A 56438-nucleotide genomic window follows, 5' to 3' on the forward strand; every position below is an offset into this window, starting at 1 on the left:
TTCGAGGTCCTCTCCATGGACTACAACATCCTCGCGAACCAGTCGAAGAACTCCACCAAGGGCCCGCCCGCGAACTACCCGGGCTGGCGCAGGGAGGCCGCCGGCGCGTACATCAAGGGCTTCGAGCGGGCCTACGAGACCAACCGCGCCCCGCTGTTCGTCGGCAACCACTTCGAGCAGTGGAACGGCGGCATCTACATGGACGCCGTCGAGGAAGCGCTCAAGCACATCGCCGACGAGAAGCGCAAGGACGTGCGCCTGGTCTCGTTCCGGCAGTTCACCGACTGGCTCGACGCGCAGGACCCGAAGGTCGTGGCCAAGCTCCAGGGCCTGCGGGTCGGACAGAAGCCGACGGGCGGCTGGAAGACGTTCCTCTCCGGCGCCTGAGCCGCCGGAGCACGGGCCCGGGCCGCGCGCCCGGGCCCGTGCCGGTTCCGCCCGCAGGGCGCCTGACGTGCTCCGACGCGACCGGCCCGGCGTCGGCGAGGGGGGTGCGGAAGATCCGTGACCGCCCCATGCGAAACTTTTCACATGAGTGCCTGCCGCGTCCCCCGACGACTCGCCAGTCATCGCCGCACCGCGCTGTTCGCCGCGGGAGCCGCGCTCGCCGCGCTGACGCTGAGCGCCTGCGGCGAGGGCACCTCCGGCGGTTCCGAACAGACCAAGTTCGTCGAGGGCAAGGACGGCGTCGAGCGGGTCGCGAAGGCGGAACGCAAGCCCGTCCCCGACATCTCCGGCGAAACCACCCAGAGTCAGAAACTGGACATCGCGGACTACAAGGGCAAGGTCGTCGTCCTCAACGTCTGGGGATCGTGGTGCGCCCCCTGCATCGCCGAGGCCCCCAACTTCGCCAAGGTCGCCAACGAGACCAAGGCCAAGGGCGTCCAGTTCGTCGGCATCAACACCCGCGACTCGCAGAAGTCCCAGGCGGTCAGCTTCGAGGAACAGCACAAGGTGCCGTACCCGAGCCTGTTCGACCCCACCGGCAAGCTGATGCTGCGCTTCCCCAAGGGCAGCCTCAACCCGCAGGCCATCCCCTCCACCATCGCCGTGGACCGCGAGGGGAAGATCGCCGCGCGGTCCATCGGCCCGCTCAGCGAGGACGAGCTGCGCAAGATGCTCCAGCCGCTGATCGACGAGAAGTGATCACGTGATCACCCTCGCCGCCACCGGCCCCGCCGCCACCATCACCTCGGGCGCGCTGCTGCTCGCCGTGCCCGTCGCCCTCCTCGGCGGCCTGGTCTCCTTCTTCTCGCCCTGCGTACTGCCGCTGGTACCCGGCTACATGTCCTACGTCACCGGCGTGACCGGCACGGACCTCGCCGACGCCAAGCGCGGCCGGATGCTCGCCGGCGCCTCCCTCTTCGTCCTCGGCTTCACCGCCGTCTTCGTCTCCGGCGGCGCGCTCTTCGGCTACTTCGGCACGGTGCTCCAGAACTACCAGGACCTGCTCAACAAGGTCCTCGGCGTCCTGATGATCCTGCTCGGCCTGGCCTTCGCCGGCGTCCTGAAGAACTTCGGCCAGCGCGAGCTGCGCTTCCACAAGAAGCCCGCCATGGGCCTGGCCGGCGCGCCGGTGATCGGCGTGCTCTTCGGTGTCGGCTGGACGCCGTGCCTGGGCCCCACCCTCACCGCGGTCAGCTCGCTCGCCATCAACCAGGCCAGTGCCGGCCGCGGCGCCCTGCTGACGGTGGCCTACTGTCTGGGACTGGGCCTGCCCTTCATCGCCGTCGCACTGGCCTTCCGCAAGGTGCTCGGCGCCTTCGGCTGGGTCAAGCGCCACTACGTATGGGTGATGCGGCTCGGCGGCGGCATGATGGTCGTGCTCGGCGTCCTGCTCCTCACCGGCGCGTGGGCCGACCTGCTGTCCGCCATGCAGAGCTGGTCCAAAAGCTTCACCCCAGGGATCTGATCGATGACCACCAAGAACGACGCCGCCCGCGACGCCGACGACGCCGATGTCGGTGCCGCCGGCTCGCAGCTGTCCACCGCGCCCGAGGAGGAGGCCTCCGAAGGGGTCTCCCTGCCGTCCCTCGGGCCGATCGGGTGGGCCCGGTGGTTCTGGCGGCAGCTGACCTCCATGCGGGTCGCGCTGATCCTGCTGTTCCTGCTCTCGCTCGGCGCCATCCCCGGCTCCCTGGTCCCGCAGACCAGCATCGACCCCACCAAGGTCGAGCAGTTCCGCGCCGACCACACGACGCTGGCGCCCCTCTACGACAAGCTGGGCCTCTTCCACGTCTACAGCTCGGTGTGGTTCTCCGCGATCTACCTGCTGCTGTTCATCTCGCTGATCGGCTGCATCGTGCCGCGTACGTGGCAGTTCGTCGGCCAGCTGCGCAGCCGCCCCCCGGGCGCGCCGCGCCGGCTGACCCGGCTGCCCGCGTACACGACGTGGCGTACGGACCGGGCGCCCGACGAGGTGCTCGGCGCCGCCCAGCGCATGCTGAAGAAGCGCCGCTTCCGCGCGCACACGGTCGGTGACGCGGTCGCCGCCGAGAAGGGCTTCCTGCGCGAGGTCGGCAACCTGGTCTTCCACGTCTCCCTGATCGTGATCCTGGTGGCGGTCGCCGTCGGCAGCCTGTGGAAGTCCGAGGGCGGCAAGCTCGTCGTCGAGGGCGACGGCTTCGCCAACAGCCTCACCCAGTACGACAACTTCAAGTCCGGTGCCTTCTACGACACCGACGACCTGGAACCGTTCGGCTTCTCGCTCAAGAGCTTCGACGCGTCCTACGAGCGCACCGGCCCCCAGAAGGGCACCCCGCGCGAGTTCCGCGCCAACATCTCGTACTTCCAGGGCGCGGACGGCCAGGAGCACCAGGGCAAGATCGAGGTCAACCACCCGCTGGAGATCGCCGACTCCAAGGTCTTCCTGCTCTCGCACGGGTACGCGCCGGTCGTCGAGGTCACCGACGGCCGCGGCAAGCAGGTCTACAGCGGCGCGGTGCCGTTCCTGCCGCAGGACATGCAGAACTACACCTCCACCGGTGTGGTCAAGGTGCCCAACGCGCGCACCGCCGACGGCAAGCGCAACCAGCTCGGCTTCTCGGGCTTCTTCGTGCCGACGTACGGCGGCAAGGGCTCGGGCTCGATGTTCTCCACCTTCCCCGCGCTGGACAACCCGCGGCTGACGCTCACCGCGTACCACGGTGACCTCGGCGTGGACTCCGGGCTGCCGCAGAGCGTGTACCAGCTGGAGAAGAAGAACCTCAAGCAGTACCAGCAGGACGGCCGCGCCGTCGCCCAGATGATGCAGCCCGGCGAGACGATGAAGCTGCCCGGCGGCGACGGCAGCATCAAGTTCGTCGGCGTCAAGCAGTGGGCCACCTTCCAGGTCTCCCACCAGCCCGGCAACGGCCTCGCCCTGATCGGCGCGGTCGCCGTGCTGCTGGGCCTGGCCGGCTCGCTGTTCATCCAGCGCCGCCGGGTGTGGGTACGGGCCGTCCGCGGCGCCGACGGGGTGACCGTCGTCGAGCTGGCGGGCCTGGGCCGCAGCGAATCCGCCCGCCTGCCGGAGGAACTGGCGGACCTCGCGGAGGCCCTCGGCCCGGACGCGCCGCCGGCCGCCGAGCCGCCCCCCACCCCCACCGAGCCCGAGAACGCGGCGAAGCCCTCCGACTCCGCCGATCCTGCTGATCCCTCCGAAGGAGCGCGCGCGTGAACCTCGCTGCCGCAGCCACCAACGAGAACCTGGCCAGTATCAGCAACGTGCTGATCTACTCGGCCATGGCCGTGTACACCCTCGCCTTCCTCGCGCACCTCGCCGAGTGGGCCTTCGGCAGCCGCAGCAAGGTCGGCCGTACGGCCGCGGCCCTGACCGCCACGGTGCCCGCCCCCGCCACGGCGGCGGCCCGGTCGGAGCAGGGCGGCGGCACCGCCGTGCTGGAGCGCCCCAAGGTCGTCACCCGCGCCACCAACGGCAGCCGGGACGTCCCGGACGGCCCGGGCGCCGCGGGCGGCACCGAGAAGGGCGACCTGTACGGCCGGATCGCCATCTCGCTGACCACCCTCGCGTTCCTGATCCACTTCGGCGGCGTCCTGACCCGCGGCCTGTCCGTGCAGCGTGCCCCCTGGGGCAACATGTACGAGTTCTCCACGACCTTCGGCATGGTCGCGGTGGCCGCCTACCTCGTCCTGCTCGCCCTGAAGAAGAACGTCCGCTGGATCGGCCTGCTGCTGACCGCCACCGTCCTGCTGGACCTGGGCGTCGCCGTCACCTGGCTCTACACCGACAGCTCCCAGCTGGTCCCGGCCCTGCACTCGTACTGGCTGTGGATCCACGTCAGCTGCGCGATCATCTCCGGCGCCTTCCTCTACCTCGGCGCCGTCTCCACGCTGCTCTACCTCTTCCGCGACCGCTACGAGAGCAAGCTGGCCGACCCGTCCGGCAAGCAGCCCGGCGCCTTCGCCACCTCCGTCATGGAGCGGCTGCCCGCCGCGGCCAGCCTGGACAAGTTCTCCTACCGGGTGAACGCCTCGATCTTCCCGCTGTGGACCTTCACGATCATCGCGGGCGCCGTCTGGGCCGGCGAGGCCTGGGGCCGCTACTGGGGCTGGGACTCCAAGGAGATCTGGTCCTTCGTCACCTGGGTCGCCTACGCCGCCTACCTGCACGCCCGCGCCACCGCGGGCTGGAAGGGCCGCAAGGCCGCCTACCTGGGCCTCTTCGCCTTCCTGACGTACATCTTCAATTACTACGTCGTGAACTACTTCTTCTCGGGCCTGCACTCCTACTCGGGCGTCTGACCCGGTCGGAGCAGTACGCCCCTGCGAGAACCGGTGCCGTACGCGACGGTGGCCTCATGGATCGCCTCGAGAGCCCCGTCCCGTACGGCACCGCCGTCTCCGCCGACGACACCCACACCCTCCGCTACGTGCTGAGCCTTCCCCAGGCCGTGGAGGACGTCTGGAACGCGGTGGCCACCCAGGAGGGCCTGCCCGGCTGGCTCGCGGCCGCCGACCCGTTCGTACGGCGCGAGGGCGGCGCGATCACCCTGCGCTGGCAGAACACCGACGAGCACGGCACCGCGACGGTGGCCCCCGGCCAGGTCACCGGCTGGGGCCCGACCCGGCTGGCCGAGTACACCGTCGCCGTGCACGGCCGGATCCGCTTCGAACTCCAGCCGGCCGCCGGACCCGGCGCCTCCGGCACCCGCCTGCGCTTCACCAACGAGATCAACGGCTCGCCCTCCTGCCGCCTGGACTGCCTGGCCGGCTGGCACCACCACTTCGAATTCCTCCTCGACGCCCTGGCCGGCCGCCGCAAGGACTGGTCCGCCTGGAACCTGGACCGGTGGCGGGAACTGCGCGCGGACTACGCGAGGGCGGGGGTCTCCGCGGGCGCCGGGTAGGGGCGCTCTTCGGGGAGCAGGGCGGCCGCGGCCGCCGTGTCGCCCTGGCGTACGAGGTGGTGGATCTCGTGGGCGAGCGGGGTCACGTCGCGGATGGCGAGCGTCCACTCGTCGGCGTAGCGGCGCGACGCCTCACCGGCCAGGCCGAGCTGGAGCGAGCGGTACGGCAGCGGCGACAGGCGCAGGTCGCGCTCGGGATCCCACTGGATGCGGGCGGGGCAGGCGCGCAGCTGCCGCTTCCAGGCGTCCCGGTCGGGGTGGACGGCGGGGTCGTAGTGCGACAGGCAGGCGTTGCGCAGCGCCCAGTCGAAGCCCGCGCGGTCGATCTCGACGGCGAGGACGCGCTCCTGGCCGGGCTTGGTGGCCCAGCCGCAGCGGTACATCATCCACAGGAACGACGGCTTGATCCACGTCATCCGGTCCCGCTTCCAGGCGGGCGGGAAGCGGCCGTCGCGGGCGGCGGGCAGGCCGAGGGACGGGCCGTACGCCTGGTAGACGGTGACGGTGGTGCCGGTGTGGGCGGCGCGGACACGGCGCGCGGGCTCGGGGGCGGGCTGGTCGGTGTCGTGGTGCATGGGGCGTCAGTCTGGGGGCCCGGTGTCCGCAGCGGCCACTGAATTTGCGGGGGCGGGGATGCCCTGCGCGTTGATGGCGTTCAACTGGCCGCGCAGGTACGTGTGGGAGTCCGCCAGCGGTCCGACGCGGGTGCCCGGGTCGCACTCGTAGAAGTAGACCAGCGACATCAGCTCTTCGGTGGGGACGTCCGGCGGGGGCGGCAGCACCCGGTGGCGGCCGGAGCGCCAGCGGCCGTCGGTCCAGTACGCCATCAGGTCGCCGATGTTGACGGTGAGGGAGCCCGGTACGTACGGGGCGTCCTGCCAGCCGGTGCCGCCGTGCGCGGGGTCGGTCCAGATCTGCAGGCCGCCCTTGCCGTACTGCCGGTCCAGGACCGTGACCGTGCCGAAGTCGGTGTGCGGGCCGATGCGGAACTGGCCGGGCAGTGCCTCGCCCACCGTCTGCGTGCCCGGATACCAGTTGATGTTGAAGCCCCAGGTGGGGTGCGAGGTGTGCCGGGTGAAGCGGTCCGGCGCGGCGCCGAGCGCGGTGGCGAGGAGTTCGAGGAGCTGGTCGGAGAGGGCGCGCATCGAGGCCAGCAGGTCCTGGACGTCGGTGCGCAGGGCGGGGACCTGGTGGGGCCAGATGTTGGGCAGGAACCACTCCGCGTCGACGGCCGGGACGCCGGTCGGCTCCTCGGAGGCGAAGGACAGCGACTCCTTCAGGTCCGGCGGGGTCGCGGTGCCTTCGGCGGCGCCGTTGGCCTCGGCGCCGGGGCCGAGCCAGCCGCGGCCGCCGACCTCGGTGGCGTACGCCTGCTTCGCCGCGGCGGGCAGCGCGAAGAACGTACGGGCGGTGGCGCGGACGCGGTCGCGCAGCTCCTGGCCGATGCCGTGGCCGGTGACGAGGAGGAAGCCGGCGGCGCGCAGTCCGGCGTCGACGGCCTCGGTGATGCTCCGGCGGGTGGCCGCGTCGCCGTCCCGCCAGCGGGCGAGGTCGACGGTGGGGACAGCAAAGGCGGGAGATACGGGAGAGGCGGGAGACGCGGGCGGGGTGGGGTCGGGGCCCGGGGGCTCACTCATGGCCGATGTCCTCGTTCCACAACGCGGGCCGGGCCGCGATGAACTCGCGCAGCAGCGTCCTGCATTCCGTGTCGTCCAGCAGCACGATCCGAATGCCGCTCTGTGCCAGCCAGTGGTGCCCGCCGTGGAAGGTGCGCGCCTCGCCGATCAGGACGTGCGAGATGCCGAACTGGCGGATCAGGCCGCAGCAGAACCAGCACGGGGCGAGGGTGGTGACCATCGTCGTGCCGCGGTAGTCGCGGCGGCGGCCCGCGGCGCGGAAGGCGGTGGTCTCCGCGTGCGCGGACGGGTCGCCGTCCTGGACGCGCCGGTTGCGGCCGCGTCCGAGGACGGTGCCGTCGGCGTCGTACAGCGCGGCGCCGATGGGGATGCCGCCCTCCGCCAGTCCGGCCCGTGCCTCGGCGAGCGCCGTCGCCAGCATCTCCCGCTCCCGGTCCTTCACGACGGCCACTCTCCTCGCCTCGGGACGGCCGGGCAACGCGTGGGACGTGATCAGGCCGGTGTGTCCGGAGCGCGGGGGAGCGCCGACCGGCGGGCGTCAGCCCTTCGGCGGCGGGTTGTTCCCCTCGCCGTCCGCCGAACCGTTTTCCTTGCGCCGCAGCTCTTCCTCGCGGCGCCGCAGGTCGGCTTCCCAGTCCTTCAGGCGCGCCTCGTCCTTGCCGCTCTCCGCCTGCTGCGTCTCGTCCTTGCGGCCCTCGTTCTTGCGGCCTTCGTCCTTGAGCGAGCGCAGGAAGTCGGGGTTGTCGTCCGGCGCCACCCACTTCTGGGCCGGGCCGCGCGCGCCGCGGGGCCACGGCGCGCCGCCGCCGGCGTGCTCGCGGCGGGGACGGCCGGCGACCAGCCAGGCGACCGGTCCGATCAGCACCTCGCCGAACAGCAGGATGATGAAGACCCAGGCGATCTTCGGCAGGCCGCGTACCTGGTTCTCCGGCGTGTTCAGGCAGTCGATGAACGCGTAGATCCACAGCGCCAGGATCAGAAGGAACGGCAGATACCTGAGCATTGCGGAAGCAGCCCCCCTGAGCTGACGGGCGGGCCTCGGCGGGGCCCGGTGACCCGTCCAGGGTAGTGCGTACCGGATACTGGACCGCATGGCTTATGACGACCTTCGCTCGTTCCTGCGCGCGCTCGACCGGGAGGGCGACCTCAAGCGGATCAAGGCCGAGGTCGACCCGCACCTGGAAGTCGGCGAGATCGTGGACCGGGTGCAGAAGTCCGGCGGGCCCGCGCTGCTCTTCGAGAACGTCAAGGGCTCGTCGATGCCGCTGGCGATGAACGTCTACGGCACCGACCGCCGGCTGCTCAAGGCGCTCGGCCTGTCGTCGTACGACGACATCAGCGACAAGATCGGCGGGCTGCTCAAGCCCGAGCTGCCGCAGGGCTTCGTCGGCGTGCGGGAGGCGTTCGGCAAGCTCGCGAACATGACGCACGTACCGCCGAAGAAGGTCAAGGGCGACGCCGCCCCGGTCCAGGAAGTCGTGCTGCACGGCGACGACGTCGACCTGGACCGGCTGCCCGCGCTGTTCACCTGGCCGCAGGACGGCGGGTCGTTCTTCAACCTGGGCCTGACCCACACCAAGGACCCGGAGTCCGGCGTACGCAACCTGGGTCTCTACCGCCTCCAGCGCCACGACAAGCGCACCATCGGCATGCACTGGCAGATCCACAAGGACAGCCGCAACCACTACCAGGTGGCCGCCAAGCGCGGCGAGAAGCTGCCGGTCGCCATCGCCTTCGGCTGCCCGCCGGCCGTGACGTACGCCTCCACCGCGCCGCTGCCCGGCGACATCGACGAGTACCTGTTCGCCGGGTTCGTCCAGGGCAAGCGGATCGAGATGGTGGACTGCAAGACCGTCCCGCTCCAGGTCCCGGCCAACGCCGAGGTCGTCCTGGAGGGCTGGCTGGAGCCGGGCGAGATGCTGCCGGAAGGCCCCTTCGGCGACCACACCGGCTTCTACACGCCGCAGGAGCCGTTCCCCGCGCTGACCATCGACTGCGTCACGATGCGCAAGCGGCCGCTGCTCCAGTCGATCGTCGTCGGCCGGCCGCCGACGGAGGACGGGCCGCTGGGCCGGGCAACGGAACGGTTCTTCCTGCCGCTGCTGAAGATCATCGTGCCGGACATCGTGGACTACCACCTGCCCGAGTCGGGCGGCTTCCACAACTGCGCGATCGTCTCGATCGACAAGAAGTACCCCAAGCACGCCCAGAAGGTCATGCACGCCATCTGGGGCGCGCACATGATGTCGCTGACCAAGCTGATCATCGTGGTCGACGCCGACTGCGACGTGCACAACCTGCACGAGGTGTCCTGGCGGGCCCTCGGCAACACGGACTACGCGCGGGACCTGACCGTCGTCGAGGGGCCGGTCGACCACCTCGACCACGCCTCGTACCAGCAGTTCTGGGGCGGCAAGGCGGGCATCGACGCGACGCGGAAGCTGCCCGAGGAGGGGTACACGAGGGACGGCGGCTGGCCGGAGATGGTCGAGTCGGACACCGCGACGGCGGCGAAGGTCGACCGCCGCTGGAAGGAGTACGGGTTCTAGACATGAGCGCCGATTCAGCGACACCGGATCTGTTCGCCCCGGAACCCGCACCGCCCGGCAGGATCAAGGCGTTCCTGCGCCTGGTGATGATCGAGCACTCGGTCTTCGCGCTGCCCTTCGCCTACATCGCCTCGCTGACCGCGATGCACCAGGTGGACAGGACCGTCCACTGGGTCGAGCTGCTGCTGGTCACGGTCGCCATGGTGGGGCTGCGGACGTTCGCGATGGCCGCCAACCGCATCATCGACCGGGAGATCGACGCCCGTAACCCGCGCACCGCGGGCCGCGAGCTGGTCACCGGCGCGGTGTCCGTACGGTCCGCCTGGACCGGCGCGCTGATCGCCGTGGTGTTCTTTCTGGGCGCCGCGGCCCTGCTGAACCCGCTGTGCCTGATGCTGGCGCCGATCGCCGTGATCCCGATGGTGGTCTACCCGTACGGGAAGCGGTTCACGAACTTCCCGCACGCGATCCTGGGCCTCGCCCAGGCGATGGGCCCGGTCGGCGCGTGGATAGCCGTCACGGGGTCGTGGTCCTGGGACGCGGTGATCCTCGGGGTCGCCGTGGGCGTCTGGATCGGCGGCTTCGACCTGATCTTCGCCTGCCAGGACGTCCAGGCGGACCGGGCGCACGGCGTGAAGTCCGTACCGGCCCGCTTCGGCATCCCGGGGGCACTGCACGGCGCCCGCGCCTGCCACGCCGTCACCACGGCCCTGCTGGTCTGGTACGCGCTCGCCACCCACGCCGGAGTCTTCTTCTGGCTCGGCCTGGTGATCGTCATCGGCGCGTTCCTCTACGAGCACACCATCGTGCGGCCGCACGACCTCTCCCGGCTCAACCGGGCGTTCTTCCAGGTCAACGGGTTCATCGGGATAGCGCTGTTCGGCTGCGCGCTGCTCGACCTGTTCGTCCGCGGCCTGACGCTCTGAGCCTGCGGGCCTACGGGACCGGCCGGGCCCGCTCGCCGGGTGTCCGCGCGGCCGGGCGCCGCCGGAAGACGAACGCCGCGAGCACCCCGCCGGCCAGCCCGAAGAGGTGGCCCTGCCAGCTGATGCCGCTCTCGGTGGGCAGCGCGCCCCACAGGAGCGAGCCGTAGACCACGGCGACCAGCGCGCCGAGGCCGATGTCCAGCGGCTTGCGGTCGGTGAAGCCGCGTATCAGCAGGTAGCCGAAGAGGCCGAAGACGACGCCGGAGGCGCCGGCCGTGTTGCTGCCGGCGGGGGCGGTCAGCCAGACGCCCAGGCCGCTGGTCAGGGTTATCAGCAGGGCCACCCCGGCGAACCGGCGCAGGCCGCCCCGGAACGCGGCGAGGAAGCCGAGCAGCAGCAGCGGCAGCGTGTTGGCGGTCAGGTGGTCGAAGCCGAAGTGGATGAAGGCGGCGGGCAGCACGTCGGCCAGCTCGCTCAGCTCGCGCGGCCGTATGCCGAAGGTGTCCAGCGCGTTGCCGGACGCGGTGTCGGCGATCTCCAGGGCCCACAGCAGCGCGACCCAGCCCAGCATCAGCGCGGCGGCGGGCTTCGCGCGCTCCAGTGCTCGCGTCATCATCTGCGGCCCCTCCCCTTCCCCGTTCACTGGAACAAACGGCCGTGCGGGGTCCGATGGTTCCGCCGGATAGGCTCGAACCGTGGAACCGCAGGACAACAACCCCAGTCAGCCCGGTGTCACAAGGCCCGGCGGGCGCTCCGCCCGGCCGGCCGCCGGGTCAGCCGACGTGCCCCGCCGCCCTTGGGTGGTGGGTGTCTCCGGCGCGTCCGGCACTCCGTACGCGGCGTCGGCGGTACGCGGCCTGCTCGCGGCCGGCGAGGCGGTGGACCTGATCGTCAGCCGGGCCTCGCGGCTGACGCTGCTGGACGAGACGGGTATCTCCTTCCGGGACGCGCACTGGCGCGCGGACCTGCGGGAGTGGCTGGCGCGCGGCGCGGACGGCAAGCCGGGCACGTTCGGCATCACGGAAGCGGACCTGGACCTGGTGCGGTACTGGCCGGCCGGTGATCTCGCCGCGGGGCCGTCGTCGGGTTCATACCCCGTCAAGGGGATGCTGATCGTCCCGGCGAGCACGGCGTGTGTGGCCGGGGTGGCGCTGGGGCTGTCGAAGGACCTGCTCCAGCGGGTGGCGAGCGTGACGCTCAAGGAGCGCAGGAAGCTGGTGGTCGCGGTGCGGGAGACCCCGCTGAACGGGCAGACCCTCAGGCATCTGGTGACGCTGGACGAGGCGGGCGCGGTCGTGCTGCCCGCCTCTCCGGCGTTCTATGCGGGAGCGACGCACATCCAGGATCTGGTGGACTTCGTCGCGGGCCGGGTGCTGGACGCGGCGGGTGTGCCGCACCGGCTCTACCGGCGGTGGGCCGGGGAGCTCGGGTCGGGCTCCAAGGAGGAGAACTAGCGCTTCTTGGAGCCGTTACGGCCGAAGCGGCGCTTGCCCTCGGCGGCGGTGGCGGGACGGTGAGCACGAGAACGATTGGCCAGGTCCTGCAGCTCGCGCATGCGGGCGTAGGCCATCTCGATCGAGTACACGGTGACTTCTCCTGTGAAAGATCGTCTTTGATCAACTGAGATTGACGGTTTACAGGGTCGCAGCCCCTGTATGCCTTAGATTCTACATGGAAAAGCCGGGATTGCAGAGCGAATGGAAGGTCAGGGGCGTATGGATGCCGTAGATAGGCAGCTCATCCAGGCACTGCGGGAGAACGGCAGGGCCTCGTACGCGGAGCTGGGCCGGCTCGTGGGCCTGTCCGGCCCCAGCGTCACCGACCGGATCAACCGCCTGGAGGCGGCCGGCGTGATCACCGGTTACCGCGCCACCGTCGACGCGGCCTCCCTGGGCCTGGGCGTCACCGCCCTGGTCGGCATCTCCCTGTCGGACGCCGCCGACCACGAGGACGTGGCCATGCGGCTGCGCGACCTCGCGGAGATCGAGGACGCCTGGTTCATCGCCGGCGACGACTCGTACATGCTCAAGGTCCGGGTCAGCGACGTGGACGGCCTGGAGCGCACCATCCGCCGGCTCTCCGGCACCAAGGGCGTCTCCCGTACGCGCACCACCATCGTGCTCTCCACCAAGTGGGAGAACCGCGTCGGCGAGCTGCCCGAGGACGCGTAAGAACCCCGGCCCCGGGCCGGTACGGCGGGCTCCCGGCCGTACCGGCACCGGGGCCCGGCGGGGGCCCCGGCCGGGCCGGAAAACGGGGGAGTACGCTCGGTGAAGCCCGATTTTGGCAGAGATATGGGAGGCGGCCGGATGACTGCATCCATGGATGTGGGTCTCAAGCGCGAGCTGGAGGACAAGGTCCGGTCCGGGGAGCGGCTGACCCGTGAGGACGGCATCGCCCTCTACGCGTGCGACGACCTGGCGTGGCTGGGCGGCCTCGCCCACGAGGTGCGCACGCGCAAGAACGGTGACGTGGTGCACTTCAACGTCAACCGCCACCTCAACATGACCAACGTGTGCACCGCCTCGTGCGCGTACTGCTCCTTCCAGCGCAAGCCCGGCGAGAAGGACGCGTACACGATGCGCATCGAGGAGGCCGTCCGCCTCGCCAAGGCGATGGAGAACGAGAACCTCACCGAGCTGCACATCGTCAACGGCCTGCACCCGACCCTGCCGTGGCGCTACTACCCGCGCTCGCTCAGCGCCCTCAAGGAGGCGCTGCCCGACACGGTCTCCCTGAAGGCGTTCACCGCCACCGAGATCCACCACTTCGAGAAGATCTCCGGGCTGCCCGCCTCCGAGATCCTCGACGAGCTGATCGACGCCGGCCTGGAGTCGCTGACCGGCGGCGGCGCCGAGATCTTCGACTGGGAGGTGCGCCAGCACATCGTCGACCACGACACCCACTGGGAGGACTGGTCGCGCATCCACCGCCTGGCGCACGAGAAGGGCCTCAAGACGCCCGCCACGATGCTGTACGGGCACATCGAGGAGCCCCGGCACCGCGTCGACCACGTGCTGCGCCTGCGCGAGCTGCAGGACGAGACGGGCGGCTTCCAGGTCTTCATCCCGCTGCGCTACCAGCACGACTTCGTGGACATGAAGGACGGCAAGGTCCGCAACAAGCTCCAGGCGCGCACCACGATGGCGACCGGCGCCGAGGCACTGAAGACCTTCGCCGTCTCCCGGCTGCTGTTCGACAACATCCCGCACGTGAAGGTCTTCTGGGTCATGCACGGCGTGCAGACCGCGCAGCTCGCGCTGCAGCACGGCGCCGACGACATGGACGGCTCGGTCGTCGAGTACAAGATCACGCACGACGCGGACAATTACGGCACGCCGAACAAGCTCACCCGCGACGACCTGCTGGAACTGATCCGCGACGCGGGCTTCCGGCCGGTCGAGCGCAACACCCGCTACGAGATCATCCGGGAGTACCCGGGCCCGGACGCGGAGCGCCGCGAGGCCCCGCAGCCGATGCGGGTGTGACGTCCGGGACAGGCGGTACGGCGGCGACGGGTTCGACGCGAGGTGATTAGGGTCCGCACCATGGATCTGCGCTTCGACCTGGACCCCGCCGTCACGCCCGCACTGACCGACGGCATCCGGACGCTGTGGGCCGAGGTGTCCAACGCGGGCGGGGCCGTCGGCTTCGTCCCGCCGGTCACCGCCGAGGACGTGCGCCCCGACCTGCTCGCCCACCTGGTGGCGATGTCGGAGGGGCGCGCCCGGCTGATCGCGGGCCGCGACGAGCGGGACGGCCGGGTGCTCGCCACCGCGTTCCTCCACCTCAACCAGCACCGCCTGATGAAGCACTGGCTGTGGGCCTACACCGTGATGGTGCACCCCGCCCTCCAGGGGCAGGGCGCGGGCCGCGCCCTGATGGCCGCCGTCGACGAGGCGGCCCGCGCGACCGACGGCATCCAGGGCATCCGGCTCACCTGCCGCGGCGGCATCGGCGTCGAGCGGTTCTACGCCTCCTGCGGTTACAAGGAGGTCGGCCGGGTGCCGTCGGCGATCAAGCTGGCCGACGACGATTACCGGGACGACATCACGATGTGGCGCGAGCTGGCGTGAGCCCGGGCGGACCCGGGCGAGCCCGGGGGTGTCCCGCTTCCCCGGCAGGGGTCCGAAAAGATCACGAATCGGGCTGTGCTTGACTGGACGCAGACCCTTTCGGTTGTCGTAGTGAAGAAGGTCCGCCCGTGAGTAGCCAGAAGTTCGCCACGCTCCGCTACACCGCCCTGCGTCTGGGGATCTTCGTCGCCTGCTTCGCGCTGGTCTGGGTGCTGGCGTACTTCCACGTCATCCCGCTCGGCGTGGGCAGCTCCAACGCCGTATGGCTGCTGCTGCTCGCGATCGTGATCTCCGCGCCGCTGAGCTTCGTCCTGCTGCGCAGGCAGCGGGACGCGATGTCCGAGCAGATCGTGGCCAAGGTGGACCGGCAGAAGGCCCGCATCGCGGCCAACGCCCGCCAGGAGGACGGCCTCCTGTAGTCCGGGGACACCGCGCCGGCGCTGTGACGCGCCTTACAGCCGACGGATGCCCCGCCGTGGAGAAAACCCCTCCACGGCGGGGCATCACGCGTTTCACACGGCACTCCGGGCGCATCCCGTCCCCCCGACCCAAAGAAAGTCTTTGGGTTCCCCAAAGTTCAAGTGTTAACGTGTTCGACATGAAGACAGCAGCAGCGCACCACCCCACCACGGGCGTCCCGCTCGTGGCGCGCCTGCACGTCGATCTCTGCCGCTGTATGTCCGCGGCCTGTTGCCGCCGCTGACCCCTTCACCGCAGCGGCCGGAGATCCCGTACGGATCGATACGGACCTCCTGTCCCCTGGCGCTGTCCGCCGTTTCCTCACCTTTCGACGCCTGTCTGTCCCCGGAGTGTGTCCGTTGTCCACCACGTCTTCCGAGACCGAGCGGTCGCCCGAGACCGCCAGAACCTCCCGCCGCATACCCAAGGTCCCCTTCTGGGCCCAGATCCTGCTCGGCCTCGTCCTCGGTGTGCTGCTCGGCTGGATCGCCAAGAGCGGCGACATCTCCTGGCTGAAGACCACCCTCGACACCATCGGCAGCCTCTTCGTCCAGCTGCTCAAGCTGGCCGTGGCGCCGCTGGTCTTCTTCGCCATCCTGGTCTCGATCACCAACCTGCGGCAGGTCAACAACGCCGCCCGGCTGGCCACCCGAACCCTGCTGTGGTTCATGGTCACCTCGCTGATCGCGGTCGCCATCGGCATGGCGATCGGCCTGGTCAGCGACCCCGGCGCGGGCACCGGCCTGACCCCCAAGGACGGCAAGCTCCCGCAGCACGCCGGCTCCTGGATCGACTTCCTGACCGGCATCGTCCCCAAGGACGTCATCACGCCGTTCACCGAGCTGAAGGTCATGCAGATCGTCTTCCTGGCGACGGTGGCCGGCATCGCGGCCCTGAAGCTGGGCGACCGTGCCGAGCCGGTGCTGCGCCTGAGCCGTTCCGCGCTGGAGCTGCTCCAGAAGGCCCTGTGGTGGGTCATCCGCCTCGCCCCGATCGGCTCGCTCGGCCTGATCGGTTACGCCATCGCGGACTACGGCTGGGACCTGATCAGCAAGTACGCGACCTTCACCGTCGACATCTACGTCGGCTGCGCGATCGTCCTCTTCGGCGTCTACCCGCTGCTGCTCTCGGTCTTCGCCAAGGTCAACCCGCTGCAGTTCTTCAAGGGCGCCTGGCCCGCCATCCAGCTGGCGTTCGTCTCCCGCTCCTCGGTCGGCACCATGCCGCTGACCCAGAAGGTCACCGAGCGCCTGGGCGTCCCGAAGGAGTACGCGTCCTTCGCGGTGCCCTTCGGTTCCACGACCAAGATGGACGGCTGCGCCTCGATCTACCCGGCCCTCGCCGCCATCTTCATCGCCCAGATCTTCGACGTCGACCTGGGCATCGGCGACTACGTGCTGATCGCCTTCGTCTCGGTCATCGGCTCCGCCGCCACCGCCGGCCTGACGGGCTCCACCGTCATGCTCACCCTCACCCTGTCCACCCTGGGCCTCCCCCTGGAGGGCGTCGGCCTGCTCATGGCCATCGACCCGATCCTGGACATGATGAGGACGGCTACGAATGTGGCCGGGCAGGTCGCCGTGCCGATCCTGGTCTCGGCCAAGGAGAAGATCCTGGACCGCGGCGCGTACGCCCGGGCCGCCGGCGTGGAGCTGGAGGACGGCGCGGTCGGCGACGCCGAGCCGGCCGGGCAGAAGGTGTCGGTACCGGCACCGGCCGGCGTCTAGGAGCGGCTTCCGCCGCGTGGCCGCGGTGATCTGAACGCCGGACGGGCTGGGGACCGCCCCCAGCCCGTCCGGCGTTTCGCGTGCGTTCGGGCCGGTCCGGCTCCGTACGCAGCTCCTCTGCCCCTCAGCCCACCGCCTTCGTATGCGCCAGGATCGCCTCCGCCAGTGGTCCTTGGACCTCCGGGGGCAGGGCGTGGCCCATGCCGGGGATTTCTGCCAGGTGGGCGTTCTGGATCACTTGGGCCAGGTGGTGGGGGTGCGGTGGTGGGAAGACGGGTTCGGCGGGGGCGTTGATGATGAGGGTGGGGATCTGGTTGGCGGCCAGGGCTTCGGTGCGGAGCATGCCGGAGTGGTCGGCGCGCGCGGGGGCGGTGGAGACGTCGTAGCGGCCGGTGTGTTCGATGATCCGGCGTTCCAGGGCGCGGTAGTGGCCGGCGTCGAAGGGGAGCTGTCCGCCGCTGAGGACGCGCCAGTGTTCCACGCGCCGGTCGAGTTCGGCTTCCAGGCCGTGGTCCTCGACGGGGCGGGCCCACATCTCCAGTACCTCGGGTGCGATGCCGGGCAGTTCGGAGACGGGGACGCGGGTGCCGTCGGGGCGGGTGTAGGGGGCGGTGCTCAGCGCGGAGGTGCCCATCAGGGTGGCGCTCAGTACCCGGCCGGGGTGGTCGGCGAGGACGATTTGCGTCAGCATCCCGCCGAGTGACAGCCCCACCAGGTGCGCCCGCTCGACGCCGAGGCCGTCCAGGACGCGGACGATGTCCTGCGCCAGGTCCGTGATGCGGTACGGCTGTTCGTCGAAGGACCAGGTGGAGCGGCCCGTGTCGCGGTGGTCGTAACGGATGACCCGGTGGTGGACGGCGAGCGCGTCCACGAACGGCTCGGGCCAGCCCAGTCCGGAGGCCTGGGCACCCATGACGAGCAGCAGTGGGGGCGCGTCGGCCGGGCCGCGCTGCTCGGTCCACAGGCGCACGCCAGGGGCCGCTTCGATGAATTGCTGGTGCGCCTGGGGCATGGGGCGTTCCTCTCGGACGGCAATGACGAGACGAGGCGTATCGTCTCGTGAGCGGAGCGATCGCGTCAAGGGGCGTGGGGACAAGGCGGGAAAACGTAAACTTACTTGGCGGTAAAGGGGCGGGACGGAAGGGCAATTGGCGTGGGAACTGTGAAGAGCAAGCGAATGCCGCGGGCTGTACGGGAGCAGCAGATGCTCGACGCGGCCGTGCTGACCTTCGCGCGGCGTGGCTACCGGGCGGCCTCGATGGATGAGATCGCCGAGGTGGCGGGGGTGTCGAAGCCGCTGGTCTATCTGTACCTGAACTCCAAGGAGGAGCTGTTCAGTGCGGTGATCCGGCGGGAGTCGGCGGCGCTGGCGGCGGCCGTACGGGCCGCGGTGGAGCCGGACGCGCCCGCCGACCGGCAGCTGTGGAGCGGGCTCAAGGGATTCTTCGCGCACACGGCCGAACACCCGGACGGCTGGGCGGTGCTGCACCAGCAGGCGCGTACCCAGGGGGAGCCGTTCGCGGTCGAGGTCGCCGCGATGCGGGCGGAGATCGTCGAGTTCGTCACGGCGATGATCGGCGCGGCCGCCCAGGAGGCGGGCTGCGACCCGGAGCCGGCCGCGCGCGAAGTGTCCGGTCTGGCCCACGCCCTGGTGGGCGCCGCCGAATCGCTGGCCGACTGGGCCAACGGGCGCGGCAGCGAGGCGGCGCCGGGGGAGCGCCCGTCGGCCAAGGACACCGCGGCGACGCTGATGAACTTCGCCTGGGCGGGTCTGGGCCGGCTCATGGCCGGAGAGCGGTGGTCGCCGGGCGGGTGAGCACGGTCCTCCGGACCCGGCCCGCGAGCGTCATACGTCCGTGGACACCCGTCCCTCCAGGTGGAGGCGGGGACGGTCTTCAGGGCCGCCGCGCAGGTGGAACGTGCCGCCGGTGCGCGTGGTCTCGTAGGCGTACGTGACGGTGGCGGGCAGCAGCACCGGCGCGTGGAACTCCGCCGAGATGCGCAGCGTCGCCGTGCCCGGCAGCACCGCCTCGGCGGCGCAGCGCGCGAAGGTCCACATGCCGTGCGCGATGGCGCGCGGGAAGCCGAGCGGGCGGGCCGTGAGGGCGTGCAGGTGGATCGGGTTGTAGTCGCCGGAGACGGCGGCGTGGCGGCGCCCGAGGTCGGCGGGCAGGCGCCAGCGGGCGCGTACGGGGAGTTCGCGGGCGGCGGGAGAGGGTGGTGCGGGGCGCCGCCCCTCCTCGTCGTCCGCCGTCCGGTGCCGTGCCAGGTACGTGCTCCGGTCGTGCCACACCAGTGCGCCCGCGCGCCGCGCCTCGGTGGTCATCACGACCTCGGTGCCACGCCGGTGCGGCCGCAACGTCCCCGCGTACACCGTCAGTTCGAGCGTGTCGGTCGGGTGCAGCGGCGCGTACTGGGTGATCTCGATGCCGGTGTGCACCAGGCCGAGCATCGGCAGCGGGAAGTCCCGTGCGCTCATCAGCCGTGCGGCCAGCGGGAATCCGAGGATGTGCGGGTAGGTGACGGGCAGCGGTTCGGTGGCGTCGTACCCGCAGACCCGGGCGTACGTGGCGGCCCGGCCGAGCCCGATCCGTACGGCGGGCAGGACGAGGCGGGTGCGTGGCAGCGCGGCGTCCGGGCGCGGGTGCTTGCCGAAGCCGGTCAGCAGGCCTTTGGCCAGTACGGGCATCAGCCGTGGCGCGCGGGACAGGCCGGTGGTCGCGCCGCCCGGCGCGTCGGCCGCCATCAGGCGCCCGGCCGGTGCGGGGCGGGCAGCGGGCGGCCCGGACGAGGGGTGCGAGGGGCGCGGAGGGGGCCGGGGGCCGAATCGGCGGGAGGAAGACGGTGTTCGGGCATTGGCCAACTCCTGGTCCTCGCGTAAATTAACTCCGAAGTAAGGTTACTGTCGGGTCAGGTGTTGGTCGAGAGTGCGTGCCTGCGGGCCGCGCGCTGTCCACGGCCGCCGAACGGGCCTGCTCCTCCCGCCCGTCGGTCCTCGTCGGCCACCGCGCGAAACGCCCTGCGCCCACCGTGAGACGAGGAGCCGCTCGTGTCCAGTCAGCAACGGCAAGGCGGGCCGCCGGCGCCCGCGCTGGTGGAACCCCGCACGCTGGTACGGGACGGGGTCGTCCGCGAGGCGTCCGTACCGCCGCTGGTGGCGCCGGTGCGGACCGGTTCACTGGGAGACATCCCCTTCGACAACGCCGCGCAAGCGCCCGCCGAGGTGGTGCTGGCGCGCAAGAAGGCGGGGCGGGAGGCCGGGGGCGCGTGGCGGGACGTGAGCGCCGCCGAGTTCGCCGCCGAGGTGCTCGCCGTGGCCAAGGGGCTGATCGCGCACGGGCTGCGGGCGGGCGACCGGCTGGCCATCATGGCCCGTACGACGTACGAGTGGACGCTGGTCGACTTCGCCGCGTGGGCGGCGGGGCTGGTCACCGTACCCGTCTATCCGACCTCCTCGGCCCACCAGGCGCACTGGATCCTGCGGGACTCGGGGGCCGCGGCCTGTGTCGTGGAGGGCGTCGAGGAGGCGCGGCTGGTCAGCGGCGTACGGTCCGGGCTGCCCGAGTTGCGCCACCTGTGGCAGCTGGACACCGGCGCCGTACCGCAGATCGTGGCGGCCGGGCGGCCGGTGCCGGACGCGCTGGTCACCGAGCGGCGCGCGGCCACCGGTCCCGCCGACATCGCCACCCTCGTCTACACCTCCGGTACCACCGGCCGCCCCAAGGGCTGCATGCTGACCCACGGCAACTTCTTCGCCGAGGTGGACAACGCGATCGAGCTGCTGCACCCGGTCTTCCGGTCGGTCAGCAGCGAGCCCGCCTCGACGCTGCTCTTCCTGCCCCTGTCGCACGTCTTCGGCCGGATGGTCGCGGTCGGCTGTCTGCGCGCCCGGGTACGGCTCGGCCACGCGCCCAGCATCCGTACCGAGGACCTGCTCGCCGACCTGGCCGCCTTCCGGCCGACGTTCCTGCTCGCGATCCCCTACGTCCTGGAGAAGGTCTACAACACCGGCCGCGCCACGGCCGAGAAGCTGGGCCGCGCCGCCTCCTTCGACCGCGCCGCCGCGATCGCGCGGCGCTACGGGGAGGCCGTCGAGGCCCAGGAACACGGCACGGGCAGCGGCCCCGGCGTGGCGCTGAAGGCGGCCCGGCGGATGTACGACCCGCTGGTCTACCGCCGGATCCGCGCCGCGCTCGGCGGCAAGGTCCGCTACGTGATCTGCGGCGGCTCCCCGCTCGGCCGCCGGCTCGCGGCCTTCTACGCCGGCGCGGGCATCGAGATCTTCGAGGGGTACGGGCTCACCGAGACCACCGCGGCGGCCACCCTCACCCCGCCGCTCAAGCCCCGCATCGGCACGGTCGGCCGGCCGCTGCCCGGAACCGCCGTACGGATAGCGGAGGACGGGGAGGTGCTGCTGCGCGGCGGGCAGGTCTTCAGCGGGTACTGGGACGCCGAGCGCCGCGGGGCGCGGCCGGCCGCGGGCGTGGACGAGGCCGGGACGGTGGTGGGGGCGGAGGGGTACGGGCCGGGGCGCGGGGACGAGGCCGGGAACGGCGGCTGGCTGGCGACCGGGGACATCGGCGCCCTGGACGCGGACGGCTATCTGACCATCACCGGCCGCAAGAAGGAGCTGATCGTCACCTCCAACGGCAAGAACGTCGCCCCGGCGCCGCTGGAGGACCGGCTGCGGGCGCACCCGCTCGTCGGCCAGTGCATGGTCGTCGGTGACGACCGCCCGTACGTCGCCGCGCTGGTCACGCTGGAGCCGGAGGGGCTGGCGCACTGGCGGCAGATGCGCAGGAAGCAGCAGGTGCCGATGGCGGAACTGGTGCGTGACGAGGCGCTGCTGGCCGACATCCGGAGCGCGGTGGACGACGCCAACCAGCTGGTCTCACGGGCCGAATCGATACGCCGGTTCACCGTGCTGCCGGTCGACTTCACGGAGCAGGCCGGGCACCTCACCCCGTCGCTGAAGCTGCGGCGGGCCGCCATCGCGCGCGACTTCGACGCGGAGATCAAGGAGTTGTACGGGGGCGGGCCCGCGTCCTGATGCTCCGTTAACTGACCTCCGGGTAACCTCGTGGGTGCCCGGCACGGCAGACCGGAACCCCGTGTCACCTCTGTGGGGGAAGTGGCACGGGGTTCCTCGTGGTGCGGCCGGTCTGCGGGGACGGCCGTACGGTCAGCCGCAGTTGCCGTGCGCCGGTTTCCCGGCGAAGCGTCCCGCCAGCCAGTCGGCGGCCGGTACGGCGCCCGCGATCGCGCCCACGACGTGTTCACCCAGCGGAATCGCGGCCCACCGCACGTCGGCGCCCTTGGCGCACCAGTCCGCGCGCAGCTGCTTGCCGACGGCGTACGGGATCAGCTCGTCGAGCGTGCCGTGGTAGAGGAAGACCGGCGCGTCCGGCCTGCGCGTACCGAGGTCCGACTCGCGCAGCCGCTGCTGCCAGTCCGCCTCGTACAGCGGGTTCCGGACCGTGACGTCGGAGATCTTCTTGAAGGCACCGGCGATGGCGTCGATCGCCACGCAGTTCTTCCTCATGAAGTCGACGTAGTGCCGGCCCTTGGCATTGAGGTACTTGGCCAGGTCCAGTTCGGGGAAGGCGGCGTCCTGGCCGACGGCCGCCATCAGGATCAGGCCGGCGCCGACATTGCCGTTGTTGAAGTCGGCGACCTTGAGCAGGTCCGCCGGGACGCCGCCGGTCGCGGTGCCCTTGACCTTCAGTTCGGGCGCGTACGTACCGTGCAGCTCGGCCGCCCAGGCGGACGCCTGGCCGCCCTGCGAATAGCCCATGATCCCGACGGGGGAGTCCTCGGTGACGCCCGCCGCGACGGCGCCGGGCAGCCGCTGGGCGGCGCGGGCCGCGTCCAGGACGGCCTGCCCCTCGGCGCGGCCGACGGTGTAGGTGTGGTCGCCGGGCGTGCCCAGGCCCTCGTAATCGGTCACGGCGACCGCCCAGCCGCGGGCCGTGAGCTGCTGGATCAGGTTGGCCTCGGCGGTGGTGCCCTTGGGGAAGCCGGCCGAGGGCGCGCAGGTGTCGGCGAGGCCGACCGTACCGACGGCGTACGTGACCAGCGGGCGCGGCCCGGTGCGGCCGTCGTCCGGGACGATGACGGTGCCGGAGACGACGTTCGGGGCGCCCTTGGCGGTGGTCGAGCGGTACTCCAGGTGCCAGGCGCGGGTGCGGGTCGGCTGGCCGGGCAGCGGGTGGAAGGACGTGGGGGTGGCCTTGACGATGTCGCCGGGGCGTGCGCTGTCCGCAGCGGCGGAGGACGAGCTGAATGACGATACGGACGAGGCGTACGGGTCTGACGGGACGGGCGGTGCTGAGCGCGCGGTGGCCGTGGCGTTCGTGAGGCCGAGCGAGAGGGCGAGTGCCGTGGCGGCGGTGAGGGCGGTGGTACGCAGCGCACGGGTGGCCCGGGGTTGCACCATGCGGCTCTCCCAACGGTCCGGAGACGGGTCAGTTGGGGTGACCGTAGTGACTCCCGGGTAAGTACGGCGCTGACCGGGACGCTCAGCTTTGCTGACCCGGCCGAGCGCCCGCCGGCACCCCCGGCGGCGGGTGCAGCCGGTACGCGCCCGGCGTGGTCCCCGTCCACCTCCGGAACGCCCGGTGGAAGGCGGTGTCCTCGGAGAAGCCGAGCCGCGCCGCCAGCTCGGCGATCGGCTCCCGGCCCGCGGTCAGTGAGCTGATCGCCGCGTCCCGGCGTACCGCGTCCTTCAGGCGCTGGTACGAGGTCCCCTCCTCGTGGAGCCGGCGGCGCAGCGTCGCCGGGCTCACCGCGAGCCGCGCGGCGACCTCGGCCGCTTCCGGCAGACGGGCCGGGCCCGAGGCGCGCAGGGCGAGAGCGAGGGTGCGCCGTACCCGTTCGGTGACGGTCGTGCCGTACTCCCGGCGGCTGAGCAGGTCGGCGGGCGCCCGCCGCAGCAACGCCGTCAGCGCCGCCTCGTCCCGGACGACCGGCGCCGCCAGCCAGCGGGCGTCGAAGACCGCGGTGGTGCGCGGTGCCCCGAAGCGCACCGGGCAGCCGAAGAGCAGCGCGTACTCATGGGCGTGCGCGGGGGCGGGGTGGGTGAAGCAGGCGTGCCGCAGGGGGATGTGGCGGCCGATGAGCCAGCTGGAGAGCCGGTGCCAGATGATCAGCACGGACTCGGCGAGGAAGGTGCCTTCGGGGTACGGGCGCAGGTCGGTACGGACCATGAATTCGGCGGCGGCGGTGCCCGCGACGGAACCTGCCGCGCTCTCCACGGCGACCGCCATCTCCGGCCCGCCGGGAAAGAGCCCGTAGAACCGTACGGCCCGCTCCAGCGCCGTACCGAGGTCAGGGCAGCTCACGCAGGCGAGACCCATCATCGCGAAGGTGCCCCGGCGGCTGGGCAGCGGCCCGAGCCCCAGGAACTCGTCGCCCGTCGCCCGCTGCACCTCCTTGACCAGCCGGGCGAACCGGTCCGCGCCGATCCGCGCCCGCTCGTCCCCGAGCAGCGACGGGGCGATCCGCGCCGCCTGCAGCAACGGCACGATGTCCATGCCCGCCCGCCGCACACCACTGAGCACGGCCCGCACATGGTGCGCCGCGATGGTCGGCCCGGTCATGACCCTTCACGGTAGCCTCGGGCGGCGCGGAGGTCAGGGGGGCTGCACGGCCGTACTCGGCGTACAGGGCAGGAGGGCGCCGCACGGCCGTACTCGGCGCAAAACCGGCGGCGGGTGAAGGGATTGGCGAAGGGGACGGGGGAAATGGGCAGGAGCCCCGTCCCCTTCCCCGAAAGGAAGGAGCGGGGCTCCTTGGGTACTGCTAAGTCGACCGCGATCGGTCGGACCGGGCAACTCAGACCGGCGTGACGTTCTCCGCCTGCGGACCCTTCGGGCCCTGCGTGACGTCGAAGTTCACCTGCTGGTTCTCTTCCAGGGAACGGAAGCCAGTGGCGTTGATCGCAGAGTAGTGGACGAAGACATCCGGGCCGCCGCCGTCCTGGGCGATGAAGCCGAAGCCCTTTTCAGCGTTGAACCACTTCACGGTTCCGGTAGCCATAAGCCCTCCTTGGGCCAAAGGGTTGCCCTGCTCCAGAACCTGCGAGAAGTCTGAAAACTACAAAAGCCTGCGGCGTCACATGCTCCGCAGGCTCTGTACTGCAAGGGAAACCAAACTGCAACTTGCGCTGAGCGTAGCACGGGGCGCTTGTGAGGCGGAAGAGCCAAAGATCACGTTTAGCCGTGCGGTGTGGCGGCCACAGGAGCCCCCGCCGCGCCGTCCGGTACGGACCGGGTCTAGCCTCCGCATGTGGACAATTCAACCGTTGGAGACGCATCCGCAGGAGCCGCAGCCGACCACCGTCGCAGCCGGCCGCGGGTGGGCCACATCCAGTTCCTGAACTGCATGCCCTTGTACTGGGGCCTCGCCCGGACGGGCACGCTGCTCGACCTGGAGCTCACGAAGGACACCCCGGAAAAGCTCAGCGAACAGCTGGTGCGCGGCGATCTCGACATCGCGCCGGTCACCCTCGTGGAGTTCCTGCGGGCCGCCGACGACCTGGTCGCCTTCCCCGACCTGGCGGTCGGCTGCGACGGCCCGGTCATGTCGTGCGTGATCGTGTCGCAGAAGCCCCTGGAGGAGCTGGACGGGGCCCGGGTCGCGCTCGGCTCGACCTCCCGTACGTCCGTACGGCTGGCCCAGCTGCTGCTGGCCGAGAAGATCGGCGTCAGCCCTGACTACTACACCTGCCCGCCCGACCTCGGCGTGATGATGCAGGAGGCGGAGGCCGCCGTGCTGATCGGGGACGCGGCGCTGCGCGCGAACCTGCACGACGCGCCGCGGCTCGGCCTCCAGGTGCACGACCTGGGGGAGATGTGGAAGGAGTGGACGGGGCTGCCGTTCGTCTTCGCCGTCTGGGCGACGCGGCGGGACTACCTGGAGCGCGAGCCCGTCGTCGTGCGCAAGGTGCACGAGGCGTTCCTGGCCTCCCGCGACCTGTCGCTGGAGGAGGTCGGCAAGGTGGCCGAGCAGGCCGCGCGCTGGGAGTCCTTCGACGAGAAGGTGCTGGAGCGCTACTTCACGACACTCGACTTCCGTTTCGGCCCGGACCAGCTGCGCGGTGTGACGGAATTCGCCCGCCGGACCGGGGAATCGACCGGCTATCCGGCGGATGTGCGGGTGGATCTCCTGCAGAACCCGCGGGGTTAGTTCCGGCCCCGTGGTGCGGTCCCGGTTCCGGCGGCGAATTCCGCGCGTACGGAAGGTGTGCGCGAGCTGTACGGGAGCCGTGCGAAAAGCAGGCGAGATACGTGCATGAGACATATATGGCGCCTGCGGGAAGTGTGCGAGAGGTGTGCGAAAAGCACACGAAAGGCACGGTTGGCGCGTACGGAGATACGGAAGTCGTACGGGGGGCGTACGGAAGCCGTAAGGAATCCGTAGGGAAGCCGGACAGGAGCCGAACGGGAGTCGGACGGAAGTCCCCGGCATGGCGCCGGGGTCACCGGAAGTCGCCGGGGCCGCCGGAAGTCGCCGGGAAAAGCAAGGAAGGCGTACGGAATGCCCGGTCGGCCGGGCGGGCGGTGGGTCAGGGTGCGGGCGTCGGGCCCGGCATCACCTTGCTGATCCACTCCATCGATCCGTCATTCATGCCGCGGACGTACCCCCTGGCGTTGTGTCCGCCGTCCTGGATCACTTGAAGGCGGGTCTTGACCGGTCCCTTGCCGTATTTCTTCATGAACGACTCCAGCTTGGCCCGGCCACCCTCCTTGGTGCCGAGTTGGAAGGCGATGTGCACGTCCGGGGCCCCGGGCCGGGCGATCAGCTTCTTGGCCAGCTGCTCCGGGTCGTTGGCGCGCTGCTCCTTCTCGTGGCCGCGCCACAGCGGCGAGTCCGGACGGAGGTCCGGGCCGCTGGCGATCACGGCCTTGAACCGGTCGGGGTGCTGGAGCACCTGCTTGAGGCCCACGAAGGCGCCCGAGGAGGAGCCCATGAAGGCCCAGCCGTCCCGTGAGGCGAAGGTGCGGAAGTTGGCCTTGACCAGGTCGGGGACGTCGTCGGACATCCAGGTGCCCATCTTCGGCTGCCCCGGGATGTCGCTGCCGTCGTAGTAGTTCTTGTCGTCCGCGTTCAGGACCGGCATGACGACGATGAACGGCTTGCTCTTGCCCGACTTCGACCACTCGCTGATGCTGCTCTGCAGCTTCAGGTCGGTTCCCATCCAGTAATTGACCGGGTAGCCGGGGCCGCCGGGCAGCGCGATGAGGACCGGGAAGGCGCTCTTGGCGTACTTCTCCTCGTAGTACTCCTTGGGGGCCCACACCCAGACCTTGCCCGTGAAACCGGACTTCTTGCCGTGCAGCGTGGTCACGCCGATCTTGGTGCCGTCGTCGAGCGTGTTCGCCGTCCGGAACTCGGCCTGCGGGCCGGTGGGCATCCGCACCCGGGGGTCGGAAGCCCCGTCCGGGCCGGCGGAACCGCCCGGGCCGCCGTCCGGCCGGGGCCGGTCGAAGGACATCGGATCGCCGTTGTCGGAGAAGACGTCGAAGGCGTTCAGTACGGGCACGGCGGCCAGGCCGAGCACGGCGACGGCCGCGCCGAGCAGCCAGAGCCGCTTGCGCCTGCCCGCACGGCGGCGCGGGGAGCGGTGCACGCGGGCGGGGCCGTAGGCGGGGCCGTGCGGGGGCTGCTCGCCGGAAGGATGCTGCACGGAGGACTCCGGGTGGTGCGCTGCCCCGCAGGACAAGTCGGACGGTTGCTGGCGTTCCATCTCTTTGATGGCGAAAGCTGCTGTACGGGTTCACCGGACCGGGCATGACCTGGGTCATAGGCTGGGGCGTGATCCGGGCCGGCAGGGGGAGGCGAAGCCATGGAGCCGCTGGGGGCGGACGATCCACGCGTCATCGGCACGTACCGGCTGCTGGGCCGGCTCGGCGCGGGCGGCATGGGCCGCGTCTACCTCGGACGCAGCGCCGGCGGCCGTACCGTCGCGGTGAAGTCCGTCCACGCGCAGTTCGCCGCCGACGACCAGTTCCGGGCCCGCTTCCGGCGCGAGGTGGAGTCCGCGCGCCGGGTCGGCGGCGCCTGGACCGCGCCCGTCCTGGACGCCGACCCCGACGCCCCCGTCCCCTGGGTGGCGACCGGTTACGTGGCCGGTCCCTCGCTCACCCGCGCGGTCGAGGACTTCGGCCCGCTGGACGGCACCACCGTACGGGCGCTGGGTGCCGGCCTCGCCCGGGCGCTGGCCGCCGTGCACACCCACGGCCTGGTCCACCGCGACGTCAAACCGTCCAACGTCCTGCTCACCCTCGACGGCCCGCTGCTGATCGACTTCGGCATCGCCCGCGCCACGGACGGCAGCGCCGCGCTGACCGCCACCGGCGTCTCCGTCGGCTCGCCCGGCTACATGGCGCCCGAGCAGATCCTCGGCCAGGAGGTCACCGGCGCCTCCGACGTCTTCTCGCTCGGCGCGGTACTGGCGTACGCGGCCACCGGCGCCGGGCCGTTCAGCGGGGACAGCTCGGCGGCCCTCCTCTACAAGGTCGTCCACGGCGAACCGGAACTCGGCACGGCCCTCACGGACGGCCTGCGCGAGATCACGGCGGCCTGCCTGGCGAAGCGGCCGGAGGACCGGCCCACGCCGGAGGAGATCGTGCGGCGGCTGGGCGGCCCGGCGGCGGGGGACGGCGCGCCGGGCGGCTCAGCGGGGACGGACGGCGGCCCGTCGCGCGCCGGGTGGCTGCCGGCGCCGCTGGTCGAGAGCGTCAGCAGGCAGGCGGTGGAACTGCTGAACCTGGACGCGCGGGCGGCGGAGGGCGCGCAGGGCTCCGGGGCGGCCGGCGCTGTCCCGTACGGGAAGCCCGGCACTCCCGCGCACGGCGCACCCTCCGGCCTCGTCCCCTTCGACGTCCCGGCAGCCGCTCCGGCGGACGCCCCGTCCGGCCCGGGCACCGCGGCCCCGTCCGGCCCCGGCACCGCGGCCCCGGTCGCCTCCGGGCAGCACCCCACCTGCATCCCGCCCCGGCCCACCCCCCGACCCGACATCGCCCCTCCTTCCTGGCCCACCGCCGGCGCCGTCCCCACACAGCCGCCGAACCCGCCGGAAACGCCCGCCCCGCCCAGAGAACGCCGCCTCACCGTCAAAGGTGCCTTCGGTGGCGGTACCACCGGCCGACGCCGGATGAGCTGCACGCTCGTCCTGTCCGTGGCCGGTGCGCTGGCCGTCGCGACGACCGCCACGTTCGTCTTCCACCTGCTGCCCGGGCGGGACGGTGACACCGGCAAGGACGCCGCGGCGAAGCCGCCCGGCAGCGGACAGTCCCCGCCGCCCGGGGACGGCCGCCCCGCGAAGCCGGCCGTCCCGAAGCCGTTTCTCGGCACCTGGACCGGCACGGTCATCACCCGCCACGACATCCCCAACGGCACCATCACCAGCACCATCACTTCCGGCACCAAGGGCGACTACGTGGTCCACACCTCGTACGACTTCCTGATCGCCCGGTGCGCGGCCAAGGCGAAGCTGGTGTCCGCCACCGCCACCACGCTGACCCTCCGGGAGCGCACGGACGGCAAGCCGGGCCCCGGCTGTACGGGCGCCGAGGCGACCGTCACGTACACGCTCGGCAAGGACGGCACGCTCGCCTTCGCCTCCGACGACCAGGCAGGCGGCCGGCCCCGCGCGGCGATGCGCAAGACCGGCGGCTGACGCCCGCGCCGCCCGCCGCCGGGGTTGTCGTACCGCTGGCGTACGCTGGTTCGGTCGTTATGCCCGCCTGCGAAGGGACGCCCGGTGACCGAGAACGCCGACCTCCAGTCCGTACTCGACCGTGCCGCGGCAGGCGGGCGGATCACGCCCGAGGAAGCGCTCGACCTGTACCGTTCCGCGCCGCTGCACGCGCTGGGCGCCGCGGCCGACGCGGTGCGCCGCCGCCGCTACGCCGGTACGGAGCACATCGCGACGTACATCATCGAGCGCAACATCAACTACACCAACGTGTGCGTGACGGCCTGCAAGTTCTGCGCGTTCTACGCGGCGCCCAAGGACACCGCCAAGGGCTGGACCCGCGACCTCGACGACATCCTGCGCCGCTGCGCGGAGACCGTCGAGCTGGGCGGCACCCAGATCATGTTCCAGGGCGGCCACCACCCGGACTACGGCGTCGAGTACTACGAAGAGCACTTCTCCGCGATCAAGAAGGCGTTCCCGCAGCTGGTCATCCACTCCCTCGGCGCCTCCGAGGTCGAGCACATGGCCCGGATCTCCAAGACCACCGTCGAGGACGCCATCCGCCGGATCCACGCCGCGGGCCTGGACTCCTTCGCGGGCGCCGGCGCCGAGCTGCTGCCGGAGCGCCCGCGCAAGGCCATCGCGCCGCTGAAGGAGTCCGGCGAGCGCTGGCTGGAGATCATGGAGACGGCGCACCAGCTGGGCGTCGAGTCCACCTCCACGATGCTCATGGGTACGGGCGAGACCAACGCCGAGCGCATCGAGCACCTGCGCATGATCCGCGACGTGCAGGACCGTACGGGCGGCTTCCGCGCCTTCATCCCGTACACCTACCAGCCCGAGAACAACCACCTCAAGGGCCGCACCCAGGCGACGATCTTCGAGTACCTGCGGATGATCGCCATCGCCCGGATCTTCCTCGACAACGTCGCCCACATCCAGGGCTCCTGGCTGACCACCGGCAAGGAGATCGGCCAGCTGTCGCTGCACTACGGCGCGGACGACCTCGGCTCGATCATGCTGGAGGAGAACGTGGTCTCCTCCGCCGGTGCCAAGCACCGCTCGAACCGCCAGGAGATCATCGACCTGATCCGCAAGGCGGGCCGCGTCCCGGCGCAGCGCGCGACCACGTACGAGCACCTGGTCGTGCACGACGACCCGGCCAACGACCCGGCCGACGAGCGCGTGGCCTCGCACATCTCCTCGACGGCCATCGAGGGCGGCACGGCGCACCCCGAGCTGAAGCTCGTCGACGCCAACTGAGCCCCGGCCGAGACTCCCCGGTGAGCCCCGCGTGCTGACGATCCACCGCGTGCACGGTGTCCGCCGCGCCCCCGACGGCGCCGCGGATCCCGGGCACGCGGTCGTCGTCTCCGGCGACCGCATCGAGGCCATCGGCCCGTACGAGGAGCTGTACGAGCGGTACGGCGAACGCGCCCGCGTACGCGACTGGAACGGCGTCTTGACCCCGGGACGCCACGAATCCGGCGGCGCCGCGCTGCTCGAATCCGCCTATCACCCCGACCCGCGCGAGGCCGACGACCTGGGCACCGCCCCGCTCACCGGCGACACCCTCACCGCCCTCGGCATGACCGACACCCGCTGGGGCGCGAGCGCCCGCCGGGGCGTGCAGCGGCTCCTGGCCACCGGCACGACATCGATCGCGGGCCCCTTCACCCGTCCCGCCGTCCGCACCGCGGTCGCCCGCTCCGGCCTGCGCGACCACCCCGGCCCGCGGCCCCTCGTCCCCGGCGCCCCGGCCGATTTCGCGGTCTTCGCGGAGGACGGCCGCTGCCTGGTCACGGTGCTGGGCGGGCGGCTGGTGTACCGGGGGCGCTGAGCGTCAACCCCGTCAACGTCAAGAAGCCCGTCCATTACTTCGAGTGACGGTACTGTCGTATTCAGAACCGTGATCCGCACTCGCGTGCACACTCGCGTCCATGGGAGCAGTGATGAGCACTGACCGGCGGCTGGAGAAGGCGACTCCGGAGACCTGGATGAACCCGCCCGGGGGGCGGTGGGCATACGACCAGGTGAAGCATCTGGAGCTCCCCTTCGACTGGGAACTCGTGGACGGAGTGATCGTGGTTCGGGGGATGGCCAATTGGTGGCACGACGAAGTCCGGGACGAGCTGCGAGACTGCTTCAAATCGGCCGTGCCCGACCCGGACCACGGGGTCAACGTCGAGCGCTGCGTCATGCTGGACGACTTCATCGTGACCAAGCCTGATGTCGTGATCTACGACAGGCGTGGCCTCGACCTCTTCACCATGGACTGCACACCGGCCGCCAACGTGAGACTCGCGGTGGAAGTGGTGTCGCCCGGCTCGGCGGTCGACGACCGGGTTCGCAAGCCGGCGCTCTACGCAGCGGCGGGAGTGCCGTACTTCTGGCGCGTGGAGCGGGGTGCCGACAATTGCCCCGAGGTGCACGAGTACTGGCTGCACTCCGGCACGGGCGACTACGTGTCGGCCCCCGAGCACCCTTGCCACAAGGGAAAGCTGGAGACCGATCGCCCCTTCCCGATCGGCATCGACCTGATGAGTGTCGTCGGCTTCTGACCCCGTCAGAATCCCGTGAAGGCGCCCGCGTCCTGCGTCAGGACCCCGTCAATGCAACCGGAACTCCCACTTCCACCCGGCAGGATCTTTTCCGCGGGGACGGCCCATTCGGTCGCTCACGATGCCATGCACACGACACAGCACCGCTGGACCGCCCGGATGTTCTGAGGGGGGCATCGGGCCGTCCCCGTCCAAAGCCTTCCGGAGCCGTAGGGAACAATGGCCGGGTGACCCGAGCCTCTCTGGACAAGCAGCCGCAGGACGTCGCCGCGATGTTCGACGACGTGGCGGCGCGCTACGACCTCACCAACGACGTGCTCTCCCTCGGGCAGGCGCGACTGTGGCGCAAGGAGGTGGAGCGGGCCGTCGCCGCGCGCCCCGCCGAGCGCGTGCTCGACCTCGCCGCCGGTACGGGCACCTCCTCGCTGCCCTTCACCCGCACCGGCGCGTACGTCGTCCCGTGCGACTTCTCCGTCGGCATGCTGGGCGAGGGCAAGAAGCGCCGCCCTTGGATGCCGTTCGTGGCCGGCGACGGGATGCAACTGCCCTTCGCGGACGGCGTGTTCGACGCCGTCACCATCTCCTTCGGGCTGCGCAACGTGCAGGACACGGACGCCGCCCTGCGCGAGCTGTACCGGGTCACCAAGCCCGGCGGCCGGGTCGTCATCTGCGAGTTCAGCGAGCCGACGTGGGCCCCGTTCCGTACGGTCTACACCGAGTACCTGATGCGGGCGCTGCCGCCCGTCGCCCGCGCGGTGAGCAGCAACCCGGACGCGTACGTGTACCTCGCCGAGTCCATCCGCTCCTGGCCCAACCAGCCGGCGCTGGCGGCGCGCCTCCAGCAGGCCGGCTGGTCGCGGGTGGCCTGGCGCAACCTGACGGGCGGCATCGTCGCCCTGCACCGGGGGACGAAGCCGGGGGCATGACGGGCGCGTGACAGGCGCGGGGGCCGCCCGATTCCATGGCCCCCGCCGGCAGCACCGACTCACAGCTCCAGCCGGAAGCAGTACCCCTCCCGCCCGGACACCGGCGTACGGAACGTCTCCGCATGCCGCATCCCGAGCCGCCGCGTCACCGCGACGGACCGCTCGTTCCCGGCCGCCACCATCGCGACGACGCTCCGTACCCCCGCCGCCCGTACGGCTTCCAGCGCGGCGCGGGCCGCCCGGGTCGCGTACCCCCGGCCCCAGTACGCCCGCCCCAGCCGCCAGCCGATCTCGATCTCGCCGACCGGCCCCCAGTCGTGCGGCCAGGGCTGCGCGCCCGTGAGGCCCAGGACGGCGCCGGCCGCCGGTCCTTCCGTGGCGACCATCGAGTACAGGCAGAATCCGTGCTCGGCGTGGTGCCTGCGCTGCCTTGCGGTCAGCTCCTGGTAGACGGAGAGTTCGGCCGTGGCACCGCCGTGGAACTCCATCACCTCGGGATGGTCGAACACCTGGTGCCAGTGCCACGCGTCCTCCTCGGTCGGCACCCGCAGCGTGAATCCCGTTCCGGACGGTGTCCGTGGTGCTTGCAGTGGCTCGTGCATCAACCGACCAACCCTTCAGATTCCGATCATCCGCGCCCCCATAGACTGACGGGGCCCAGTGCCGGTCGGCACCCAGATATCGACTTCCGGGAGATCCCGCCGTGACCGAGTCCGCGACTGAGTCCGTGAGCGAGTCCGTGACCACCCCCCGCTCCGAGTACACCGCGGACGTCATCGTCGTCGGGGCCGGTCCCGCCGGCTCGGCGACCGCGTACCACCTCGCCAAGTCCGGCCTGGACGTCCTCCTCCTGGAGAAGACCGCCTTCCCGCGCGAGAAGGTCTGCGGCGACGGCCTGACGCCGCGCGCCACCAAGCAGCTGATCTCCATGGGGATCGACATCTCCGAAGAGGCGGGCTGGCTGCGCAACAAGGGCCTGCGCATCATCGGCGGCGGCACCCGCCTCCAGCTCGACTGGCCGGAGCTGGCCTCGTTCCCGGACTACGGCCTGGTCCGCAAGCGCGACGACTTCGACGAGCAGCTCGCGCGCCAGGCGCAGAAGGCCGGCGCGCGCCTGTACGAGCGCTGCAACGTCGGCGCGCCGGTCATCAACGACCTGACCGGCCGCATCGAGGGCGTCGAGGCCAAGCTGGGCGAGGAGAAGACGCCGGTCACCTTCCACGCCCCGCTCGTCGTCGCCGCGGACGGCAACTCCACCCGCCTCTCGCTGGCGATGGGCCTGCACCGCCGCGAGGACCGCCCGATGGGCGTCGCGGTCCGTACGTACTTCACCTCGCCCCGCCACGACGACGATTACCTCGAATCCTGGCTGGAGCTGTGGGACCGCCGCGGCGCGGAGGACCGCCTGCTGCCCGGCTACGGCTGGATCTTCGGCATGGGCGACGGCACGAGCAACGTCGGTCTCGGCGTCCTGAACACGTCCTCCTCCTTCAAGGAGCTGGACTGGCGCGAGATCCTCAAGGCCTGGTGCGCCTCCATGCCCGCCGACTGGGGCTACACGCCGGAGAACATGACCGGCCCGATCCGCGGTGCCGCCCTCCCCATGGCCTTCAACCGCCAGCCGCACTACACCAAGGGCCTGCTGCTCGTCGGTGACGCGGGCGGCCTGGTCAACCCGTTCAACGGCGAGGGCATCGCGTACGCCATGGAGTCCGGCTCCATCGCCGCGGAGGTCATCGTCCAGGCGCACGCCCGTTCCACGTACGCCCAGCGCGAGCTGGCCCTCCAGCGCTACCCGAAGATCCTCAAGGACACCTACGGCGGTTACTACTCCCTGGGCCGCGCCTTCGTGAAGCTCATCGGCAACCCGAAGGTCATGAAGATCGCCACCCAGCGCGGCCTCACCCACCCGATGCTCATGCGCTTCACCCTCAAGATGCTCGCCAACCTCACCGACCCCACGGGCGGCGACGCGATGGACCGCATCATCAACGGGCTGAGCAAGGTGGCCCCGAAGGCGTAGCGCGGGCCCGTCGTGGGGCGGCAGCGTATGGCCGCCCCCCGGAGGTGCATGCTGCCGGGCTGCCTCGCTGCATCGAACGATGTAGTCGCTTCTCGTCGTCGCGGACGAAGAACCGGGATCTTCCTGCCCTGACCATAGGTGGGAAAGCGAGCACCGGGGGAGGGAGGCGGCGTGGCGGAGACAGTGGGGACTGCGCCGGGGACGGCGGGAACGGCCGGCGGGGCCGGTGTGCCGGAGGCGCCGGGGGGCAGTGGCGCGGATGGTGTGGTGGGGGTGGGGCCGGCCGGGCGGTTGGCGTTGTTGGATGTGCTGCGCGGGGTGGCGATCCTGGGGACGCTGATGACCAACGTCTGGATCTTCGCGGCGCCGGGCGCGGAGTGGGGCGTGGTCAGCGGGAACCTCACCGCCGCGTCGTTCGGTGCCTCGTGGGCCGGGGCCGTGGAAGGAGCCTTCCGGTTCGTCGCGGACGGCAAGTTCCTGTCGATGCTGACGATTCTGTTCGGCGTCGGACTCGCCATCCAGTTCCAGTCCGCCGCCAAGCGCGGCCGCACGTGGCCCGGCCGCTACAAGTGGCGGGCCCTGTTCCTCTTCGCCGAGGGAACGGTGCATTTCGTCCTCGTCTTCGCGTGGGACGTGCTGATGGGGTACGCGGTCGTCGCCCTCCTGGTGGCCTGGCAGCTGACGCGTACCGCGCGCACGCGGCGGGTGCTGATGTGGGTGGCGGGCGGGGTGCACCTGGTGCTGTTGGGGCTGCTGACGGTTGCCGCTGCGGCCGGGAGCGCCGGGGGCGGGGGCGGGGCGGGCTCCGGGGGTGCCGGCGCGCGGGTCGTCGCGTTGTACGCGGAGGGGAGTTACGCGGAGCAGATCGCTTTCCGTCTGCAGAACGCGATCGCGCTGCGCCTGGAACCCGTCATCTCCTTTGCACTGCTCGTCTTTCTCTTTCATCTCGGCGTACGGCTGTACCGGGCGGGCGCCTTCCGCCCGGACGCGGACGGGCGGCGCATCCGGCGCCGGATGTGCGGCTGGGGCCTGGGTGTCGGCGTCCCGCTCAACGTCGCCGCGGTGGCGGCCGGGGCGGACTGGGCCCTGGTGGCCCGGTACGGGGCCGCACCCGTCGTCGCCGTCGGCTACCTGGGCCTCGTCGGCCTGATCGTCGACCGTGTGCGCAGGCCGGGCCCGCTGACCGCCGGGCTCACCGCGATCGGCCGCACGGCCCTGTCCTGCTACGTCCTCCAGAACGCGCTGTGCGTGCTGGCCTGTTACGGCATCGGCCTGGGCCTGGCCGCGCGGTGGGCGGACGCGGGGCCGTGGTGGGTGATCGGCCTGTGGGCGACGGTGTGCCTGGTGCTGTTCACCGGGGCGCGGCTGTGGCTGCGGCGCTTCTCGTACGGGCCGCTGGAGTCCGTCCAGAAGCGGCTGCTCCGGTCCTGAGGCGGACGGGTGCCTGGAGGTTGCGCAGTGCGGCCGGCCGGGGCGCCGCCGCCGTCCACGTCTCGGCCGTACGGCAGCGGGGGCAGCGGACCAGGGACGTGGACGAGGCCGGCCGGTCTTGGGAGGAGGCGGGTGGATCCGCGAAGGGGAGGCCGCAGAACTGGCAGTCCCGCGTCATGGCGCCCGCGGGCGCGCGCACCGGCTGTTCGGCGGGCCGGACGGGAAGGGGCGGCGGCAGCCACTCGGTCAGGCGGTGCTCCAGGAGCGCGGCCGGGCGGAAGATGGCGCCGGCGGGAAGGGCCGAGGTGAGCGTACGGACGACGTGTGCCGGGGGGACGCCACGGTCCAGCCAGGCCGAGACGGCCGGGGCCAGGCGGAGCACATCGCGTACGGAGAGCGTCAGCCGCGCGTCGACGAGCCGCAGGCCGGAGAGGAGGTCGGTGACCGGGGTGGGGGTGAAGGTGGGAGGTGCCGCCGGGGCTTTGGGGGCTTTGGGGCCCTTGGTGGTTTTGGGCGGCTTGGGGGCCGCGGGTGCCTTGGGGGCTTCGGGTGCGGTCTGTGGGGGCTCGGGGGTGTCCACAGGCTGTGGGCGGGGCGCGGGGGCGGGCGCGGCCGGCGGCTCCGGGGGGAGCGGCGGTGCCGGTACGGGAGTCGATTCCGGTACCGGTACGGGCGTCGCATCCAGCACCGGTACGGGCGTGGCCACCGGCATCGGTACGGGCACGGGCGCCGCCACCGGCACCCGTACGGGCGCCGCTTTCCGTACGGCCGTCGCCGCCGGCACGGACGGGAGCAGCCGGTCGTCCGGGTGCTCGTAGAACGTGGTCACCGTGATGATGCGCTGGCCCTCGATGCGCACCTTCTCCCGGACCAGGTAGCCCGCCGCCTCCAGCTCCCGGAGAGCGCGCGCGATCATGTACTCGCTCTCCTTGAAGATCTCGGCGAGCTTCCGGGCGCTGACGGAGGCGCCGTCGGGCATGGCCTGGATGCGTACGGCGTAGCCGCAGGCGGAGGAGGAGATCTGCGTGTTCAGAGGGAGATGCGTGCCGACGGTCAGGTACTCGATGTCGTAGTGGTGCCGGACGTGGAACACCCCGGAGGGCGGACGTGTCGGAACGGCAGCGGTGGGGCAGAGGCGCGCGTTAGACTCGGGTCGAGTCATGGGGAAGGTCCTGCTTCCTCTTGATGAGGTCATGAGGAAGGGGCTTCTTCCTCTGACAGGCCCTCGGCAATGGGATTGCACTCCCGCCGGGGGCCGTTTTTTTGGACTGTGGCGCGAACGTACAGCCTCTCGGCCCCCGCAAGCGAGCCCGTCACCTGATCAGGTGACAAACCGAAAATGGGGGCAGGGGGGAAGGTTGGTCAGTTCTCCCCCCCCGGTTCTTAAATAAAGGCACGGGGCGCACCGCGTCGCGGCTCACCGGGTCGTGGAAATCCGCGACCCGGTGACCAGCAGGGGCTTCGGGCGTTATGTGGAGCGGCGGCGCGGGCCGTTGAGGAGCTGGGATCCCGCGGGGCAGGGAACCGTGGCGTAGATCCTGTTCATCTGACCCTGGAGCTGCGCCCGGCGCTGGGAGGTCGCCCGGGGGCTGTGGGCCTCCTCGTACAGGGCCCGGCTCTTCCGCTGCGCGGCCCGGCTCTTCGGGGTGTGGAACTGGAGCTCGTACGGATGACCGGAATTGTTCGCCCGCCAGGCGGTGTTGATGCCTTTGTAACCGCGCGGGCGGGCCCAGGTGTTGGACCAGCGGAGATTGTCGTTCTTCCAGACTTCCAGCAGTTTGGTGGTGTCCTTGACGCCCTTGACGTAGGACTTGTCCGGCCACTGGAGGATGTAGCGGACGGAGTCGTTGATCCTGCCCAGGGCCTCGTCCGCGGTCATGGTGGGATTGCCCTGCATGGTGCGGGCCACCGCGCGCTTGACCGAATCCGGCGACCTCAGACGGTTGTCGAAACCGACCATGGTGGCGTTGGTCCTGCGCGCGATGCTGCGGACCTGGGGGCTGATGGTGCGTTCGGCTTTTTTGGCGCGGGCGAGAAAGACATTGACCTTGCGCAGGTCGGCGGCGTCGATGTAGAGCCCTTCCCAGCTCCAGCCGTGGTCCTTCTTCAGCTGCTTCTTCTGGGCCGGGGGCTTCTTGGCGGGCGGCCGCTTGGCGGGCGGGCGCTTGGCCGGGGGCCGCTTCGCCGCCGGGGGCCGCTGTGCCGAAGGGTCCTGGGCCGACGGCTTCTTGGCAGAAGGCTTTTTCGTGCTGGGCTTCTTCGTGCTGGGCTTCTTCGCGGCCTGCTTCTTGGGCGCGGTCTGGCACGGGGGACAGCCCGGCGGCCTCTTGGTGGTCTGCTTGCGCGCGGCCTGCTTCTTGGGGCGCGGCTTCTTCGCGGCTTGCTTCTTCGCCGCCTGCTTCTCGGCGGCCTGCTTCCTCGCGGCTTCCCGCTCGGCGGCTTGTTTCCGGGCAGCCTCCCGTTCGGCGGCCTGTTTCCTGGCGGCCTCCCGCTCGGCCGCCTGCTTCTTCGCTGCCTGCTTCTTCGCGGCCTGCTTCTTGGCAGCTTGCTTTTTTGCCGCCTGCTTCTTGGCGGCCTGCTTCTTCGCCGCCTGCTTGTCGGCGGACGGTGCGGGACAGGTAGGGGCGGGCTTCTGCTGCGGTTCGGCCGGCGGGCAGGCAGGCTCGGTGGCATGGACCGGGCCCAGGCTGAGAGTGGAGGCAAGTGCGGTCGCCGTCACCGTCCAGGCGACAGCCCTAAAGATATGGGCACGGTGGATTTTCATATAAGTAAGTGCTTCCTCTCGTCAGCCGCCGTCCGGTGCCGGAGAAATGAGGATGCGGGCATTGCGGGGCGGAAGGGATGAGTACGGCGAGAGGTACAACTGGGACAGAGTCGTTACGGTAGTTGTGCCGAACGGGCGTCTCTTCATCGAATGGACGACGGCCGCTTATCCGATGATGGGGCGCCATATCAGGAATTACCCGAGATGCGCCGGAACTTTGCGCGCGCAACGCACGAGGGCCGCCGTTCCCGAGCGGTGGGAACGGCGGCCCTCGGCCGTGCGTGGGGGGGCGACCTACAGGACGCGGACCGCGCCGGTCGGCTGGCTGTAGCTCAGCGGCTTCTCCACGATGCCGGTGCTGGAGTTCTGGGCACCGATGAAGTTGCCGTTACCGGAGTAGACGGCGACGTGGTACGCGCTGCCCGCGCTGCCCCAGTACAGGATGTCTCCGACCTGGAGGTTGTCCAGGCCCACCTGGCGCCCGGTGGTGGACTGCGGCTGCGAGGTGCGCGGCAGGTCGATGTTGATGGTGCGGTACGCGGCCTGCACCAGGCTGGAGCAGTCGTACGCGGACGGGCCCGAGGCGCCGAGCACGTAGGACTTGCCGATCTGCGCGCGCAGGAAGCTGATCAGGGAGGCGGTGCTGCCGGTCGCGCCGGAGACGGGGGAGTCCGCGGACGCGGCGGACAGGGAGCGCAGCGAGGTGCGCTCGGAGGAGCGGGAGGCGCGCTCCTGGTCGGCCTTCTCCTTGGCCTTGCGGGCCTCTTCGGCCTTCTTCTCGGCCGCGGCCTTGCGGTCGGCCTCGTCCTTGGCCTTGGTGGCGGCCTCGGTGGCTTCGGCGGTGGCGGTGTCCTGCGCGGCCTGGCGCTCGTAGTCCAGCGCCATCTGCTGGGCGGTGTCCGCGCTCTTGGCCAGGCTGGTCGCCAGTGCCGACGTGATGGTCGGCATTTCCTGGGTCTCGGAGACGGGCTTCTCCGCGGCGCCGGCGGGCATGCTCGCGCCGGTCACCGCCAGGGTGATGATGCCACCGGTGACCCCTGCGCGCAGTGCCCGCGAGGACGCGGAACGGCGGGGCTTCCGGTGGCTGGGTATGACTGCGTTCGGGGACATGGCACCACGGCTATCAGGAGCCACAGGTTGCTGCCAACAAAGGTGGTGTGCACCACACTTGACGCGTACGCGATGAATAAAAGGGACTTTTCGCCGGACGGTGGCCGGGCGGCGGGCGGTCCGAATCTCGTGATCATGTTCTTACGCATGGCATTTACGGGCCGATGCGCGCCCGGAGGGCGCTTATCACCTACTGATCCGCCGCGCCAAGGCTTCCCGAAGGTCAAGCATTCAAGACGGCAAGCCGCGTGGGATAGGTCACTCGTGAGTGCCCGTTATGTTCCCGTGATGCCGCAGGGGTGGGTGTGCTCGTGAACGTGAGCACGTACCGGCGATCACGGGACGGTCACGACGGTCTCGGGACGGTCACGGCGATCTCGGATCGGTCACGCCGGCCGGCCGCCGACCGGCCTCCGCCAGCGGGCCGTGCGGCCCTAGCAGTTGACGGAGCGCTACGCCAATTTGCTTGCATCCCCCACCTCTTGATAGCGGCGACCCCACGCTGACCAGGGGCAACGCTGCAAAATGTCACCTCCAGTGATCATCCGCGTGCTTCCCGTACGAAGATCGACGCTCATCCGACCACATGACCGGGCGTCAGGTGGTGGAGATCACAAAGGCGTTGTCGCACCCCGTGTCGCAGATCACAGACCAGCGGGCATAAGATGCAGGCGGCTCGGGCTTGTGAACTGCCTCACATAGGCGCGATCTTCGTGGGGCCGGTACGCGGGACCGGGCGGACCGCCATCCAGTCATCGTCGACTGAAGGGAGCGAGGACGGTGAACGCTTACGCGCCCATCCTCGTACTGGGAGCCCTCGGGGCAGGCTTTGCGATCTTCTCTGTCGTGATGGCCACGCTCGTCGGACCCAAGCGCTACAACCGGGCGAAGCTAGAGGCGTACGAATGCGGAATCGAGCCCACGCCGCAGCCGGCCGGCGGCGGTCGATTTCCGATCAAGTACTACCTCACGGCGATGCTCTTCATCATTTTCGATATCGAGATCGTCTTCCTCTACCCCTGGGCCGTCACCTTCGACGCGCTCGGGCTTTTCGGGCTCGTGGAGATGCTCCTCTTCGCGCTCACCGTCTTCGTCGCCTACGCCTACGTATGGCGTCGGGGCGGCCTGGAATGGGACTAGGGGCCATCAATGGGACTTGAAGAGAAGCTGCCGAGCGGCTTTCTGCTTTCCACCGTCGAACAGGCCGCGGGCTGGGTGCGCAAGTCATCGGTCTTCCCCGCCACCTTCGGCCTCGCCTGCTGCGCCATCGAGATGATGACGACCGGCGCCGGGCGCTACGACCTCGCCCGCTTCGGCATGGAGGTCTTCCGCGGCTCACCGCGCCAGGCGGACCTGATGATCGTGGCCGGCCGGGTCAGCCAGAAGATGGCGCCCGTACTGCGGCAGGTCTACGACCAGATGCCGAACCCGAAATGGGTCATCTCGATGGGTGTCTGCGCCTCGTCGGGCGGGATGTTCAACAACTACGCGATCGTCCAGGGCGTCGACCACATCGTCCCGGTGGACATCTACCTGCCCGGCTGCCCGCCGCGCCCCGAAATGCTGATGGACGCCATCCTCAAGCTGCACCAGAAGATCCAGAGCTCCAAGCTCGGGGTCAACCAGCGGCAGGCGGCCCGCGAGGCGGAGGAAGCGGCGCTCAAGGCGCTCCCGACGATCGAGATGAAGGGGCTGCTGCGGTGAGCGACGGCACCAAGGGAACGGGCGGCACCAAGGGGCCCGGCGGCAACGGTGGCACCGACGGCACTGGCGGTGTCAACGGCGACGGCGGGACCGGGGCGGCCAAGGGGCCCGACGGGGTCAACCCCGACCAGGACCTGAACGCGCAGAACCTCCCCGGCCAGCGCGGCGACCACGGCGAGGTGATCGGCACCCGCCGCGGCATGTTCGGCGCGAGCGGCGCAGGCGACACCTCCGGGTACGGCGGGCTCGTACGGACCGTACGGATGCCGGGCGCCTCGTCCCGCCCGTACGGCGGCTGGTTCGACGAGGTCGCGGACGAGCTGGAAGGCGCGCTGGACGAGCAGGGGCTGGTCCCCGAGAACGTCATCGAGAAGACGGTCGTCGACCGCGGTGAGCTGACCTTCCACATCGAGCGGGAGTTCCTGCCGGCCGTCGCGAAGACCCTGCGCGACGACCCGGCGCTCCGCTTCGAACTGTGCACCGGCGTCAGCGGGGTGCACTTCCCCGGCGACAAGGGCCGCGAGCTGCACGCCGTCTACCACCTGCGCTCGATCACCCACAACCGGCTGATCCGCCTGGAGGTCTCCGCGCCGGACGCCGACCCGCACGTGCCGTCCCTCGTGAGCGTCTACCCGACCAACGACTGGCACGAGGGCGAGACGTACGACTTCTTCGGCCTGGTCTTCGACGGCCACCCGGCGCTCACCCGGATCATGATGCCGGACGACTGGCAGGGCTTCCCGCAGCGCAAGGACTACCCGCTCGGCGGCATCCCCGTCGAGTACAAGGGCGCCCAGATCCCGGCTCCCGACCAGCGGAGGTCGTACACCTGATGTCCACCAGCCATGCGACCCCTCGGGAGACGACCGAGGGCACCGTCTACACGGTCACCGGCGGCGACTGGGACGAGATCGCGGCCGCCGCGGCCCGCGCCGACGACGAGCGGATCGTCGTCAACATGGGCCCCCAGCACCCGTCCACGCACGGCGTGCTGCGGCTGATCCTGGAGATCGACGGGGAGACCGTCACCGAGGCCCGCTGCGGCATCGGCTACCTGCACACGGGGATCGAGAAGAACCTCGAATTCCGTACCTGGACGCAGGGCACCACCTTCGTCACCCGGATGGACTACCTGACGCCGTTCTTCAACGAGACGGCCTACTGCCTGGCCGTCGAGAAGCTGCTCGGCATCACCGACGACGTACCGGAACGGGCCTCCGTCATCCGCGTGATGCTGATGGAGCTGAACCGGCTCTCCTCCCACCTGGTGGCCATCGCCACCGGCGGCATGGAGCTGGGCGCCACCACGATCATGATCTACGGGTTCCGGGACCGCGAGCTGATCCTGGACATCTACGAGCTGATCACCGGCCTGCGGATGAACCACGCGTACATCCGGCCCGGCGGGCTCGCCCAGGACCTGCCGCCCGGCGCGGTCGACCAGGTGCGCGAGTTCGTGAAGAAGATGCGCAAGAACCTGGCCGAGTACGACAAGCTCGCCACCGGCAACCCGGTCTTCAAGGGCCGCATGCAGGACATCGGCTACCTCGACCTGGCCGGCTGCCTGGCCACCGGCGCCACCGGACCGGTGCTGCGCTCCGCCGGGCTCCCGCACGACCTGCGCAAGACCCAGCCGTACTGCGGCTACGAGCACTACGACTTCGAGGTGCCGACCGCCGACACCTGTGACTCCTACGGGCGCTTCCTGATCCGCCTGGAGGAGATGCGCCAGTCGCTGCGCATCGTCGAACAGTGCCTGGACCGGCTGGCCCCGGGCCCGGTGATGGTCGGCGACAAGAAGATCGCCTGGCCCGCCCAGCTGGCCATGGGCCCGGACGGGCTCGGCAACTCGCTCGACCACATCAAAAAAATCATGGGGACCTCGATGGAGGCCCTGATCCACCACTTCAAGCTGGTGACGGAAGGCTTCCGGGTGCCGCCCGGCCAGGCGTACGCGGCCGTGGAGTCCCCCAAGGGCGAGCTGGGCGTGCACGCCGTCAGCGACGGCGGCACCCGCCCCTACCGGGTGCACTTCCGCGACCCGTCCTTCACCAACCTCCAGGCCATGGCGGCGATGTGCGAAGGCGGCCAGGTGGCCGACGTCATCGTCGCCGTCGCGTCCATCGACCCCGTGATGGGAGGCGTCGACCGGTGACAGACGTCAGTTTGGGGATGCCGCAGCTCCCCGCCCCCGACTATCCCGCCGAGGTCAGGGCCCGGCTCGAAGCGGACGCCAAGGAGGTGATCGCCCGCTACCCGGGCGCGCGCTCCGCGCTGCTGCCGCTGCTGCACCTCGTCCAGGCGGAGGAGGGCCACGTCACCCGTACCGGCGTCCGGTTCTGCGCGGAGCTGCTGGACCTGACGACGGCGGAGGTCACGGCGGTCGCCACCTTCTACTCGATGTACCGGCGCGGGCCCGGCGGCGACTACCAGGTCGGGGTGTGCACCAACACCCTGTGCGCGGTGATGGGCGGCGACGCGATCTTCGAGACGCTCCAGCAGCACCTGGGCGTCGGCAACGGCGGGACCACCGAGGACGGCAAGGTCACGCTGGAGCACATCGAGTGCAACGCGGCCTGCGACTTCGCGCCCGTCGTGATGGTCAACTGGGAGTTCTTCGACAACCAGACGCCGGACAGCGCCAAGCAGCTCGTGGACGACCTGCGGGCAGGCCGGACCGTCGCGCCGACCCGGGGCGCGCCGCTGTGCACGTACAAGGAAACGGCCCGCATCCTCGCCGGGTTCCCCGACCAGCGGCCCGGCGCGGTCGAGGCCACCGGCGGGGCCGGGCCCGCCTCGCTGGTGGGGCTGCGGCTGGCCAAGGGCGAGGCCGTACCGGGCGCGGGCTCCGCCGACCACGTCGTACCGCAGCGGGGCGCGGGCCCCGCCGAGGGCGAGCACGCCGGGCGGGCACCGGGCGAGGCACCGGCCACCCACCCCAGCTCGCACGACGCGCCGCGCGACACCTCGGCCTCCGACCCTTCGCACCCCGCTGGACCCACCGCCGAGGAGGGGGAGTGATGACCGTGGCCGCCGAGGTCAGCAAGGCCAACCCGGAAAAGCTGCTCGCGCCCGTACTGTCCGCCTTCTGGGACCAGCCGGACTCCTGGACGCTGGAGACCTACCTGCGGCACGAGGGCTACGAGGGCATGCGCAAGGCCCTCGCGATGCCGCCGGACGACGTGATCGCGTACGTCAAGGACGCCGGGCTGCGCGGCCGCGGCGGCGCCGGTTTCCCCACCGGAATGAAGTGGCAGTTCATCCCGCAGGGTGACGGCAAGCCGCACTACCTCGTCGTCAACGCCGACGAGTCGGAGCCGGGCACCTGCAAGGACATCCCGCTGCTCTTCGCCAATCCGCACTCCCTGATCGAGGGCATCGTCATCGCGTGTCACGCGATCCGGTCGCACCACGCCTTCATCTACCTGCGCGGTGAAGTCGTGCCCGTCCTGCGGCGGTTGCACGAGGCCGTCCGGGAGGCCTACGAGGCGGGCTATCTCGGCCGCGACATCCTCGGCTCGGGCCTGGACCTGGACGTCGTCGTGCACGCGGGCGCGGGCGCGTACATCTGCGGCGAGGAGACCGCGCTGCTGGACTCCCTGGAGGGCCGTCGCGGACAGCCCCGGCTGCGTCCTCCCTTCCCGGCGGTGGCGGGCCTGTACGCCTGCCCCACTGTCGTCAACAACGTCGAGTCCATCGCCTCGGTTCCCGCCATCATGAACAAGGGCAAGGACTGGTTCAGGACGATGGGCAGCGAGAAGTCCCCGGGCTTCACGCTGTACTCGCTCAGCGGCCATGTCGCCAACCCCGGCCAGTACGAGGCCCCGCTGGGCATCACGCTGCGCCAGCTCCTCGACATGAGCGGCGGGATGCGCCCTGGCCACCGGCTGAAGTTCTGGACGCCCGGCGGCTCCTCCACGCCGATGTTCACCGACGAGCACCTCGACGTGCCGCTGGACTACGAAGGCGTCGGCGCCGCCGGCTCGATGCTCGGCACCAAGGCGCTCCAGTGCTTCGACGAGACCACCTGCGTCGTACGGGCCGTCACCCGCTGGACCGAGTTCTACGCGCACGAGTCCTGCGGCAAGTGCACGCCCTGCCGTGAGGGCACCTACTGGCTCGTCCAGCTGCTGCGCGACATCGAGGCCGGCAAGGGCCGGATGAGCGACCTCGACAAGCTCAACGACATCGCCGACAACATCAACGGCAAGTCCTTCTGCGCGCTCGGCGACGGCGCCGCCTCGCCCATCTTCTCCTCGCTGAAGTACTTCCGCGCCGAGTACGAGCAGCACATCACCGGCAAGGGCTGCCCGTTCGACCCCGCCAGGTCGACCGCCTGGGCCGACACCGACGCTCACTTGGGGGTGAACGCATGACCGTCACCAGCGACGCCCCCACCGGGGCCGGCGGGGCGGCCGTACCGCCCGAAGACCTCGTCACGCTGACGATCGACGGCATCGAGATCTCCGTCCCCAAGGGGACGCTGGTCATCCGGGCCGCCGAACTCCTCGGCATCGAGATCCCGCGCTTCTGCGACCACCCGCTGCTCGACCCCGCAGGCGCCTGCCGCCAGTGCATCGTGGAGGTGGAGGGCCAGCGCAAGCCGATGGCCTCCTGCACCATCACCTGCACCGACGGCATGGTGGTCAAGTCGCAGCTCACCTCGCCCGTCGCCGAGAAGGCGCAGCGCGGCGTGATGGAGCTGCTGCTGATCAACCACCCGCTGGACTGCCCGGTCTGCGACAAGGGCGGCGAGTGCCCGCTCCAGAACCAGGCGATGTCCGCCGGACAGGCCGACACCCGCTTCGAGGGCAGGAAGCGCACCTTCGCCAAGCCGGTGCCGATCTCGACGCAGGTGCTGCTGGACCGCGAACGGTGCGTGCTGTGCGCGCGCTGCACCCGCTTCTCCAACCAGGTGGCGGGCGACCCGATGATCGAACTGATCGAGCGGGGCGCGCTCCAGCAGGTCGGCACGGGCGAGGGCGACCCGTTCGAGTCGTACTTCTCCGGCAACACCATCCAGATCTGCCCGGTCGGCGCGCTCACCTCGGCCGCGTACCGCTTCCGGTCGCGCCCCTTCGACCTGGTGTCCTCGCCGAGCGTCTGCGAACACTGCGCGGGCGGCTGCGCGACCCGTACGGACCACCGCCGCGGCAAGGTCATGCGGCGGCTCGCGGCCGAGGACCCCGAGGTCAACGAGGAGTGGGTCTGCGACAAGGGACGCTTCGCCTTCCGGTACGCGCAGCAGCGCGACCGGCTGGAGCACCCGATGGTGCGGGACGCGGAGACCGGCGAACTGGTCACGGCGAGCTGGCCGGAGGCCCTGGAGGCGGCGGCGCGCGGGCTGGGTGCCGCCAGGGGGCGGACCGGCGTGCTGACCGGCGGCCGGCTGACCGTCGAGGACGCGTACGCCTACGCCAAGTTCGCGCGGGTCGCCCTCGACACCAACGACATCGACTTCCGGGCCCGGGCGCACAGCGCCGAGGAGGCCGACTTCCTGGCGGCGCGGGTCGCCGGGCGGGGGCGTGACCTGGACGGTGCCGGATCCGTCACGTACACCGACCTGGAGAAGGCGCCGGCCGTCCTCCTCGCCGGGATCGAGGCGGAGGAGGAGGCGCCCGGCGTCTTCCTGCGGCTGCGCAAGGCCCACCGCAAGCGCGGCCAGCGCACCTTCGGGCTCGCGCCCTACGCGACGCGCGGCCTGGTCAAGGCGGGCGGCACGCTGCTGCCCGCCGCGCCCGGCACGGAGACGGAGTGGCTGGACGCGCTGGCCGGCGGCGTCGGACTGGAAGGCGGGGGGCAGGCCGCCGCGGAAGCGCTGCGCGGCGCGGGAGCGGTGATCGTCGTCGGTGAGCGGCTGGCCGCGGTGCCGGGCGCGCTGACGGCGGCCGTACGGGCCGCCGCCGCGACCGGGGCCCGGCTGGTGTGGATTCCCCGGCGGGCCGGTGAGCGCGGTGCCGTCGAGGCGGGCGCGCTGCCCGGGCTGCTGCCGGGCGGCCGCCCGGCGACCGACCCGCGCGCCCGCGACGAGGTCGCCGCCGCCTGGGGCGTCGCCGGTCTGCCGCAGCGGCACGGCCGCGACACCGGCCAGATCGTGGCCGCCGCGGCCGCCGGGGAACTGAGCGCCCTCCTGGTGGCGGGCGTCGACCCGGCGGACCTGCCGGACCCGGCGCGGGCCCTGGAGGCACTCGACTCGGTGGGCTTCCTGGTGAGCCTGGAGCAGCGGCCCTCGGCCGTCACGGAACGCGCGGACGTCGTCCTGCCGGTCGCCGCGGTCGTCGAGAAGTCCGGGACCTTCCTCAACTGGGAGGGCCGGGCCCGGCCGTTCGAGGCCGCGCTCAAACCGGACCAGCTGACCCGGCGCCACCTGCTCCCGGACACCCGGGTGCTGCACATGCTCGCCGACGCGATGGACGTCCGCCTGGCGCTGCCCGACGTACGGGCGGTACGGCGCGAGCTGGCCGCCCTGGGGACGTGGGGCGGCACGTACGCCGCCGACCCGGTGGAGACCGGGCGCGCACTGCCCCGGCCGGAGCCCGGCGAGGCCGTGCTGGCCGGCCACCGGCTGCTGCTCGACCAGGGGCGGATGCAGGACGGCGACGAGGCGCTGGCTGGTACGCGGCACGCGGCCGTGGCCCGGATGTCGGCGGCCACCGCCGAGGAGACCGGCGTCAAGGACGGCGACCTGCTGGCGGTCACCGGGCCCGCCGGGTCCGTACGGCTGCCGCTGGCGGTCACTCCGATGCCCGACCGGGTGGTGTGGCTGCCGATGAACTCGGTGGGCGGCGGGGTCACCGCCGATACGGGCGCGCGGCCCGGGGAGTTGGTGAAGGTCGCGCCGGCGGCCGGGGCCGGTGAGCCGTCCGGTACGCCCGGTACGGCGGCCGGACCGGTCGAGGAGGTGGACGCGTGATGCAGCACCTGGCGCTGTCCGGCAGCGCGCTGGCCCAGGAAGACCTGTCGATGTTCGGGCACGACCCGTGGTGGCTGGTCGTCGTCAAGGCGGTCTTCTGCTTCGCGTTCCTGATGCTGACCGTGCTCTTCTCGATCGTCTGGGAACGCAAGGTCGTCGCGTGGATGCAGCTGCGCATCGGCCCGAACCGGCACGGCCCCTGGGGCATGCTCCAGTCCCTCGCGGACGGCATCAAGCTGATGCTCAAGGAGGACCTGGTCGTCAAGCGGGCCGACAAGGCGGTGTACGTGCTCGCGCCGGTCGTGGCGGCCGTACCGGCCTTCATGGCCGTCGCGGTGATCCCCTTCGGACCGGCCGGGAACGAGATCTCGATCTTCGGCCAGCGCACCACGATGCAGCTCACCGACCTGCCGATCGGCGTGCTGTACATCCTGGCCACGGCCTCCGTCGGCATCTACGGCATCGTGCTGGCCGGCTGGTCGTCCGGCTCGACGTACCCGCTGCTCGGCGGCCTGCGCTCGTGCGCGCAGATGGTCTCCTACGAGATCGCGATGGGCCTGTCCTTCGCGGCGGTCTTCCTCTACAGCGGGTCGATGTCGACCTCGACGATCGTGGAGGCCCAGCACGACAGGTGGTACGTGCTGCTGCTGCCGGTCTCCTTCATCATCTACATCGTCGCCATGGTGGGCGAGACCAACCGCGCGCCGTTCGACATGCCGGAGTCCGAGGGCGACCTGGTCGGCGGCTTCAACACCGAGTACTCGTCGATCAAGTTCGCGATGTTCATGCTCGCCGAGTACATCAACATGGTGACCGTCTCGGCGGTCGCGGTGACGCTCTTCCTGGGCGGCTGGCGGGCCCCGTACCCGGTCAGCACGTTCTGGGAGGGCGCCAACCACGGCTGGTGGCCGCTGCTCTGGTTCGTCATCAAGGTGCAGCTGCTGCTGTTCTTCTTCATCTGGCTGCGCGGCACGCTGCCCCGCGTGCGCTACGACCAGTTCATGAAGCTGGGGTGGAAGGTCCTCATCCCGGTCTCGATGGTCTGGCTGATGCTCGTCGCGACCGTACGGGCCCTGAAGAACGAGGGCTACGACTTCCAGCAGATCGTGCTGTACGTCGCCGGAGCGGCCGTCGCCGTGCTGCTGATCTCGCTCGTCGCGGACTTCTTCCGGCGGGGCGAGAAGGAGGAGCCGGCCGAGGAGCCGGTGTTCGACCCGATGGCGGGCGGCTTCCCCGTACCGCCACTGCCCGGACAGACCCTGCCACCCGTGCCCCGGCGACGGCCTCGCCGTGACCGGGAGCTGATTGTCAGTGGCGGGGTGGACACTGTCAGTGACCGAACCGACAAGGACGGAAAGGGGGGCGACGGTGCCTGACTTCCAGAACCCCGTGGCCGGCTTCGGCGTGACCTTCAAGGCCATGTTCAAGAAGCGGCTGACCGAGCAGTATCCGGAGGAGAAGAAACCGACGGCGCCGCGCTTCCACGGCCGCCACCAGCTCAACCGGCACCCGGACGGGCTGGAGAAGTGCGTCGGCTGCGAGCTGTGCGCCTGGGCCTGCCCGGCCGACGCGATCTACGTCGAGGGCGCCGACAACACGGACGAGGAGCGCTACAGCCCCGGCGAGCGCTACGGCCGCGTCTACCAGATCAACTACCTGCGCTGCATCCTGTGCGGCCTGTGCGTGGAGGCGTGCCCCACCCGCGCGCTGACCATGACCAACGAGTACGAACTCGCCGACCGGACCCGCGAATCGCTCATCTACACCAAGGAAGAGCTGCTCGCGGGGCTGGAGGACACGATGGTCGACTCCCCACACGCCATCTACCCCGGGATGACGGAGAAGGACTACTACCGCGGCCTGGTGACCGAGGCCGCGCCGGGCACGGTGCGGCAGGTGGCCGTGTCCAAGGGCGAGACGGCCGGGGGCGAGGGCGGCACGGACACTGCGGCGCCCCAGGAGGCCGCGTCCACCTTCGGACCCGACGAGCCCGCGGCCCGGGAGGTGACCCGGTGACGACGACCTCTCTGGCCGCCGCGGCGTCCACCGGCGAGGCGGTGCAGTTCTGGATCCTCGGTACCGTCGCGGTGCTCGGCGCGCTGTGCACGATCCTGCTCAAGCGCGCCGTGCACAGCGCCCTGTCGCTGGCCGGCACCATGATCATCCTTGCGGTGTTCTACCTCGCCAACGGCGCGTACTTCCTCGGCATCGTGCAGATCGTCGTCTACACCGGCGCGATCATGATGCTGTTCCTCTTCGTGGTCATGCTGGTCGGCGTCACGGCGGCCGACTCCCTCAAGGAGACGCTCAAGGGCCAGCGCTGGCTGGCCGCCGCCTGCGGACTCGGCTTCGGCATCCTGCTCGTCGCCGGCCTCGGCAACGCCTCGCTCCGGCACTTCAACGGGCTCGGTGAGGCCAACGCCGGGGGCAATGTGCAGGGCCTGGCGGCGCTGATCTTCACCAAGTACGTCTTCGCCTTCGAGGTCACCGGCGCGCTGCTGATCACGGCGGCGGTCGGCGCGATGGTCCTGACGCACCGGGAGCGCACGGAGCGCGCGAAGACCCAGCGCGAGCAGTCGGAGCAGCGGATCAAGGACGGCACGCACGTGGTGCCGCTCCCCGCCCCCGGCGTCTACGCCCGGCACAACGCCGTGGACGTCCCCGGCCTGCTCCCCGACGGCACCCCGTCCGAGCTGACCGTCAACGCCACGCTGCGCGAGCGCGGCCAGATCCGTGACGTCTCCGGCGAGTCGCTGGAGGAACTGAAGGCGCTGGAGCAGCGCTCCGAAGAGTGGCTGGGCCGCAGCGAGGAGGCGAAGCGATGAACCCGGTCAACTACCTCTACCTCGCCGCCCTGTTGTTCACCATCGGCGCGGCCGGGGTGCTGATCAGGCGGAACGCCATCGTGGTGTTCATGTGCATCGAGCTGATGCTCAACGCCTGCAACCTCGCCTTCGTGGTGTTCTCGCGGATGCACGGAAACCTGGACGGCCAGATCATCGCGTTCTTCACGATGGTCGTCGCCGCGGCCGAGGTCGTGGTGGGCCTGGCGATCATCGTGTCCATCTTCCGCACCCGCCACACGGCCTCGGTCGACGACGCCAGCCTGATGAAGCTGTAAGGGGTCGTAAACGTGGAGAACTTGATCGCCCTGCTCGTCGCGGCCCCCCTGGCCGGCGCGGCCCTGCTGCTGTGCGGGGGCAGGAGACTGGACCGGGCCGGGCACTGGCTCGGCACGCTGTTCGCGCTGGCGTCCTTCGCCCTGGCCGTCCCCCTGTTCACGGAGCTGCTGGGCCGCGACGCCGAGCACCGTACCCTGCACCAGCACCTGTTCAGCTGGATCCCGGTGGGCGGCTTCCAGGCGGACGTGGCCTTCCAGCTCGACCAGCTGTCCATGACGTTCGTCCTGCTGATCACCGGTGTCGGATCGCTGATCCACATCTACTCGATCGGCTACATGGAGCACGACGAGCGGCGCCGCCGTTTCTTCGGCTACCTGAATCTGTTCCTCGCGGCCATGCTGCTGCTCGTCCTCGCCGACAACTACCTGCTGCTCTACGTCGGCTGGGAGGGCGTGGGCCTGGCCTCGTACTTGCTCATCGGCTTCTGGCAGCACAAGCCCAGCGCGGCGACGGCGGCGAAGAAGGCGTTCCTGGTCAACCGCGTCGGTGACGTCGGCCTGTCCATCGCGATCATGCTGATGTTCACCACGTTCGGGACGTTCGCGTTCGGACCGGTGCTGGGCGCGGCAGGGGAGACGTCCGAGGGCAAGCTGACCGCCATCGGCGTGATGCTGCTGCTCGCCGCCTGCGGCAAGTCGGCGCAGGTCCCGCTCCAGTCCTGGCTCGGCGACGCGATGGAGGGCCCGACCCCGGTCTCGGCCCTGATCCACGCGGCGACGATGGTGACCGCCGGCGTCTACCTGATCACCCGGTCCGGGGCGATCTTCAACGACGCGCCGGCCGCGCAGACCGCCGTGGTGGTGGTCGGCGCGGTGACGCTGCTGTTCGGTGCGATCGTCGGTTGCGCGAAGGACGACATCAAGAAGGCCCTGGCGGGCTCGACGATGTCGCAGATCGGCTACATGATCCTGGCCGCGGGCCTCGGCCCGATCGGCTACGCCTTCGCGATCATGCACCTGGTCACCCACGGCTTCTTCAAGGCGGGCCTGTTCCTCGGCGCCGGTTCGGTGATGCACGGGATGAACGACGAGGTGGACATGCGCCGCTACGGCGGCCTGCGCAGGTACATGCCCGTCACCTTCATCACCTTCGGCCTGGGCTATCTGGCCATCATCGGCTTCCCCGGGCTGTCCGGCTTCTTCTCCAAGGACAAGATCATCGAGGCGGCGTTCGCCAAGGGCGGCACCGAGGGCTGGATCCTCGGCGGCGCGGCCCTGCTGGGCGCCGCGATCACCGCGTTCTACATGACGCGGGTGATGCTGATGACGTTCTTCGGCGAGGAGCGCTGGCGCAAGGCGCCGACCCCGTCGCCCGCCGAACCGTCGGTGGAGCCCGCGGCCGAAACGCGGGGCGAGTACACCCCACCGCACCCGCACGAGTCGCCCAGGTCCATGACGATCCCGATGATCCTGCTGGCCGTCGGATCGGTGTTCGCGGGCGGACTGTTCAGCATCAACGAGGCGTTCGTGACGTGGCTGGAGCCGGTCACCTCCTTCGACCACGGGCACCCGCCGCTGAGCGCCACGGCGATCACCACCGCCACGATCGTGGTGATGGTCCTCGGCGTCGCGCTGGCCTACCTCCAGTACGGCCGCAAGCCGGTGCCGGCCGTCGCCCCGCGCGGCTCGCTGCTGACCCGGGCGGCCCGCCGCGACCTGCTTCAGGACGATTTCAACCATGTCGTCCTGGTGCGCGGCGGCGGGGAGCTGACCCGAGCGCTGGTCCAGCTGGACCACTCCGTCGTGGACGGCGCGGTCAACGGCACGGCGGCGTCGATGGGCGGCCTCTCCGGCCGGCTGCGCCAGGTGCAGAACGGCTTCGCCCGCTCGTACGCGGTACAGATGTTGGGCGGTGCGGCCGTACTGATCGCCGCGACCCTGCTGATGAGGGGTGTCTGAGCCATGTCGTTTCCCCTTCTGACGGCCACCGCGGCGGTCCCGGCGATCGGCGCCATCGCCACCGCCGCGGTGCCCGCCGCCCGGCGCACCGCCGCCAAGTGGCTGGCGCTGCTCTTCTCGCTGGCCACCCTGGTGTCGGCCGCGGTGGTCGCGGTCCGCTTCGACACGGGCGCGAAGGGCCCGTTCCAGCTCACCGAGTCGCACTCCTGGATCAAGGACTTCGGGGTCCGCTACGAGCTGGGCGTGGACGGCATCGCGGTGGCGCTGATCGCGCTGACCGCGCTGCTGGTCCCGTTCGTCATCCTGGCGGGCTGGCGCGACGCCGATCCCCTGGAATCCCCGGTGCCCGACCGGCGGTGGCGGCCCACCCAGGGCTTCTTCGCGCTGATCCTCGCCGTCGAGGCGATGGTGGTCATCTCCTTCGAGGCCACCGACGTCTTCCTCTTCTACATCTTCTTCGAAGCCATGCTCATCCCGATGTACTTCCTCATCGGCGGCTTCGGGGACCGGGCCGGGGCGGGCGGCGAGGAGCGCAGTGCGACGCTGCGCTCGCAGGCCGCCGTGAAGTTCCTGCTCTACAACCTGGCCGGCGGACTGATCATGCTGGCCGCGGTGATCGGGCTGTACGCGGCCACCGCCGACCAGCTCGGCAGCGGCACGTTCTCCCTGACGGAGATCGTCCAGGCCCGCGCGGACGGCGAGCTGGCGCTGGGCACCGGCACCGAACGGCTGCTGTTCCTCGGCTTCTTCTTCGCCTTCGCGGTGAAGGCGCCGCTGTGGCCGCTGCACACCTGGCTGCCGGGCGCGATGGGCGAGTCCACGGCGCCGGTGGCCGTACTGATCACCGCGGTGGTCGACAAGGTCGGCACGTTCGCGATGCTGCGCTTCTGCCTCCAGCTCTTCCCGGAGGCCAGCAGCTGGGCGACACCGGCGATCCTGGTCCTCGCGCTGATCAGCATCCTGTACGGGGCGCTGCTCGCGGTCGGCCAGCGCGACATCAAGCGCCTGATCGCGTACGCCTCCCTCTCGCACTTCGGCTTCATCATCATGGGCATCTTCGCCATGACGAGCCAGGGCCAGGGCGGCGCGACGCTGTACATGGTCAACCACGGCATCTCGACGGCGGCGCTGATGCTGGTCGCCGGGTTCCTGATCTCGCGGCGCGGCTCGCGGCTGATCGCCGATTACGGCGGGGTGCAGAAGGTCGCGCCGGTGCTGGCCGGCACGTTCCTGGTCGGTGGTCTGGCGACGCTGTCGCTGCCGGGCCTGGCGCCGTTCGTCAGTGAATTCCTGGTGCTGGTCGGTACGTTCAGCCGGTACCCGGTCGTGGGCATCGTGGCCACCGTGGGCATCGTGCTCGCCGCGCTGTACGTCCTGGTCCTTTACCAGCGGACCATGACCGGCCCGGTCAAGGCCGAGGTGCGGGCGATGCCCGATCTCAAGGCGCGGGAGCTGGCGGTCGTCGCCCCGCTGATCGCGCTGCTGCTGTTCCTCGGTGTCTACCCCAAGCCGCTGACGGACCTCGTCAACCCGGCGGTGGACCACACCCTGTCCGTCGTCGACCAGCACGATCCCCGCCCCGACGTAGCCGTGAAGGCAGATGCGGAGGCCGCGAAGTGAGTTCCGTGGCGAGCGTCCACAGCCTGTGGACCATTGCGGCCGAGGCACCGGCCAAGATCCCGGCGCCGAAGATCGAGTATGCCCAGCTGGCCCCGGCGCTGATCGTGCTGGGGGCCGCGGTCGTCGGCATCGTCCTGGAGGCGTTCCTGCCGCGGCGCAGCCGGTACTACGCGCAGCTGCTGCTGTCCGTGCTGGCGCTGGCCGCCGGGTTCGCGGCCGTCGTGGGGCTGGCGGCGGGCGGCTTCGGCACCACCAAGGCGAAGATCGCGGCGATGGGCGCCATCGCCGTGGACGGCCCGGCGCTCTTCCTCCAGGGCACGATCCTGCTGGTGGCGCTGGTCGCCACGTTCACCTTCGCCGAGCGCCGGCTCGATCCGGCCGCGCACGGCAGGAGGGTGGACTCCTTCGCGGCGCAGGCCGCCGCGGTGCCCGGCGGCGACGCCGAACGGGCCGCGGTCAAGGCCGGGTTCACCACCACCGAGGTGTTCCCGCTCGCGCTGTTCGCGGTCGGCGGGATGCTGGTCTTCCCCGCCGCCAACGACCTGCTGACCCTCTTCGTCGCGCTGGAGGTCTTCTCCCTCCCGCTGTACATCCTGTGCGCGCTGGCCCGCCGCCAGCGGCTGCTGTCGCAGGAAGCCGCGGTGAAGTACTTCCTGCTCGGCGCGTTCTCCTCCGCGTTCCTGCTGTTCGGCATCGCCCTGCTGTACGGGTACGCGGGCACGGTCACGTACTCCGGTATCGCGCAGGTCGTCAGCGACGGCGCCAAGCAGATCACCCCGGCGCTGGCCGACACCATGGGCAACGACGCGCTGCTGCTGATCGGCGCGGCGCTGGTGCTGATGGGGCTGCTGTTCAAGGTCGGCGCGGTGCCGTTCCACATG

53 protein-coding genes and 1 pseudogene (2 of these 54 only partly in view) are annotated in these 56438 nt (G+C 70.9%); 38 read left to right on the forward strand and 16 right to left on the reverse strand.

Going from position 1 to position 56438, the window contains the following annotated elements; genetic code table 11:
- The 6 genes from AB0L45_RS13160 to AB0L45_RS13185 form a co-directional block, all read left to right on the forward strand.
- Positions 1 to 387, forward strand: the final stretch of a protein-coding gene (locus AB0L45_RS13160) for a hypothetical protein (RefSeq protein WP_365839150.1). It extends 831 nt beyond the left edge of the window; the window shows 387 of its 1218 coding nt (coding positions 832-1218); the start codon falls outside the window, past its left edge; the stop codon is at positions 385 to 387.
- Between the two features lie 144 nt (positions 388 to 531).
- Positions 532 to 1146, forward strand: coding sequence for a TlpA disulfide reductase family protein (locus AB0L45_RS13165; RefSeq protein WP_365839152.1), 615 nt, complete (start codon positions 532 to 534; stop codon positions 1144 to 1146).
- Between the two features lie 4 nt (positions 1147 to 1150).
- Positions 1151 to 1912 carry a cytochrome c biogenesis protein CcdA gene (locus tag AB0L45_RS13170; RefSeq protein ID WP_365839154.1) on the forward strand — a complete coding sequence of 254 codons (762 nt, stop codon included), beginning with the start codon at positions 1151 to 1153 and terminating at the stop codon, positions 1910 to 1912.
- A 3-nt stretch (positions 1913 to 1915) separates the two neighbouring features.
- Positions 1916 to 3658 (forward strand): cytochrome c biogenesis protein ResB, encoded by a 1743-nt coding sequence (locus AB0L45_RS13175; protein ID WP_365839156.1) that lies wholly within the window; start codon positions 1916 to 1918, stop codon positions 3656 to 3658.
- Positions 3655 to 4743 (forward strand): c-type cytochrome biogenesis protein CcsB, encoded by a 1089-nt coding sequence (ccsB, locus tag AB0L45_RS13180; RefSeq protein ID WP_365839158.1) that lies wholly within the window; start codon positions 3655 to 3657, stop codon positions 4741 to 4743. The genes AB0L45_RS13175 and ccsB overlap by 4 nt, the downstream gene beginning before the upstream one ends.
- A 56-nt stretch (positions 4744 to 4799) precedes the next feature.
- Positions 4800 to 5348, forward strand: coding sequence for an SRPBCC domain-containing protein (locus tag AB0L45_RS13185; protein ID WP_365839160.1), 549 nt, complete (start codon positions 4800 to 4802; stop codon positions 5346 to 5348).
- Here the strand turns inward: AB0L45_RS13185 and AB0L45_RS13190 are convergent.
- From AB0L45_RS13190 to AB0L45_RS13205, 4 genes are all read right to left on the reverse strand, one after another.
- Positions 5312 to 5923, reverse strand: a complete 612-nt coding sequence (locus AB0L45_RS13190) for a DUF4291 domain-containing protein (RefSeq protein ID WP_365839162.1) — start codon at positions 5921 to 5923, stop codon at positions 5312 to 5314. The two genes, AB0L45_RS13185 and AB0L45_RS13190, sit on opposite strands and share 37 nt — an antisense overlap.
- Positions 5924 to 5929: 6 nt before the next feature.
- The gene (locus AB0L45_RS13195; protein ID WP_365839163.1) at positions 5930 to 6985 is read right to left on the reverse strand and encodes a 2-oxoglutarate and iron-dependent oxygenase domain-containing protein; all 1056 of its coding nucleotides are present in this window, start codon (positions 6983 to 6985) and stop codon (positions 5930 to 5932) included.
- The gene (locus AB0L45_RS13200; RefSeq protein ID WP_365839507.1) at positions 6978 to 7406 is read right to left on the reverse strand and encodes a nucleoside deaminase; all 429 of its coding nucleotides are present in this window, start codon (positions 7404 to 7406) and stop codon (positions 6978 to 6980) included. Before AB0L45_RS13200 ends, AB0L45_RS13195 begins: the two co-directional genes overlap by 8 nt.
- 117 nt (positions 7407 to 7523) lie before the next feature.
- Complete coding sequence (locus tag AB0L45_RS13205; protein ID WP_365839165.1) at positions 7524 to 7988, reverse strand: PLD nuclease N-terminal domain-containing protein; 465 nt, start codon at positions 7986 to 7988, stop codon at positions 7524 to 7526.
- A gap of 88 nt (positions 7989 to 8076) precedes the next feature.
- On the opposite strand from AB0L45_RS13205, the gene AB0L45_RS13210 reads away from it, so the two are divergent.
- Positions 8077 to 9534 (forward strand): menaquinone biosynthesis decarboxylase, encoded by a 1458-nt coding sequence (locus tag AB0L45_RS13210; protein ID WP_365839167.1) that lies wholly within the window; start codon positions 8077 to 8079, stop codon positions 9532 to 9534.
- A gap of 2 nt (positions 9535 to 9536) precedes the next feature.
- The gene (gene mqnP, locus AB0L45_RS13215) at positions 9537 to 10460 is read left to right on the forward strand and encodes a menaquinone biosynthesis prenyltransferase MqnP (RefSeq protein WP_365839169.1); all 924 of its coding nucleotides are present in this window, start codon (positions 9537 to 9539) and stop codon (positions 10458 to 10460) included.
- Between the two features lie 10 nt (positions 10461 to 10470).
- Here mqnP and AB0L45_RS13220 read toward each other — a convergent pair whose 3' ends face one another.
- Entirely contained in the window at positions 10471 to 11076 is a 606-nt protein-coding gene (locus tag AB0L45_RS13220) for a rhomboid family intramembrane serine protease (RefSeq protein WP_365839171.1), read from the reverse strand.
- A gap of 166 nt (positions 11077 to 11242) precedes the next feature.
- Between AB0L45_RS13220 and AB0L45_RS13225 the strand changes: the two genes are divergently transcribed.
- A complete protein-coding gene (locus tag AB0L45_RS13225) occupies positions 11243 to 11914 on the forward strand; it encodes a UbiX family flavin prenyltransferase (RefSeq protein ID WP_365839173.1) in 672 nt (223 codons plus the stop codon).
- Here AB0L45_RS13225 and AB0L45_RS13230 read toward each other — a convergent pair.
- The gene (locus tag AB0L45_RS13230) at positions 11911 to 12045 is read right to left on the reverse strand and encodes a hypothetical protein (RefSeq protein WP_365839542.1); all 135 of its coding nucleotides are present in this window, start codon (positions 12043 to 12045) and stop codon (positions 11911 to 11913) included. The two genes, AB0L45_RS13225 and AB0L45_RS13230, sit on opposite strands and share 4 nt — an antisense overlap.
- A gap of 130 nt (positions 12046 to 12175) precedes the next feature.
- Here AB0L45_RS13230 and AB0L45_RS13235 point away from each other — a divergent pair, with 130 nt between their 5' ends.
- The 5 genes and pseudogenes from AB0L45_RS13235 (at position 12176) to AB0L45_RS13255 (ending at position 16722) form a co-directional block, all read left to right on the forward strand.
- The gene (locus tag AB0L45_RS13235; protein ID WP_003986103.1) at positions 12176 to 12631 is read left to right on the forward strand and encodes an Lrp/AsnC family transcriptional regulator; all 456 of its coding nucleotides are present in this window, start codon (positions 12176 to 12178) and stop codon (positions 12629 to 12631) included.
- A gap of 150 nt (positions 12632 to 12781) precedes the next feature.
- Positions 12782 to 13948 carry an aminofutalosine synthase MqnE gene (gene mqnE, locus AB0L45_RS13240; RefSeq protein ID WP_365839509.1) on the forward strand — a complete coding sequence of 389 codons (1167 nt, stop codon included), beginning with the start codon at positions 12782 to 12784 and terminating at the stop codon, positions 13946 to 13948.
- Positions 13949 to 13978: 30 nt separating this feature from the next.
- Positions 13979 to 14536, forward strand: a pseudogene (locus AB0L45_RS13245) (GNAT family N-acetyltransferase); the annotation flags it as partial.
- Positions 14537 to 14664: 128 nt separating this feature from the next.
- On the forward strand, positions 14665 to 14955 hold the full coding sequence (locus AB0L45_RS13250) for a DUF4229 domain-containing protein (RefSeq protein ID WP_365839175.1): 291 nt from the start codon (positions 14665 to 14667) through the stop codon (positions 14953 to 14955).
- A gap of 399 nt (positions 14956 to 15354) precedes the next feature.
- On the forward strand, positions 15355 to 16722 hold the full coding sequence (locus AB0L45_RS13255; protein WP_365839177.1) for a dicarboxylate/amino acid:cation symporter: 1368 nt from the start codon (positions 15355 to 15357) through the stop codon (positions 16720 to 16722).
- A gap of 124 nt (positions 16723 to 16846) precedes the next feature.
- Here AB0L45_RS13255 and AB0L45_RS13260 read toward each other — a convergent pair whose 3' ends face one another.
- Positions 16847 to 17734 (reverse strand): alpha/beta hydrolase, encoded by an 888-nt coding sequence (locus AB0L45_RS13260; protein ID WP_365839179.1) that lies wholly within the window; start codon positions 17732 to 17734, stop codon positions 16847 to 16849.
- Positions 17735 to 17875: 141 nt separating this feature from the next.
- Between AB0L45_RS13260 and AB0L45_RS13265 the strand changes: the two genes are divergently transcribed.
- Entirely contained in the window at positions 17876 to 18538 is a 663-nt protein-coding gene (locus AB0L45_RS13265) for a TetR/AcrR family transcriptional regulator (protein WP_365839181.1), read from the forward strand.
- Positions 18539 to 18568: 30 nt separating this feature from the next.
- Here the strand turns inward: AB0L45_RS13265 and AB0L45_RS13270 are convergent, their stop codons facing one another.
- Positions 18569 to 19411: a MaoC/PaaZ C-terminal domain-containing protein gene (locus AB0L45_RS13270; RefSeq protein WP_365839511.1), complete on the reverse strand. Its 843-nt coding sequence runs from the start codon at positions 19409 to 19411 to the stop codon at positions 18569 to 18571.
- 405 nt (positions 19412 to 19816) lie between these two features.
- Here AB0L45_RS13270 and AB0L45_RS13275 point away from each other — a divergent pair, with 405 nt between their 5' ends.
- Entirely contained in the window at positions 19817 to 21772 is a 1956-nt protein-coding gene (locus tag AB0L45_RS13275) for an AMP-dependent synthetase/ligase (protein ID WP_365839513.1), read from the forward strand.
- A gap of 132 nt (positions 21773 to 21904) precedes the next feature.
- Here the strand turns inward: AB0L45_RS13275 and AB0L45_RS13280 are convergent, their stop codons facing one another.
- From AB0L45_RS13280 to AB0L45_RS13290, 3 genes are all read right to left on the reverse strand, one after another.
- Positions 21905 to 23158, reverse strand: a complete 1254-nt coding sequence (locus AB0L45_RS13280; RefSeq protein WP_365839182.1) for a lipase family protein — start codon at positions 23156 to 23158, stop codon at positions 21905 to 21907.
- Between the two features lie 82 nt (positions 23159 to 23240).
- Positions 23241 to 24320, reverse strand: coding sequence for an AraC family transcriptional regulator (locus AB0L45_RS13285; RefSeq protein WP_365839184.1), 1080 nt, complete (start codon positions 24318 to 24320; stop codon positions 23241 to 23243).
- Positions 24321 to 24555: 235 nt separating this feature from the next.
- Complete coding sequence (locus tag AB0L45_RS13290; RefSeq protein ID WP_031008279.1) at positions 24556 to 24759, reverse strand: cold-shock protein; 204 nt, start codon at positions 24757 to 24759, stop codon at positions 24556 to 24558.
- Positions 24760 to 25008: 249 nt separating this feature from the next.
- Here AB0L45_RS13290 and AB0L45_RS13295 point away from each other — a divergent pair, with 249 nt between their 5' ends.
- Entirely contained in the window at positions 25009 to 25908 is a 900-nt protein-coding gene (locus AB0L45_RS13295) for a menaquinone biosynthesis protein (protein WP_365839187.1), read from the forward strand.
- A 379-nt stretch (positions 25909 to 26287) separates the two neighbouring features.
- Here AB0L45_RS13295 and AB0L45_RS13300 read toward each other — a convergent pair whose 3' ends face one another.
- The gene (locus AB0L45_RS13300; RefSeq protein ID WP_365839189.1) at positions 26288 to 27409 is read right to left on the reverse strand and encodes an alpha/beta hydrolase-fold protein; all 1122 of its coding nucleotides are present in this window, start codon (positions 27407 to 27409) and stop codon (positions 26288 to 26290) included.
- Between the two features lie 159 nt (positions 27410 to 27568).
- On the opposite strand from AB0L45_RS13300, the gene AB0L45_RS13305 reads away from it, so the two are divergent.
- The 5 genes from AB0L45_RS13305 (at position 27569) to AB0L45_RS13325 (ending at position 32912) form a co-directional block, all read left to right on the forward strand.
- A complete protein-coding gene (locus AB0L45_RS13305; RefSeq protein ID WP_365839191.1) occupies positions 27569 to 29404 on the forward strand; it encodes a serine/threonine-protein kinase in 1836 nt (611 codons plus the stop codon).
- An 84-nt stretch (positions 29405 to 29488) separates the two neighbouring features.
- On the forward strand, positions 29489 to 30688 hold the full coding sequence (gene mqnC / locus AB0L45_RS13310; protein WP_365839193.1) for a cyclic dehypoxanthinyl futalosine synthase: 1200 nt from the start codon (positions 29489 to 29491) through the stop codon (positions 30686 to 30688).
- A gap of 31 nt (positions 30689 to 30719) precedes the next feature.
- A complete protein-coding gene (locus tag AB0L45_RS13315) occupies positions 30720 to 31265 on the forward strand; it encodes a hypothetical protein (RefSeq protein WP_365839195.1) in 546 nt (181 codons plus the stop codon).
- 100 nt (positions 31266 to 31365) lie between these two features.
- On the forward strand, positions 31366 to 31986 hold the full coding sequence (locus AB0L45_RS13320) for a Uma2 family endonuclease (RefSeq protein ID WP_365839197.1): 621 nt from the start codon (positions 31366 to 31368) through the stop codon (positions 31984 to 31986).
- Positions 31987 to 32213: 227 nt separating this feature from the next.
- The gene (locus AB0L45_RS13325; RefSeq protein ID WP_365839199.1) at positions 32214 to 32912 is read left to right on the forward strand and encodes a demethylmenaquinone methyltransferase; all 699 of its coding nucleotides are present in this window, start codon (positions 32214 to 32216) and stop codon (positions 32910 to 32912) included.
- A gap of 59 nt (positions 32913 to 32971) precedes the next feature.
- Here the strand turns inward: AB0L45_RS13325 and AB0L45_RS13330 are convergent, their stop codons facing one another.
- Positions 32972 to 33514 carry a GNAT family N-acetyltransferase gene (locus AB0L45_RS13330; RefSeq protein WP_365839201.1) on the reverse strand — a complete coding sequence of 181 codons (543 nt, stop codon included), beginning with the start codon at positions 33512 to 33514 and terminating at the stop codon, positions 32972 to 32974.
- A gap of 137 nt (positions 33515 to 33651) precedes the next feature.
- Here AB0L45_RS13330 and AB0L45_RS13335 point away from each other — a divergent pair, with 137 nt between their 5' ends.
- Positions 33652 to 34935 (forward strand): geranylgeranyl reductase family protein, encoded by a 1284-nt coding sequence (locus tag AB0L45_RS13335; protein ID WP_365839515.1) that lies wholly within the window; start codon positions 33652 to 33654, stop codon positions 34933 to 34935.
- 171 nt (positions 34936 to 35106) lie between these two features.
- The gene (locus AB0L45_RS13340) at positions 35107 to 36366 is read left to right on the forward strand and encodes a DUF418 domain-containing protein (RefSeq protein ID WP_365839202.1); all 1260 of its coding nucleotides are present in this window, start codon (positions 35107 to 35109) and stop codon (positions 36364 to 36366) included.
- Here the strand turns inward: AB0L45_RS13340 and AB0L45_RS13345 are convergent.
- The 3 genes from AB0L45_RS13345 to AB0L45_RS13355 form a co-directional block, all read right to left on the reverse strand.
- Positions 36287 to 37459, reverse strand: coding sequence for a hypothetical protein (locus AB0L45_RS13345; protein WP_365839204.1), 1173 nt, complete (start codon positions 37457 to 37459; stop codon positions 36287 to 36289). The two genes, AB0L45_RS13340 and AB0L45_RS13345, sit on opposite strands and share 80 nt — an antisense overlap.
- Positions 37460 to 37834: 375 nt before the next feature.
- Positions 37835 to 39130 carry a hypothetical protein gene (locus AB0L45_RS13350; RefSeq protein ID WP_365839206.1) on the reverse strand — a complete coding sequence of 432 codons (1296 nt, stop codon included), beginning with the start codon at positions 39128 to 39130 and terminating at the stop codon, positions 37835 to 37837.
- Between the two features lie 294 nt (positions 39131 to 39424).
- Complete coding sequence (locus AB0L45_RS13355; RefSeq protein ID WP_365839208.1) at positions 39425 to 40240, reverse strand: NlpC/P60 family protein; 816 nt, start codon at positions 40238 to 40240, stop codon at positions 39425 to 39427.
- A gap of 780 nt (positions 40241 to 41020) precedes the next feature.
- Between AB0L45_RS13355 and AB0L45_RS13360 the strand changes: the two genes are divergently transcribed.
- The 14 genes from AB0L45_RS13360 to nuoN all read left to right on the forward strand — a co-directional run.
- Positions 41021 to 41380, forward strand: coding sequence for an NADH-quinone oxidoreductase subunit A (locus AB0L45_RS13360; RefSeq protein WP_030022241.1), 360 nt, complete (start codon positions 41021 to 41023; stop codon positions 41378 to 41380).
- Between the two features lie 9 nt (positions 41381 to 41389).
- On the forward strand, positions 41390 to 41944 hold the full coding sequence (locus AB0L45_RS13365; RefSeq protein WP_003984245.1) for an NADH-quinone oxidoreductase subunit B family protein: 555 nt from the start codon (positions 41390 to 41392) through the stop codon (positions 41942 to 41944).
- 134 nt (positions 41945 to 42078) lie between these two features.
- Positions 42079 to 42777 carry an NADH-quinone oxidoreductase subunit C gene (locus tag AB0L45_RS13370; protein WP_365839517.1) on the forward strand — a complete coding sequence of 233 codons (699 nt, stop codon included), beginning with the start codon at positions 42079 to 42081 and terminating at the stop codon, positions 42775 to 42777.
- A complete protein-coding gene (locus AB0L45_RS13375; RefSeq protein ID WP_365839210.1) occupies positions 42777 to 44099 on the forward strand; it encodes an NADH-quinone oxidoreductase subunit D in 1323 nt (440 codons plus the stop codon). The genes AB0L45_RS13370 and AB0L45_RS13375 overlap by 1 nt, the downstream gene beginning before the upstream one ends.
- Positions 44100 to 44116: 17 nt before the next feature.
- Positions 44117 to 44965, forward strand: coding sequence for an NADH-quinone oxidoreductase subunit NuoE (gene nuoE / locus AB0L45_RS13380; protein WP_365839519.1), 849 nt, complete (start codon positions 44117 to 44119; stop codon positions 44963 to 44965).
- Positions 44962 to 46320 (forward strand): NADH-quinone oxidoreductase subunit NuoF, encoded by a 1359-nt coding sequence (gene nuoF / locus AB0L45_RS13385; protein ID WP_365839212.1) that lies wholly within the window; start codon positions 44962 to 44964, stop codon positions 46318 to 46320. The genes nuoE and nuoF overlap by 4 nt, the downstream gene beginning before the upstream one ends.
- Positions 46317 to 48857 carry an NADH-quinone oxidoreductase subunit G gene (locus tag AB0L45_RS13390; RefSeq protein ID WP_365839214.1) on the forward strand — a complete coding sequence of 847 codons (2541 nt, stop codon included), beginning with the start codon at positions 46317 to 46319 and terminating at the stop codon, positions 48855 to 48857. Before nuoF ends, AB0L45_RS13390 begins: the two co-directional genes overlap by 4 nt.
- Positions 48857 to 50233 (forward strand): NADH-quinone oxidoreductase subunit NuoH, encoded by a 1377-nt coding sequence (gene nuoH, locus AB0L45_RS13395; RefSeq protein ID WP_365839520.1) that lies wholly within the window; start codon positions 48857 to 48859, stop codon positions 50231 to 50233. Before AB0L45_RS13390 ends, nuoH begins: the two co-directional genes overlap by 1 nt.
- The gene (gene nuoI / locus AB0L45_RS13400; protein ID WP_365839216.1) at positions 50226 to 50873 is read left to right on the forward strand and encodes an NADH-quinone oxidoreductase subunit NuoI; all 648 of its coding nucleotides are present in this window, start codon (positions 50226 to 50228) and stop codon (positions 50871 to 50873) included. Before nuoH ends, nuoI begins: the two co-directional genes overlap by 8 nt.
- Positions 50870 to 51682 (forward strand): NADH-quinone oxidoreductase subunit J, encoded by an 813-nt coding sequence (locus AB0L45_RS13405; RefSeq protein WP_365839218.1) that lies wholly within the window; start codon positions 50870 to 50872, stop codon positions 51680 to 51682. Before nuoI ends, AB0L45_RS13405 begins: the two co-directional genes overlap by 4 nt.
- Complete coding sequence (gene nuoK, locus AB0L45_RS13410; protein ID WP_030022223.1) at positions 51679 to 51978, forward strand: NADH-quinone oxidoreductase subunit NuoK; 300 nt, start codon at positions 51679 to 51681, stop codon at positions 51976 to 51978. The genes AB0L45_RS13405 and nuoK overlap by 4 nt, the downstream gene beginning before the upstream one ends.
- A gap of 12 nt (positions 51979 to 51990) precedes the next feature.
- Positions 51991 to 53937 (forward strand): NADH-quinone oxidoreductase subunit L, encoded by a 1947-nt coding sequence (gene nuoL / locus AB0L45_RS13415; protein WP_365839220.1) that lies wholly within the window; start codon positions 51991 to 51993, stop codon positions 53935 to 53937.
- Between the two features lie 3 nt (positions 53938 to 53940).
- Positions 53941 to 55557: an NADH-quinone oxidoreductase subunit M gene (locus AB0L45_RS13420; RefSeq protein ID WP_365839222.1), complete on the forward strand. Its 1617-nt coding sequence runs from the start codon at positions 53941 to 53943 to the stop codon at positions 55555 to 55557.
- On the forward strand, positions 55554 to 56438 hold the 5' portion of the coding sequence (nuoN, locus tag AB0L45_RS13425; RefSeq protein ID WP_365839224.1) for an NADH-quinone oxidoreductase subunit NuoN. It continues 768 nt past the right edge of the window; the window shows 885 of its 1653 coding nt (coding positions 1-885); the start codon lies at positions 55554 to 55556; the stop codon falls past the right edge of the window. Before AB0L45_RS13420 ends, nuoN begins: the two co-directional genes overlap by 4 nt.

The organism is Streptomyces sp. NPDC052496 (assembly GCF_040679095.1).
Lineage (GTDB): Bacteria > Actinomycetota > Actinomycetes > Streptomycetales > Streptomycetaceae > Streptomyces.

Excerpts from the sequence above, each read along its gene's own strand:
- AB0L45_RS13375 (WP_365839210.1), top strand. The coding sequence starts at position 42,777 with ATGTCCACCAGCCATGCGACCCCTCGGGAGACGACCGAGGGCACCGTC.
- AB0L45_RS13220 (WP_365839171.1), bottom strand. The coding sequence starts at position 11,076 with ATGATGACGCGAGCACTGGAGCGCGCGAAGCCCGCCGCCGCGCTGATG.
- AB0L45_RS13420 (WP_365839222.1), top strand. The coding sequence starts at position 53,941 with ATGTCGTTTCCCCTTCTGACGGCCACCGCGGCGGTCCCGGCGATCGGC.
- AB0L45_RS13350 (WP_365839206.1), bottom strand. The coding sequence starts at position 39,130 with ATGAAAATCCACCGTGCCCATATCTTTAGGGCTGTCGCCTGGACGGTG.
- AB0L45_RS13270 (WP_365839511.1), bottom strand. The coding sequence starts at position 19,411 with ATGCCCGTACTGGCCAAAGGCCTGCTGACCGGCTTCGGCAAGCACCCG.
- AB0L45_RS13185 (WP_365839160.1), top strand. The coding sequence starts at position 4,800 with ATGGATCGCCTCGAGAGCCCCGTCCCGTACGGCACCGCCGTCTCCGCC.
- AB0L45_RS13210 (WP_365839167.1), top strand. The coding sequence starts at position 8,077 with ATGGCTTATGACGACCTTCGCTCGTTCCTGCGCGCGCTCGACCGGGAG.
- AB0L45_RS13260 (WP_365839179.1), bottom strand. The coding sequence starts at position 17,734 with ATGCCCCAGGCGCACCAGCAATTCATCGAAGCGGCCCCTGGCGTGCGC.
- AB0L45_RS13390 (WP_365839214.1), top strand. The coding sequence starts at position 46,317 with ATGACCGTCACCAGCGACGCCCCCACCGGGGCCGGCGGGGCGGCCGTA.
- AB0L45_RS13305 (WP_365839191.1), top strand. The coding sequence starts at position 27,569 with ATGGAGCCGCTGGGGGCGGACGATCCACGCGTCATCGGCACGTACCGG.
- mqnP (WP_365839169.1), top strand. The coding sequence starts at position 9,537 with ATGAGCGCCGATTCAGCGACACCGGATCTGTTCGCCCCGGAACCCGCA.
- AB0L45_RS13190 (WP_365839162.1), bottom strand. The coding sequence starts at position 5,923 with ATGCACCACGACACCGACCAGCCCGCCCCCGAGCCCGCGCGCCGTGTC.
- AB0L45_RS13285 (WP_365839184.1), bottom strand. The coding sequence starts at position 24,320 with ATGACCGGGCCGACCATCGCGGCGCACCATGTGCGGGCCGTGCTCAGT.
- AB0L45_RS13290 (WP_031008279.1), bottom strand. The coding sequence starts at position 24,759 with ATGGCTACCGGAACCGTGAAGTGGTTCAACGCTGAAAAGGGCTTCGGC.
- AB0L45_RS13280 (WP_365839182.1), bottom strand. The coding sequence starts at position 23,158 with ATGGTGCAACCCCGGGCCACCCGTGCGCTGCGTACCACCGCCCTCACC.
- nuoH (WP_365839520.1), top strand. The coding sequence starts at position 48,857 with ATGCAGCACCTGGCGCTGTCCGGCAGCGCGCTGGCCCAGGAAGACCTG.
- AB0L45_RS13365 (WP_003984245.1), top strand. The coding sequence starts at position 41,390 with ATGGGACTTGAAGAGAAGCTGCCGAGCGGCTTTCTGCTTTCCACCGTC.
- AB0L45_RS13205 (WP_365839165.1), bottom strand. The coding sequence starts at position 7,988 with ATGCTCAGGTATCTGCCGTTCCTTCTGATCCTGGCGCTGTGGATCTAC.
- AB0L45_RS13200 (WP_365839507.1), bottom strand. The coding sequence starts at position 7,406 with ATGCTGGCGACGGCGCTCGCCGAGGCACGGGCCGGACTGGCGGAGGGC.
- AB0L45_RS13235 (WP_003986103.1), top strand. The coding sequence starts at position 12,176 with ATGGATGCCGTAGATAGGCAGCTCATCCAGGCACTGCGGGAGAACGGC.
- nuoE (WP_365839519.1), top strand. The coding sequence starts at position 44,117 with ATGCCGCAGCTCCCCGCCCCCGACTATCCCGCCGAGGTCAGGGCCCGG.
- AB0L45_RS13165 (WP_365839152.1), top strand. The coding sequence starts at position 532 with ATGAGTGCCTGCCGCGTCCCCCGACGACTCGCCAGTCATCGCCGCACC.
- nuoK (WP_030022223.1), top strand. The coding sequence starts at position 51,679 with ATGAACCCGGTCAACTACCTCTACCTCGCCGCCCTGTTGTTCACCATC.
- AB0L45_RS13355 (WP_365839208.1), bottom strand. The coding sequence starts at position 40,240 with ATGTCCCCGAACGCAGTCATACCCAGCCACCGGAAGCCCCGCCGTTCC.
- AB0L45_RS13330 (WP_365839201.1), bottom strand. The coding sequence starts at position 33,514 with ATGCACGAGCCACTGCAAGCACCACGGACACCGTCCGGAACGGGATTC.
- AB0L45_RS13320 (WP_365839197.1), top strand. The coding sequence starts at position 31,366 with ATGGGAGCAGTGATGAGCACTGACCGGCGGCTGGAGAAGGCGACTCCG.
- mqnE (WP_365839509.1), top strand. The coding sequence starts at position 12,782 with ATGGATGTGGGTCTCAAGCGCGAGCTGGAGGACAAGGTCCGGTCCGGG.
- AB0L45_RS13195 (WP_365839163.1), bottom strand. The coding sequence starts at position 6,985 with ATGAGTGAGCCCCCGGGCCCCGACCCCACCCCGCCCGCGTCTCCCGCC.
- AB0L45_RS13175 (WP_365839156.1), top strand. The coding sequence starts at position 1,916 with ATGACCACCAAGAACGACGCCGCCCGCGACGCCGACGACGCCGATGTC.